The following is a 57,671-nucleotide window of genomic DNA, read 5'->3' on the forward strand; positions in this document are numbered from 1 at the left end:
TGACTTCTCCCTGTCTGACACATGTGATCCGAACTAGTCGGATGTAGTGGCCGATGTCATGTCTGACGGTAGCTCTGACAAGTTGTCAGCACAACTGCCAGACCGGTATTTCAGGCGAGGGGTAGGATCGCTTCGACCCCAGGGAAGGAGCTGACGCGTGAAGTCACCGACGGTCGCCCGTTGGGAGTTGCTGCTTCGGATCAACCAGTGGAAGACCGCGCAGCAGATCGACGTCAAGACCGCCGCCAAGGCGCTGGGTATCACCACCAATCACTGGCACCAGCTCATGAGCGACCGGCGCGCCCTGACCGACGACAACTTCCACGCGCTCCTGAAACTGTTCGGCATCGCCGCTGCGGACAATGAGGAACGGCAACTACTCGAAGCCCTCCGTGCCGATGCCCGCGAGCGCGGCTGGTGGATGGATTACTCCGCCCTCTTCGACACCGAGACCCTCAGATTGTTCGGCCTCGAACATGGCGCGAAGGCCATTCAGAGTTATGAAGGGTTGATAGTCCCGGGTCTGCTACAGACCGTGGACTACGCCCGCGCGATCATGGACTCCGATATCGCCCGAATTCGCCCGGTCGACGCGGACCTGTACATCGACGCCCGGATGAAACGACAAGAACGATTAGCCGGCGAAGACCCACTGGAGCTGACCGCGCTGATTCATGAGGCGGCACTTCACCAGCTCACCGGTAGTCCTGAGGTGGTGGCCGGCCAGTTGCGTCACCTCAACGAGATGGCACGACGCGACACGATCGAGGTCAGAATCGTCCCCTTCACCGCTCCCAGGCGCCCGATCCTGTCGGGATCGCCGTTCCACATCATCCACTTCGCCAGCCCCATGCTGCCGTCCCTGGCATGGCACGAATCGGTCGCCACCCGGGGAATCATCGACGACGCATCCCGAGTCCGCGAACTGCGGATCCTGTTCGACCGCCAACTCGACCTGGCGCTGAGCCCAGAGGACTCCGCGGCCCTGATCCAGCAAGTGGCAGATAGGATAGCCTGATCAGTATGAGCACAGATAGGCCCGTCACCAGCAACAACGGTGATTTCTTCAAGTCGTCGTACTCCAACGACGGCCCCTCGTGCGTCGAGGTCAAGTTCCTTGGTGACTGCGTGCTCATCCGAGACAGCAAACAGAACAGCGACTACGCCGACGCGCCCGACACCCAGCCGACAATCGCGATCCCGACCGCCTGCTGGACCGCTTTTCTCGATCTCGCACTCAGCAGCCGGCCCGGCACAGTTGGCACCGCCGAGGTCAGTGTGAACGCGGATGGTTCCGCCGAGCTGGCCGCCGCCGACACCGCCTCGAGGATTGTCACGCTGCGCTACACCGCTGATGAATGGGAAGCCTTCGGCAAAGGTGTGGCCGATGGCGAATTCCGCCGCCCGTGAGCTGGTTCGCAAGGATGTAGTGGCTCACGAGGCGCATCTCGTTCCCAGTCACCCGGTGATAGTTGCGGTGGCAATGGAATAACCCTTGGAGTCGCGCCACAGTTGGTCCGGATGGGTCATGAACCACTGTTCGATCTCGCTGGTGATGTCGGCGAGGATCTGAACGCGGTGTGGCGAGTCGGGTGCGATACCGCAGAAGGTGAACAGCGCCTCAGCAAAGGCGATCAGCGGTCCGGGTCGGTCGAAAACCAGCGCGTTGTCATGGGTTTCGATCGTCGTGTTGCCGAAGATGTCCTGCATCATGTCGGGCAAGGTGTCGCTGGTTACGGTGCGGTTGATCATTCCGTCCGGCGGGGTGATGCTGTAACTGCTTGCATGCGCGGCGACGAGTTGGTGTGTGCGATGGCAGGTTCGGTCGTGGTTGACGGTGACAGCGACCGTCCCGCCGGGTCGGGTGATCCGCCGGAATTCCGAGAGTGCGACGAGTGGGTCCGCGACGTGGTAGAGCATGTGCCGGGCGGTGCAAATGTCGACCTCGTCGTCCCGTAGCGGTAGATTTCTGGCCTCGCCGTGGAGCGCGGTGACACCGGTGATCGCCGCCGCGGCGGCGACCATGGTGGGTGAGGTATCTACGCCGACGAGACGACCGGTGTGGCCCGTTTCGCGCAGGTGTGCGAGGAAACGTGCGTCGCCGCAGCCGATATCGGCGAGGTCCTCGCTGCCGGTTAGGCCGAGGGCTGCGAGGACTTCGGCGACGGGGTCGTCGGGGTATTCGGAGTGGTGCTGGTGGGTGGCGATGCGGACCTGTAGCGGCGTGAGGTCTGCGTATTCGGTGTCCAGCGAGGGGGTGGTCATCGGTGTCCTGTTGGTTCGGTTACCGGTGGGTGCGGTGGAATGCCCAGGCGTCGGCGACGATGTCGGCGATGTCGGGTTTCTCCGGTTTCCATCCGAGTTCGCTGTGCGCCAAGTCCGATGATGCGTAAAGGACGGCGGGGTCTCCGGGCCGCCGTGGGGCGTTCTCGACGTCGAATTGTGCTCCGGTGACTTCGCGTACGGCCTGTACGACTTGGAGGTTGGAGAAGCCGATACCGTTGCCGAGATTGTAGATATTGTGTTCGCCCGGCTCAATCGCGTCGAGTGCCAGCAGATGGGCGCGGGCGAGATCGGTGATGTGGATGTAGTCGCGGACGCAGGTGCCGTCGGCGGTGGGGTAGTCGTCGCCGAACAAGGAGAGCTTGTCGCGGTGGCCGAGTGCGGCGTCCAGGGCGAGGGGGATGAGGTGGGTTTCGGGGTCGTGTCGCTCGCCGATCATGATGCCGTCGTCGCAGGCGTGGGCGCCGGCGACGTTGAAGTAGCGCAGCGAGGTCGCGCCGAGGGTGCCCGTGCGGGTGTAGGACGCGATGGCGCGGTCGACGGCGAGTTTGGTGTCGCCGTAGGTGTTGACCGGGTTGGTGGGTGAGGTTTCGGTGAGGGGCAGTTCGGTCGGTTCGCCGTAGACGGCGGCGGTGGAGGAGAACACCAGTTTGCCGACCTCGGCGGCGCGCATGGCGTCGAGGAGGGCTAGCGAGGCACGGGTGTTGTTGTCCCAGTGCCATTCCGGATGTGCCATGGATTCGCCGGCGGCGATGAGGCCGGCGAAGTGCAGGACCGCGTCGAAACCGGCCTCAGCGGTGAGGACATCGGCGATGTCGTGGACGCGTAGCCGCGCGAAGACCACGCCGGAGGGGACCTGGCGATCGTCGTTGCGGGAGAGGTCGTCGACGATGACGACCTGGTGGCCGGCGTCGCGTGCCATGCGAGCGACGGTGGCGCCGACATAGCCCGCACCTCCGGTGACCAGCAGTTTCATACAACCTGCACTTTCATCGCCAATAGATGGTCGTGAATGTCCTGCTTGTGGCGGCGGAAGTAGTCTTCCGGGCTGGGCTGTATGTGGGTGCCGTCCCAGCCGGTGTATTCCGCCCACGCACGGTGCTTCACCGTAGCCAATGCCCGCGGGTCGCCTGTGACGAGCCATGCGTCAGCCATTGCCCGCGCCAACTGATGGGCCGCCTGGTGGTGACGGGCGACGATCCGCCCGCTGCTTGTCGTCGCGTACCGGCTGTAGTTGACCGCATCAGCTCGCCGTTGCCCGAATTCGGTATCGAAACGCGTCAGTGCCTCGGCGAGATAGGTCCAGAATCGGCCCGCGTCCATAGGAGGCTGCGACGGGTCACGGCGCCAGCGCAGTTCCGCGCGCATCCGGTCCGCGATCGGCCGCGGCATACGGTCGAAGTCGTGGTGCGCGTAGGCGCCGTCCAGCATCGCGGTGGCGCGCAGGATCTTCATGCACAGCCGGTTGGTCACGAGATGGTGCTGCGCAGTGTTTTCGCCGTTGAGCCACGGGCCGTGTAGCCCGCACCAGAAATATGCTTGCGTGTAGTAGAGCAGGATCTCGTAGGCGTCGCGGGCATCCAGCTCGACAGGGGTATGGCCTGGGAGACCGGTGTCGGTGAGTGCTATACCGAGGTTCTTGAAGTCGTAGCCGAGCGAGGTTTGGACGCGGCGGTAGCCGGACAGCGGAAGAACCATGAGATCGACAGTCGAAAAGTATTGTTCGGCCATCTCGACCAGCTCCGCTACCGGCATCGATGGCCGCTGTCCGGAGTGGACGTACAGGAAATCGATATCGGAGACCAGCACATGCTGCTGGTCGTGCCGCACGAATGTCGGCTCGCCGCGGGCGAGGGAACCACCGACGATCAGCCAGTCGTCCGGCGGTACGCGGTGGCCGATCGACAGGAGGCGGTCCGCGATGTCGGTCGCCGCATCGTCGAGTTCGGCGTAATCGGGAAGGCGCCGCACAATGCTGTGCCGTATAGCAGTGGCCAGCATGATCAGTCCTCCGGCTCGATAACGGGCAAGGACCGTACTGCCGAGGCTGTGACCGGCTTCTCGTCGTCTTTGTGGACGATGACGAGTGGGCAGTACTTGCCGCAGATCGTGCACGGTGCGCCGTCTTTGAGTCCTTCGCGGATGAACGCCTGGTCTGCCAGGTCCGGGTACAGCGCGAGCTCGGCCTGTTCGGCCCAGGAATTGCGGCGCCGGGACTGCCCCATCGCGCGCTGCCTGGTGGTCTCGGACTCCTTTCCGCGAGCCAACTCCAATGCAGTGATCGCGACCCGTGCGAACCGGATGGCTTCGGCGGTATCAGGTGCGGTCGGCATCGCGTAATGCTCGTTATGGGTGATGGAGGCGAACATGTCCCCGCCCCACTGGCCGGCGGCGAGGATACCGAGGGTATTGACGACTTGGTCGAGCGTGACGGCATTGTCGATCACCATGGGCCCGGCCAGCCAGAGCGGCGCACCGCCCAGGGCCTCCTTGTAGGCGGGGATGAGCTCGGGGATCAGATGGAGTGGGATGTGCCCACCGCTTTCACACAGCACCTGCACGCCGCCGCGCAGTATCTCGGCGCGTAGCTGGGCCAGCAGCCGCAGCTCCATCCACTTCAGTTCATCGTTGGCGGCGTCCGCAGTACAGGCAGACCGGAAGATGTCGCCGAGGTCGAGTACGACCTCGCGGCGTCGGCAGATCTCGATGATGCCGTCGAGGTGCTCGATCAAGGGGTTGTCGCAGTGCTGTATCCGCATGTAGCGGTCGATCAGTCCGCCGCCGCGCGAGGTGGTGGGCACGATTCGGGTCGATTTCTTCATCGCCTCGGATATCGCCGGGGTGATACCCATATGGACAAGCACGTAGTCGACCCCGGTTGCCAATCCTGCCTCGAATCGTTCGAGGAATTCCGCACGGCTCATGCGCCGGCGGGGGTCGGTGAACAGGTCATAGGTCAGGCAAGCCCCGAGTGGAACGCCCATGATCTCTTTGAGGTCGGTGCGTAGAGCGACACCCTCCGGGTTGGTCGTGAGGTCCATGACGGCATCGGGGCGTGCGGCGAGGATGACGCTCATCGTGTCGACGATGGCGTGCCGATCGGTGTCACGCGGCCCCAGCCCGATCAGGCCGCTGATCTTGGGCCTGGTGCCGGTGCCGACAAGGAGGGGTTTGAAGTTCTCCATATGCTTGCTGGCTTCGGACCGGAGAAAGACCATCGTGCCGTTGGCTACCGAGCGGGCGGCTTCGGCCGGGTTGATTCCTTCCTCTCGGCACGTTTCAGCGAACTGGGAATCTGTTTCCGGTGTGAGCATTACGGGCTCACCTCTCACTCGAATGGACCTCCTCGCCTCGGGTGAGGTCGGTGCCGGAAATGGTCAGCAGGTCACGACGCTCGGCCGTCGGCGACGAGGAGTCGCGTACTCGTGACCAGCGTCGTTGGTGAGACCGAAAGTAGACACCGCGGTCCTGTCCTAGTTCTGCTGTAGTTCTGCGTAGCGGTGTTACGCGGCAGCGTCGCCTGACCTGGCGTTGGCCCGCTTCATGGATTGCAGTCGGTCGCCAGGCCCTGGCGTGCGATTCCTGAACAAGGATGAGCGGCCGGTGTCAATGCAGGGGCCAACGAGGCGAATCGGATACGGGAGAGCCTATTCCAGGGAAAGCGCGTAGACAGCTCGATCTCGGCCTGGGCCTTTGAAGTCGTTGGTGACGGAGACCCCATCGATCTCCCTGTCGCCCTCGAGGTTCTCGAACCCTAGTGCGATCCAACTGGAGTGTGCTGCGCGGTTTTCGGGTTCAGACGTCAAGTACAGTCGCGTGCAACCCCATCCCGCAGCTCGCGATCGCACTGCGCCGAGAAGCGTTCGTGCGATGTTGCGGCGGCGGTAGTGCGGATGAACCATTACGTCCTGTACGTACACGTCGGCGGGTTCGTCCTGGCTTCGGAAGGCGATGACTGCGCCGGCGAGTGTGTTCTCCTCGTCGACTGCCACGGGGCAGGTGGTGGAAAACAGCGTCGCATACAGCCAGTAGTCCGACAGGGTGCGCGCGCTGATGTAGGGCTCCCCGAGCTGCATGAGCTGTCGGACTTCGCCGATGTGTTCTGGCTGCAGCGGCGTGATGATCACGAATGCTCCTTGGCGCGGATCTTACGGGCAAGGGTGGCCAGCTGGCCGGCAGTATCGGCCGGTGCTACGGCGTCGGCAATGCTGCGACCGATTATGGCTATGTCCCATTCGTCACTACTCAGTGCGTCGTCGCCGGGGCTGAAGCCGCCGGAGACCGCGACGGGCAGTTGGCTGTATCTGCGGACCGCGGCGGCGGTGGCCAGGGGGTGATTGCTGCCGACACCGAGGTCGATATTGGTGGTGACTACGAAACCGTCGATGCCGGTGCGTTCCATATCGCGCAGCCAGGCGGGCGTGGCGTGCTCGGGTGTGGCATCGAGGGTGAGTGCAACACCGAGGCGCCGGGCTGCTGCGACCGCGGTAGAAACACTGGCCATCGATGCAGGACCGATCAAGAGGATGACATCAGCGCCGGCTTCAGCGGCGAGTTCGACCTGGTCCCGGCCCCAGTCTGCGGACATCATCTCAGCTACGACGGCGGTGTCCGGCGCGCACTGCTTGATCGCTTCGATTGCCGCGATGCCCTCCCGTTTGATCAGCGGGTCACCGACCTCGATAAAATCTACGTCGGCCTCGACGGCCACGTAGGCTATCTCGGTTGCCCGGTCGAGCGAATGAACATCGAGGGCCACCTGGAGCGAGCGCCTGCCGCGGCGCCGTCGATACCACTCCTGGATGCTGGGTGTTCCGGACTCATGTCGCCGTCGGACCGCTTCGGCTTCGCGCGCCACGAGCCAATGAGAGGACTCCTGACCACAGCGGACCAGGGCTTGCTCACGTTCGGGTGGCAATGTGATCCAGCCGGACCGAACTTCTTTGAGAAGCCCGATCAGACCGGTGTTTTCCCGGACTTGTAGATCCCGAGTGGTTGTGCCGCTGAGCATATGTATTCGGGTGATGAGCTTCGCTACGTGCACGGGGGGTCTGAGCCAGCTCTTATCAGTGGAGATGATGGCGAGGACTTGGTCCGTGAACGCTGGATCAGGCACCGGGTTCTGTCGCGCCGCGGTGATCGACTGGAGTGCTTGCTCGCGCACATGCCAGTTGTTGTCGGTGAGCATTAACCGAAGGACACGCTGGCAAGCGGCGGTGTCGAGGGCGCTGATCGCCCTGGCGAGGCCTGCTCGCACTTTGTAGTCGTAATCACCTGCGAGTTGCTCGATGAGGGAGTTCACCTGTGGAGGGCTGAGCGTGCCGCGTCCTGGCAATGATTCGGCGAGGGCCGCGCGTACACGCCAGTCGAGATTACGAACGAGTTGCTGCAGTAGATCGAATGGGTCGTGGCCCGCATTCGTGAACAGGTCGAAGTAGCGGGCGAGGAAGGCCGCTTCAGCAGGGCTGTCGAGGTCGATGCAGCTGACGATTCGAGTGCTGATCTCTACATTAAGGGCATCCTCGACATGTTTGGCGATGGAAGGCCAGAGCTGCGAGCCGTGAGTGCGTAGTTGTTCGACCACCCAGGGCGCGTGCTGATCGCCGAGGATTTCCGGGAGGTTCGGTGTGGCCAGCACCGCTTTGGTCAGTGCCTGCGACTGTGTACAGCGGTGGGCGGAGGAACGAATAGCATCTTCTGCCAGTACGCCGTTGGTTGCCATGGTTTCGAGCAACATCGGGAGCGCTACGTCCATCGTGATCGATGGCGCCAAGGCGATCACCTCGATGAGGTGGTGCGCGCGGGAATCGAGTGCACACACCACAAAATCGAACACATTGCGCGCCGCGGCGGACTGCGATGCGCGAACGGCCAGTTCGTTGAATGCGATGACGGTCGCGGCAGACCTCCCGGTCTCTGCTAACCGGTCCGAAATCCAGGTAGCAAGGAAGTAAGCACGGAAGATGTCGTGGGCGAAACGCGCACCTCCGTCGGAGGCCCGCTCCACGAAAAGAGGAGTCGGCTGCGGGGGCTCGGCGCGGTAATTGGTCTTCTGTGAAGGGGTGGTCAGAGACGGCGGAATCGCGTTCGGATCCAGTGCACGGGCTACCTGTATGAGGCTCTCGATGGTTGGCTCGATGGGTTGGGCGTTGCGGCCGAGAATAGTCCGCACGCAATGGTCGACAAGGCGAAACCCATTCGCCGGACCATTGCGAATTCCCTCCTGGAGGGGTTCTCCGGCGCTGTGAAGCAACTGCGAATACAGCGGGATAGATGCCAGGGATTGCAGCGGCCCCGGTAGGCGCGAGAACGGTATTTGGCTGTTGCGGCGCGTGCCGTCCCACCATTCGCGTGTCTCGGTCATCGTCCAGGGTGCAAGTGTGTACGAAGCCGTTGGTGACGCACTGATCTGTCTGAATGTAGAGGCCGCCAGGATCGGAAAAGGGGAGAGGTCGAGCTCGGGCGGTGTCCGGACGACGAGGACAAACCGAAGGTGATGGGAGTCTGTTTGGCGCAATATGCCATCGACTTGCCGACCGACGAAGGAAAGATGCTCCTCCGACGAAATGCCATCGATAACAACAACGCACGGAGATGCGAGCGCGCCTACGACACGCTCCAGAGTGAGTAACGCATCATCACCGCTCGATAACGAGGAATACCGCAGAACTTCGGTAGCCAGATCCGTAGTGGGCAGAACCCACGTCTGGCAAAGGTGAAGTTGGAAATCCACCGTTTCCCGGCATTCGCGGACCAAGTGTTGAGAGAGGCAGGTCTTTCCGCTACCCACACCGCCCGCGATGACGAATACCCTTGCCGTTGAGGCGAGGAACTGGCGAAACCTCCCGACTGCTGCATCATCGACCCGATACGGTACCTCCATGAGGACCGGCGTCGCTGTATCGAGGAGAGCCGCCGTTCGCCGCCTGGACCGGAGTCCGAAGTCAGGCCCGCTGGTCGCTGACTGATTCGGAATCGGTCCTGTTCCAAGGGGAGTGTCTTCCGCTTCGTGCTGAAGGATGAACTCGAACCTGGCTACTACGTCCGGGCCAGATCGGGCGAGTTCAGTATCGAGAATCTGCTGAGTCTCATACCGTAGCTTGGCTTCGATTCCGCGCCGTTCCCAGTTGGAGACCGCTGCATCGTTCACACCCAGGTGAGCAGCGAACTCGCGAACGCTCATCCTTGTGGCCTCACGCAAGGCGCGGGCTTCGTATCCCGTCCAGCGGGCCACCACTGACGCCATAGGCCCCGTTCATCCCCCTTATCGGTCGCCATCGAGACTGTCCGTCGAAACTCGGTCGAACACGAGAGTAGGACAAGTCTAGGGCAGCGGCTCATGTTCGCGAATCCTGTGCTCTGCCAGCCTGAATCTGCCTCAGCCGAACGTCGAACACCACAGCATTCCAGCCCTCCCGACGACGGCGGCGCCACGTGTACCGCAGGGGGACACGTGCATTCGATTTCTATGTATCCCTTGGAGTGTTTGTGAAGAGGTCTCTTGCCCGTCCAGCACAGACCCCATCCGGAGAATCGGGGACTGCGCAGGGCTCGCCGATGGCGCCGGACGGCCGGGCGGTGCCGCTATGGGGTGCGGCGTTCGCTGCCGATCCGGACCGCTTCTACCAGCAGACGCGGAAGCAGTTCGGACCGTTGGTCCCGGTCACGCTGGCCGATGATGTGCCGGTCACGTTGGTGACGGGCTACGGCAAGGCATTGGAGGTCCTGCGCGATGAGTTCTACTCCGCCGACCCGCGGGTCTGGCAGAAAGGTGTGCCAGGTGAATGTCCGGTGCGTCCGGGCTTGGAGTGGCGGCCGACCGCGGCACGCAGCTCTGGCGCCGATCATGACCGGTACCGGCGCGTGGTCGTCGATGTTCTGAGCGGGGTGAACCTGCACATGGTGCAGGCCCAGGTGGAACGCGTCGCGGTCGGCCTGATCAACCTGTTTTGTGACCGCGGGCAGGCTGATCTGCGCTCCGAATACGGTGTGCCGCTGGTGTACACGGCGCTGGGCCAGATCGCCGGGGTGCCCGAGGACGCGAATGCGCAGCTGTATCAGGCAGTGACCGAGCACCTGACCGCAGATGATGCCCAGGTCGCAGTGCAGGGATACGACCTGGCCACGGCGGTGCTGGCCGAGGTGGTGCGTCAGAAGAAGGCCGCACCGGCCGAGGACATAGCGACATGGCTTATGCAGCATCCGGCCGGCTTGACCGACGACGAGGTCGTACACCAGTTGGCGGAGTTCTACCTCTCCGGGGCTGAGCCGACCGTGTCGTTGCTGGTGAATACGTTGCGGCTGTTCCTCACCGACGACCGCTTTACCGGTGATGTCCTCGGCGGGGCGCTCGGGGCCCGCGAAGCGGTCGAGGAGACGTTGTTCCTCGACCCGCCGGTGGCGAACGGATGCGTGCGGTATCCGACCGCGCCACGGCTGGACGGAGTGTGGCTGCCTGCGCATCAACCGGTGGTCATCGGCATTCGAGCGGCCAACGCGGATCCGGCCATTCAGGCCGCCGAACGCCACGGTAACCGCGCGCATCTGGCGTGGGGCGCGGGCGCACATCAATGCCCGTCCAGTGTTCTCGCGCTGCTCATCGCCACTACCGGACTCGAACAGCTGCTTGATGCGCTGCCGGTGATGAAGCTGGCGATTCCCGCCGAGCAGCTCAGTTGGTTTCCGACCCCGTTCCTGCGTGCGCTTTCCGCGCTTCCCGCGACGTTCCTCCCCGCGCCGCCGCTGCACCTTTCGTAAGGACCATCCCGTGCAATCCCATTCGCTGCACACCAGTGCACCGCAAATCACCGCCTCTCAGTCGTATCCCTCGATCGAGAGTTTCGGGCCCCGCTACCGCATGTACGACCAGGCGTTCGCCCAAGACCCTCACGCGGTCTACCAGCGGATGCGTGCCGGTGCCAGACCGATGGTGCCGGTGCTGCTGGCCGAGGACGTGCCGGCAACTCTGGTCATCGGCTACGACACGGCGAAACGGGTCCTCAACGACGATGACCGGTTCCCGGCCGACCCGCGGACGTGGCAGAAGACGCTGCCGACCCGGCATCGGTTGCGGCCGATGATGGAATGGCGCCCCAACACGCTCCGCGCGGCCGGCGACGAGCACGGCCGATACCGGAAAGCGCTGAATCGCGGATTGACGGTGGTCGACCTGCACTACGTGCGCGCGGCCGCCGAACGCACAGCGATCTCGCTGATCAACAGCTTCTGCCGGGACGCGAGCGCGGACCTGGTCAGTCAGTACTTCTCGCCTCTCTTCACGTCCGTCCTGACCAGCGACATCATGGGCTGCCCGCCCGAGTTGCTCGGCGATGTCCTGACCGCGACCGCGGCGATGTTCGACACCGACGCCACCGTCGATGTCGAGGCGATGCTGGGCAGTGCGCTCGGCGCGCTCATGGCCTCGAAAAACGGGTGCCCGGCGCACACCGATGTCACGGCCAATCTCGTGCACACCGCCACCGACCTGGCGCACGAGGAGAAACTGCACCAGCTGGTGACGCTGCTGACCGCAGGTATCGAGGTGCCGCGTAACCACGCCGCCAACACGACCCTGCTGATGCTCACCAACGACCGCTACCGCCACAACGAGGCAGGTTTCGCCCCACCGGTCGAGGACGCGATGGTCGAAAACCTGACCTTCGACCCGCCGATGGCGAACTACGCCCCCCGCTATCCCCGGGCCCGCACCCTGCTCGACGGTATATGGCTGCCCGCGCACCAGCCCGTGCTGATCAGCATGGCCGCCTGCAACAACGATCCCACAATTCGCCGGACCAACGACAGCGACTGGGATTACGGCGGCGGAAACGGCTGGCACTTGGGCCACGGAGCCGGTCGGCACCGCTGCCCGGAGATGACCCGCCGATCCTCGGACCTGATAGTCGGCGCGGCCATCGGCCAGCTCTTCGACGCGTTGCCCGATATGCAGCTGGCCATCCCGCGCGAGCAACTCACCTGGCGCCCGGGGCCCTTCCACCGTTCACTCACCGCGCTGCCGGTCGCGTTCCCACCAGCAGAGCCTTTGCTCATCCCGTAGCCGCACGTCCGCCTGTACCTCGGCACCAGTTCGAATGATCCGCTCGATTGAGCACTACCGAAATGAGTTGTGCACCATGACAACAACACTCGACCAGATCAGCCCCATCGGATACCAGGGCGACGACCCCACCGTGGCCGCTCTGCGCGACTCGATCTACGGCCCGTACCTGGCGACCTACCGTAAAGCGCGCGAGCTGATCATGCGGCTCGGCGACGTCCCCCAGGATCACCTGCCCTACGCGCTGGAAGCCGGAATCGCCCCGGACCTGCTGCGCAGCGTGCTGTCCGAGGTCGGTGTCCCTGCACGCGAGATCACTGCCGATACCCACCTGCGGGGTGCGCTGGGCGACTGGGCCGCGGTCGCCGCCCCGCACTTGCTGACGGTGTGGACCGGGCATTTCGACCTCGCGATCGGCGCGATCGCGACCCACGGCACCGGCGCCCCCTACCAGCAGCAGTGCCTCGCCGACCTCGACACCGGCGCAGCCGTCGGTGTCCTGGCCCTGACCGAGCTCGGCGGCACCAACGGTGCCGACCAGCAGATGCAGGCGGTCTGGGATCGCGACGCGGACGGATTCTGGCTGTCCAGCCCCACGATCGGGTCGGTGAAAGGCCCGCCGAATATCGCCGACAACACTGTCCCGAAGATCGTGGTGTTCAGTGCGCGCCTGATTTTCGAGGGCCGCGACGAGGGCGTGTTCCTGTTCCTGTCCCGCCTGCGCACGGTCGAAGAAGGGTTGGCCGACGGTGTCGAGGTGGGCGAGATGTCCAGCAAACTCGGCGCCGCGATGGACCATGGCTGGGCCCTGGCCGACCGGCTGTTCGTCCCTCGCGAGGGGTTCCTCGGCGGGGAGTGGGCCACGATCACCGACGACGGCGAGTTCCGCTGCGATGAAGCCGATGCGCGGTGGCGCTGCCATCGCTCCATCAGCCCACTCGTCGGTGGCCGTCTCGATCTGGCCACCGCCAATATCGCCGCCGCCCGCGCGGGAGTCGCCGGACTGGTCAACTACAGCAAGCAGCGGCCTCACGGTCACAGTGACGTCCTGCAACGCGACCTCGTCACCTCCGCCGCACACGCCTACGCGGGCAGCGTGCTGGGCCGGCTGGTCCGCGACCTGTCCACGGACCCCGGCCAGCAGGAGCGATTGCCGCTGTGGATGACGGTGGTCAAACCGGTCCTGACCACGATCGCGGAGAAAGCGCTGCGCACGTGTAGCGCGCGTGGGGGTGCCCAGGGGCAGCTACGCTGCAACTACTACCCCGACTGGAACGCCAACGCTCGCGGCTCCACAACCGCCGAAGGCGACAACCAAGTCCTGGAGAAATCCGCCGGACGCACCCACCAAGCCCTGTCGACGCTGATCCTGCCCGGAACCCCGACCGTGCGACCGTGGTGGCTCGACATGATCATCACCCGCGAGACGATCCTGGCCACCGACCTCTACACCGCCACAGGAATCGATCAGGCCGGCGAAAACTACGAACCCGACGGCACCGCGCTGGGCATTGACTCGATCAGGGCCGACCTCGCCCGCACCACCGGTGCCAGGCTCATGGCAACTGCTGCCCTGATCGTCGCGGAGGAGGCTACCGACCCGACCGCCGCGACCGTGGCCCGAGCATGTGCGGCGGTGGTCGCGCTCACCTACCTCGACCGGCACAGCGGTTGGTACAACGCCCACCGCCAGCAGGCCCCGGACCTGGCAGAGGAGATCCACGACGAACTGCGACACAACCGCGTCATTGTCACCGCCAACCAGATCCTCCTTGCCGCCGCCTTCGATATCCCCGAACTTCCGGACGCCCCGATGTTCGCCCCCGACTACCTACAGGCATGGAGTGACCGCGCCGGCTGGGACAAGGCAAAGCTCGCGAACCGATGAACACGGTGCCGTACCGTGTGCGTGCCGGAATCGCCGATCGTGATCGGTGGCGGTCCTGGCATGCAGATTGCGCGGAGGGGGAGCCGTCATTCGCCTGCTACGAGGAGGCGGATTTCGTCCGTCGGCTGCACGGCGGCCACGGTGCGGCATGCGTGCGATTCGCTGCCGCGGTTGCATGGCTCGATGGCCAGGCCGACGACGACTACGCATAGCCCCGGTTGCGGAGATGATCCTGCGCATTTTGGCCAACCCGGGCGATCGGACCGGCGGACACCACGATTCCCAGCCCCTGGTCGTCGTTCCGCAGTCGTTGGAGAACACCTCGAAGCTGGTTGCCTCGCCATTGTCGGTTACGACTGTCACCGACGGTGCAATCGTGAGACACCCTGGGCGACAACTGTTGTCGATTTGCCTCGGTGCTGATGCACTGTGTGTTTTCCTGGTTGTATGGGAGGAAGTGGCCGGGTAGACGGTGCCGATTCCCCAGGTATGAGGCCGCCGCGGCCTGGGGAGGAGACGGCGGCTGTCATGGTCACCGTCAAGACCTATCCCAATCCGAGCGACAGCTACGGCGAGACGGTATGTGTCGCCGGCGTTCGACTCGATCGAGGCCGTCCGGAGTGGATCCGCCTGTACCCGGTGAAGTTCCGCAACGCGGACTTCGACAGTCAGTTCAGGAAGTACGAGATCATTCGAGTGAATGGTACGTATCACCAGGTGAAAGACAACCGGCCGGAGTCTTTCCGGCCGCGTCAGGACGAGTTGGTGCGCGTTGAGCTGCTGGACACGAGCAGGAATTGGCAGCGGCGGCGTATGAACCTCGGCAGCCTTGTCGGCGGGACCACGATGTGTGAACTCCTCGACCGGAATCCGGTGGGCGGTATGGGTATCCCATCACCGTCGCTGGGGCTGATCAAACCTGTCGATATCGAGACTGCGGTCGTCGATGGCGACTCGTGGACCCCGGCCGAGCAGGCGAAGATCGACAGAGCCTCGGCGCCGGACTTGTTCGGCAGCTCGCTCGAGCCTCTTCAGCCCGCGCCGTTCGCGGTCCGGTACAAATACCGCTGCGAAAGCCCGAAGTGCCCCGGACACAAGCAAAAGGTTCTCGACTGGGAGGCCGGGCAGAGCGGCAGAAAATGGTTGCGCGACTACGGGGATACCGGCGCCAGGGAAGCCATGCTGAAGAAATGGCGCGACGAGATGCTGTCGGCGGACAACGATGTGCACTTCTACGTCGGTAACCAGAATCGTCGTCGCCGCGCCTTCTCCGTCCTCGGTGTCTGGCGTCCGAAGATCGAGAACACCTTGTTCTGACTAGATGTGGACTACGGCCGCGTTCGGTCGAGCCTCGAGAAGTCGGTGCACGACGATGTTCCGGTGACACTCGGCGTGGTTGTGCTCGAAGCAGAGCAGCGCCACCGCGCCGTCGTCGAGAAGTTCACAGACGTGGGCCAGCGCGTCATGCGCCGCAGCGCTGTCGAGGACCTTCCTATACCGGGTGCGGGAGGCCGGATCACCTGCGCGGAAGCCGGCACGATTGTCTTTCGGATTGCCGAGCGCTCGGTGATGGACATAGCCGATGCCCGCTGCGGCGAGGGCCTCCGACAGCTTGGTCTTCGACAATCCGGGTTTACGGCTGAGCGGGGTGAGGCGCACGTCGACGAGGACACGGACGTCCTCGTCGAGCAGTTGAGCAACGAGATCATCGACGGTTTTCCCCTCGTAACCGATGCTCACCAGGGTTCCCTCGGGGGTGTCGTGCACAGCGTTGCTGTCAGCGGCTTCCATGGCTCCCTATCGTGCAACACCGGCGTCGGCGGGATTGCAATAACCCCCGGTGACGCGATGCAACCGTGACGACAGTCCAGAAGGACGGGCAACGCGCGGCGGTGCATGTCCTGGACGTCCTGAGCTTTCGCCGAGCCGCTCACGATGCTTCGTCGCCCGATATGGCGAGCAAGTGCTCGCCATATCGGGCAACGGAGCGATTTTCTCGATCAGGTGTGCTTGGTCAGGCCCTGCAGGGCAGTATGTACATCGGCCACCTCGTCGAGGAGGGAATTGAGCCGGTCGAGCAAATTCGCCCGTCGTTGGTGAGCGCTGACCGTCTCCGCTTCCGGTAGTTCGGTAACCTCGCGTGGCTGGACACGTGTAGGCGTCGCTGAGGTGTCGTGGCCGAAGATCTCACTGCACAGCCGGCGGACATGGTCCTCGTCGCTGCGGGCGAACCGCCACACGTCTGAGTCCGGCGTGAGCGTTCCACCGAGTTCGTCGGCCGCATCATGGAAGCGTGGGTTGTAGGGTGCTTCGACTTCCACCTCGGCTCCGACCGAGATGATTACACTTTGCATGGCGGAGGTCCTCTCTCCGTGTCTGCCCCGGCCCGGTGTTAGCCCACCGGCCGGGGCGCATTAGATCTGCCGGGCCCGACGCTATATGTCGTCGGCCGAGGCGCTCAATACATTCTGGTGAAAACTGCTGTACATCAGCGCTTTTCGTTCTTTCCGCCGGAAAGTGGCGGATCCGGCTCGGTCAGGGCAGGCTCCTGCGATTCGATGTCGCTCTATTCGGCTGCGAGCTCTCTTCTGCATGTATCAGGGGGTGTGGTTCGTTCGTCAAGACGGACAAGGCGGCAGCGACTTCATGAAGGTTGGCCTTGACATAGGTGGCGGTAGTGCCTGCCTTTTTGCTGGAGTGTCCGGCGTATTCCTTGGCGATCGCGTAGCTGAACGTGCGTTCGACCCAGGTGAGGGTGGTGTGGCGGAGCCAGTGGGTGCTGACTCCCTGGGTGAGGACCCAGGGCAGGTGTTCGCCGATGCGGTTCCAGAGGTGGTCGTAGCGGCGGTGCGTGATCGGTTTGCCGTTGCGGTAACGCAGTAGTTGCTCCGATTGCGGGCTGTGGCGGTTCTGGGCGTGGGCGGTGAGATGGGCCATCAGGGTGGGGGAGACCGGTTGCCAGCGGTCGGTTCCGTCCTTCTCGCGGAGGTAGATCAGGCATTGGGTGGTGTCGAGGTCGTGGGGGCGCAGTCCCAGCGCGCCGCTGCGGCGGCAGGCGGTTTCGATATGCAGCCGCAGCAGCAACGAGTCGAGTTCTTGGTCGTTGCCGGTCGTGGCGGCGATACGGCAGATATCGGCGAGTTGGTGGGTAGGGATTGCGTAGCGGTGTGATTTGCGGCGGGTGGGGCGAGTGAGGGTGCGTGCGGGGTTGTCGGCGGGACGGATCCAGCCTTTCTCCTCGGCGTGGCGGTAGACGCAGCGGACGGTGGAGATGAAGTGTTCGACCGCGCTGGCGCCGCCGCGGGAGGCCCGGTTGACCCGTACGGTCGTGCGGACAGATTCGGCCAGCTGGTCGAAGTCGGGTTTGGTCACTTGGTCGAGTCGGCGATCACCCCAGCACTGTTCGAGTCTGTCGAGGTGTGTGCCGTAGGTGCGGCGGGTGCCGGGGCGCAGGGTTGCGCGCACCGCAGGGACGATCTCGGCGAAGGTAGGTGCCGCAACGGTAGGCGTGAGCAGATCCGCGGGGGAGAGACCCATCTGGGTGAGCAACAGCCTGGCCGCAGCGAGGGTGTCGGCCGGGGGAGTTGTGGACTGGTGGGTTGATGTCATCGGGTCACCTGCCCAGGAGTTCGATGCGGGCACCGAGCAGGTTCTCCAACGTCGCGGGAGGATGCACGAGAAGGCGTCCGCTGCTGCGGCGGCCGATCAGCAGTACCCGGTCGCCGACGAACAAGTGGACACGGCGTCGCTGGCGGAACGGAACCCGGAAGAAGCCGCCAGGGGTGACGTGGACCGGCCCGTCCAGGAGCTGCCCGACGAGCAGTGCATCGTCGGTGACGTCTATATGCAGGCGTGTGCCCGGGGCCCAGCCGAGAGCAGCGAAGAGGTGATGGTCGAGGATCCGGCCTGCTTCGCCCACCGTGCAGATGCCGTAGACGACATCGCCGTCGGCTACACGATGCGCTGGGGCGACGGGTGCGGAACCGTGGACCAGTTGGTCCAGCGGTGCCTGTGGGGGGATGAGTGCCGGGATCATCGAACCTCCTGGCGGTGGCTGCCGAATCGCGGCGCCGAGGAGCTGATGGCGGGTATGGTTGGCGAATCTGCCAGAAATTTCCGCAGGTCAGTAGGCATATTGCCTGGTCCCTTCGTGTGTTCGAGTGCGCTCGAACACACGGCACGCAAACCCAGCAAATTTGCTGGGTATTTGTGCGCGAGGGGGGACTTGAACCCCCACGTCCGTGGACACCAGAACCTAAATCTGGCGCGTCTGCCAATTTCGCCACTCGCGCTGATGGTACGACCGTCCAAACTCTACCGGGCCGCCGCTGGAACGCGAAGACGTGGGCGGGTGTTTTGTACCCACCGGTAACCCCACCTGCGATTATAACGATTTTGTAACCCTCAATATGAGGGGTGCTCATGTTTCGCGCGGGTAAGTACGCCATTTCACCTGCGCCTTCGAACATGAGGAAGGTTCATGTTTCTGGTGATTCTGGTACGGAGGTACATGAATACTGGCGGGTAATCGACACGCGGGCGGGCAAACGTGAGGATTTCCTCATGATTTTGTGTCATTCTCGCCGGTGTCAGGCCGACGGGTGTGGAATGCCCGCGCGCGCACTGGGAGCCGGGGAAGCCTCCGAAGACATGTCGCCACGAGAGAAAGCCGAAGCGTCTTGACGATGAACGAGAGCACTGCGTCCGGGGCCGGAAACCGGGTGAATGTGCCCGCGGCCGCGGGCGGGACTGTCTCCGAGACGAATCGCACACCGCTGCTGGACCGGTTGCGTGAAGGAACCCCCTACGCCCTGGCCTTCGGTGGGCAGGGCGCCAGCTGGCTCGGCGAGCTGGCCGAGATCGGCCGGGACGCGGCCCTCGAGCCCGAGCTCACCGCACTGGTCAACGAAGCGGCCACGCTGCTGGAACCGGTGGCAGAGCAACTGCTGATGGTGCGTCCAGTGGGCTTCGATCCGGTGGCCTGGATGCTGGAAGACGAACTCGCCGACGACGACACCGAGACCTCGGACGCGCCGCCGGAGCGGGTACTGCGCTCGGCGGCGGTCTCCATGCCCGGCGTCCTGCTCACCCAGCTGGCCGCACTGCGGGCGCTGCGGCTGCAGGGGCTGGACCCGGCCGAGTTCGCGCCGGTCGCGGTGGTCGGGCACTCCCAGGGCCTGCTGGCGGCGACCGCGGTGAAGACCTGCGGGCAGCGCGACGCGGAGATGCTGGCGCTCGCCCAGCTCATCGGTGCGGCGGCCGTTCTGGTCGCGCGGCGGCGCGGACTGATGCCGGTGGGGGAGCGTTCCTCCATGGTCGCGGTCTCCAATGTCGATCCCGACCAGCTGCGGGCCGTGCTCGCCGAGGTGGCCGAGGGCGTCGACCCGCAGGCGGCGGCGGTGCTGTCGATCCGCAACGGCCGGCGGCGAGTGGTGCTCTCCGGTACCCCCGCCCAGCTGCGGCGTGTGCAGCAGCGCTGCGATCGGTTGCACGACGAACAGGAGCGGGAGCGGGCCGCCAAACAGCGCGGCGGTGCGGTATTCGCGCCGGTCTTCGAAGACCTCGACGTCGATGTGGCGTTCCATCACCCCGCGCTCGCCGAAACGGTCGAGCTCGTTTCGGGCTGGGCGGGACAGTGTGGCCTCGACACCGACCTCGCCGGGGAACTGGCTCAGCAGATTCTCGTCGACCCGGTCGACTGGGTGGCCACCATCGACGAAGTGGTGGCCTCCGGTGCGCAGTGGATCCTGGACCTCGGCCCCGGCGACCTGCTGTCCCGGGTGAGCAGTGGCTCCCTGAAGGGCAGCGGCGTCGGCATCATCGCCGCCGCCACCCGCGCGGGGCAGCGCGGCCTGCTGACACCGGGTGCGACGCCCGAGGTGGCGCAGCCGTGGTCGGCCTTCGCGCCGCGGCCGGTGCGGCTGCCCAACGGCCGGATCGTGGTGGAGACCTCCTTCACCCGGCTCACCGGACGCTCGCCCATCCTGCTGGCGGGAATGACCCCCACCACGGTGGACGCGAAGATCGTGGCCGCGGCCGCCAATGCCGGACACTGGGCGGAACTGGCCGGTGGCGGCCAGGTCACCGAACAGATCTTCGCCGATCGGGTGGAGGAACTGAAGAAACTGCTGCATCCGGGACGGCAGGTGCAGTTCAATTCGCTGTTCCTGGACCCGTACCTGTGGAAACTGCAGCTCGGTGGTAAACGGCTGGTTCAGCGGGCCCGCGCGGCGGGCGCTCCGTTCGACGGTGTGGTGGTGACCGCCGGTATCCCGGAGCTCGAGGAAGCCGTCGCGCTGATCGAGGAACTGACCGAGGTGGGCATCGGCCACGTCGCGTTCAAACCGGGCACCGTGGCGCAGATCCGCGCCGTGCTGCGGATCGCCGACGCGGTGCCGGACTACCCGGTGATCGTGCACATCGAGGGCGGTAAAGCCGGTGGGCACCACTCCTGGGAGGACCTGGACGACCTCCTGCTCGAGACCTACGCCGAGCTGCGCGCCCACGGCAATGTCGTGGTCTGCGTCGGCGGTGGGATCGGGACTCCGGAACGGGCCACCGAATACCTGACCGGTGCCTGGTCGGCCGTACACGGTTACCCGGCCATGCCGCTGGACGGTGTGCTGGTGGGGACCGCGGCGATGGCGACCCTGGAGGCCACCACGGCGCCGGAGGTGAAACAGCTGCTGGTCGACACCCCGGGCACCCCGGACTGGGTGGGCGCCGGTACCGCGAGCGGCGGTATGGCCTCGGGACGTAGCCAGCTGGGCGCCGATATCCACGAAATCGACAACGCGGCCTCCCGGACCGGTCGGCTGCTGGACGAGGTCGCCGGTGACGCCGAGGCGGTGGCGCGACGGCGCACCGAGATCATCGACGCGCTGAACGTGACCGCCAAACCGTACTTCGGCGATGTGGCGGCCATGACCTACCTCGCCTGGCTGGAACGCTATGTGGACCTGGCCGTCGGCCGGGACAGCCGCCAGGAGTTCGACTGCGGTAGCGACCTCGGCGACGCGATCGCCGAGTCCACCCGCTCGGTCTGGCTGGACATCAGCTGGCGGGACCGGTTCGCCGAAATGCTGCGCCGGGCCGAGGCCCGGCTGGCGCCCGCCGACCGTGGCGAGATCGATTCCCTGTTCCGCGACGAGGATCTCGAGAACCCCGCCGCGGTGCTGGCCACGCTGCGCGAACAGTACCCCGCGGCCGCCGAGACATTGCTGCACCCCGCGGACGTCCCGTTCTTCGTGACCCTGTGCAAGACCCCCGGCAAACCGGTGAACTTCGTACCGGTGGTCGATCAGGACGTGCGGCGCTGGTGGCGCTCCGATTCGCTGTGGCAGGCGCACGATCCGCGGTATTCGGCCGATCAGGTGTGCGTGATCCCGGGCACCGTCTCGGTCGCCGGGATCACCCGGGTGGACGAGCCGGTGGGCGAACTGCTGGACCGGTTCGAACAGGATGCCGCCTACAGCATGGTGCGCGCCGGTGCGGTGCCGGTCGCGGTGGACGCGCGCCGGGTCGCCGCGGTGACCAGCGGGCCCATCGATGTGGTGCTGGCCGCCCCCGATGTGAACTGGTCGGGCCGGGCGACCGTCAACCCGGTGCACCGGTTGGGCGATCTGGGCGAATGGATCGTGGACGAGAAGGGCGCGGTGCATCCGCCGTCCGGCGCCACCCTCGCCGAGGCCGAGGGCCCCGAGCCCGAGCATTCCTATGTCGAGCTCACCGTGCCGCTGTACGCGGGGCATACCGTGCGTATCCGGATCACCGTTCCCGTCTCGGTATACAACGGGGGCGCGCCCCTGGTGACCGAGGCCGATGCCGATACCGCCATGTCGGCGCTGCTGGGGGTGGCCGCCGGTCAGGCGCTGCCCGAGGTGAAGAACAGTGTCGCGCATCTCAACCTGGCCTGGACCCCGGACCTCGTGGCCGATCACGCCGGTGTCACCGGTTCCGGGCTGCCCGCGCACCTGAGCACACTCGGCCGCACGGTGCCCGATGTGCTGGTGGGTGCCTGCTGGCCGGCCGTGTTCGCGGTGCTGGGCGCTGCCCGCACCGAGGCCGGTACCAGCGTGATCGAAGGCATGCTGGACCTGGTGCATCTCGATCACCGCGTCGAACTGCTGCGCGAACTTCCCGATGCCACCAGCATTCTCGTCGTACGCGCCGAATCCGGCACTGTCGTCGACACCGATCTCGGCCGGGTGGTCGAGGTCGAGGTCACCGTCGGCGAGATGCGGGATCAGGGCCTGGACGTGGTGCCGCTGGCCCGGCTCACGGAGCGTTTCGCGATCCGCGGCCGCACCGGTTCCGGCGAACTGACCGATCCGCCGCGCGCCGCGGGCACCGTGAGCGCGGATGCCACCGAAACCCCGCGGCGCCGCCGCCGCGATATCACGATGGTCGCGCCGCGCAGCATGGCCGCGTTCGCCGCGGTCTCCGGCGACCACAACCCCATCCACACCAGCGATTCCGCCGCGAAGCTGGCCGGGCTGGGCAGCCCGATCGTGCACGGTATGTGGCTGTCGGCCGCCGCGCAGCACGCGGTATCGGCGGTGGACCCGCAGGCGACCGTTCCGGCGCGCACACTGACCGCGTGGACCACGCGGTTCCTCGGCATGGTGCGCCCGGGTGCGGAAATAGATGTGCGGGTGGAGCGGATCGCGGTCGACGCCGGCGACGAGATCGTCGAGGTCTCCTGCCGTACCGGCGGGGATCTGGTGATGACCGCCACCGGCCGCACCGCCGCCCCGAAGACGGTGTACGCCTTCCCGGGCCAGGGCATCCAGCGCAAGGGTATGGGCCTGGACGCCCGGACCCGGTCCAAGGCGGCCAAGGAGATCTGGGACCGCGCCGATAAGCACACCCGGGAAGCGCTCGGCTTCTCCATCCTCGCGGTGGTCCGGGACAACCCGACCTACCTCAAGGCGCGCGGTGTCGAGCACCGGCACCCGGACGGCGTGCTGCACCTGACCCAGTTCACGCAGGTCGCCATGGCCACCCTGGGGGTGGCCCAGGTCGCCGAACTGCGTGAAGCCGGTGCGTTCGTGGAGGGCGCGCTGCTGGCCGGGCATTCGGTCGGTGAGTACAACGCGCTGGCCGCGGTCGCCGGAGTGCTGCCGCTCGAGGCCGTTCTCGAGGTGGTGTTCCAGCGCGGTTCGGCGATGCACGAGCTGGTGCCGCGCGATGCCCAGGGACGCAGCGACTACCGGATGGCGGCCATCCGGCCGTCTCAGATCGGGCTTCCCGACGCCGAGGTGGTCGGATTCGTCTCCGCGGTGGGCGAGCGGGTCGGCGAGTTCCTCGAGGTGGTGAACCTCAACCTGCGCGGGGCGCAGTACGCCATCGCGGGTACGGTCGCCGGCCTGGAGGCGCTGGAAGAGGAAATCGAGCGGCGCCGGGCGGAATTCGGCGGTAAGCGCGCCTTCATCCTGGTGCCCGGTATCGACGTGCCGTTCCATTCGACCGTGCTGCGCAAGGGTGTGCCGGAGTTCCGGGGCAAGCTCGAGCAGTTGCTGCCGGAGGAACTGCGCCCGGAGGTGCTGGTCGGCCGCTACATCCCCAACCTCGTGCCCAAACCGTTCTCGCTGGAGCGTGAATTCGTCGCCGAGATCGCCGATCTGGTGCCTTCGGAGCCGCTGGCGGAGGTCCTCGCCGATTTCGATTCCTGGGCGCAGCGGCCGAGCGAGCTGTGCCGGGTGGTGCTGATCGAACTGCTGGCCTGGCAGTTCGCCAGCCCGGTGCGGTGGATCGAAACCCAGGACCTGCTGTTCGGCGACCTCGGTGTGGAGCGGTTCGTGGAGGTCGGCCTGGCCGCCACCCCGACGGTGGCCAACCTGGCGAGCCAGACGCTGAAACTGCCCGATTTCGCCACCAGCACCGTGGAAGTGCTCAATATCGAGCGCGAGGCGGCGATCGTCTACTCGACCGATACCGACCCGGCGCCCGTGGAGGAGCCGGTCGAGGAGATCGCCGAGGCTCCGGCCGCTGCGGCCACCCCGGCCCCGGCCGCCGCTCCCGCTCCGGCGGCCACCGGCGGCCCGCGGCCGGACGATATCGCTTTCACCGCCGCGGACGCGACCAGGGTGCTGATCGCGCTGTGGACCAAGCTCCGGATCGATCAGATCGGGCCGGTCGACACCATCGAGGGCCTGTGCGACGGTGTGTCCTCACGGCGTAACCAGCTGCTGGTCGACCTCGGATCGGAGCTGTCGCTGGGTGCCATCGACGGTGCGGCGGACGCCGATATGGGTGCGCTCTCGGCCACCGTGGAACGGCTCGCTCGTACGTACAAACCGTTCGGCTCGGTGCTCAGCGATGCGATCAACGATCATCTGCGCAAGGTGTTCGGGCCCTCCGGTAAGCGACCGGCCGCGATCGCCGAACGTGTGAAGAGGGTCTGGGAGCTGGGCGACGGCTGGGCCAGCCATGTCACCGCCGAGGTTTCGCTCGGCACCCGGGAGGGCGCCAGCGTCCGCGGTGGCGACCTGGGTGGGCTCGTTTCCGGTGTCCTCGGTGACGGAGCGGCTGTGGATGCCGCGATCGACGCCGCCGTGCAGTCGGTGGCGGCCCGGCGCGGGATCAGCGTGTCGCTGCCCGCCGCCGGTGGCTCCGGTGGTGGCACGGTGGACGCCGCCGCGCTGGGTGAGTTCACCGAGCAGATCACCGGTAAGGACGGTGTGCTGGCCTCGGCCGCCCGCCTGGTGCTGGAACAGCTCGGCCTGAACGAACGGACCTCGGTCCCGGAGGCCACCGACGAGGGCCTGGTCGACCTGGTGTCGGCCGAACTGGGCTCGGACTGGCCGCGGCTGGTCGCGCCGGCTTTCGACGCGCGCAAGGCGGTACTGCTCGACGACCGGTGGGCGAGCGCACGGGAGGATCTGGCCCGGTTCTGGCTGGGCTCGGACGCCGAGACCGCGCAACTGCCGGTCGACGGATTCCAGGGGGCCGGTGAAGCCGTTGCCGCGCAGGCCGACTGGTGGCGGCAGCGGGCCGTGCGCGAGGCGCGGTCGGTGCTCGCCGGTCATTACGAGCGGATCGCCGCCGCGGCACGTGACAGCGCGGAAGCGGGACAGTGGTCGGCGGATGTCGCCGTGATCACCGGCGCCAGCAAGGGCTCCATCGCGGCGGCGGTCGCCGGACGACTGCTGGCCGGCGGCGCCACCGTCGTGGTGACCACCTCCCGGCTGGACGACGACCGCCTCGGCTTCTACCGCGACCTCTACCGCGCTCATGCCCGCCACGGCGCCGCGCTGTGGGTGGTGCCGGCGAATATGGCCTCCTACACCGATATCGACGCGCTGATCGAATGGGTCGGCACCGAGCAGGTGGACAATGCCGGTGGTGCCAAGGTCAAGACCAAGGACGCCCTGACCCCCACCCTGCTGCTGCCGTTCGCGGCGCCGCGGGTGTCGGGTTATCTCTCCGACGCGGGCGCGCGCGCCGAAATGGAGATGCGGGTTCTGCTGTGGTCGGTCGAGCGGTTGATCGGCGGACTGTCGCGGCTCGGTGCGGACCACGATGTCGACGCGAAATTGCATGTGGTGCTGCCGGGTTCGCCCAACCGCGGTCTGTTCGGCGGGGACGGTGCCTACGGCGAGGCCAAGGCCGCGCTGGATGCCGTCGTCGCCAAATGGCATGCCGAGAAGTCGTGGTCGGCCCGGGTCACCCTGGTGCACGCGCTGATCGGCTGGGTGCGCGGTACCGGCCTGATGGGCCACAACGATCCCCTGGTGGAAGCCGTCGAGAAGGCGGGTGTGCGGACCTGGTCGACCGGTGAGATCGCGGACGAACTGCTGGAGTGGGCGACCGCACAGGCCCGTACCGAGACCACCACCGGTCCGCGGCAGATCGACCTGACCGGTGGCCTGGCCGAAGCCCAGCTGGATCTGCCCGAACTGGCGAAGCAGGCGCAGGAGGCCGCGGCCGCCGCGACGGCCGATGATGCCGCGACCGCGGACACCGCGGCGCGGATCGCCGCGCTGCCGGCACCTCCGACGCTGAGCTCCGCGCTGCCCGTACCCGAATGGGGCGAGGTGACCACCGATCTCACCGATATGGTCGTGATCGTCGGCGCCGGTGAGCTCGGCCCGTACGGTTCGGCGCGTACCCGGTTCGAAATGGAGGTCTCCGACGAACTGTCCGCCGCGGGCGTCCTGGAGCTGGCCTGGACCACCGGCATGGTGACCTGGGAGAACGATCCGAAGCCCGGCTGGTACGACACCGAATCCGGTGACTACGTACCCGAATCGGAGCTGGCGGACCGCTACCACGACGCCGTCGTCGCACGTTGCGGTATCCGCCGCTACGAGGACGACGCCGCCATGGTCGACAACAGCAGTCCGTTGATGACCTCGGTGTTCCTCGATCAGGATCTGTCGTTCACGGTTGGTAGCGAGGCGGAGGCGCGTGCCTTCCACGCCGCGGCTCCGGAGCATACGGTGATCACGCCGATCGCCGATTCCGGCGACTGGACGGTGACCCGTAAGGCCGGTACCGAGATCCGGGTGCCGCGCCGGGCCAAACTGTCGCGGACGGTCGGCGGTCAGATCCCCACCGGCTGGGATCCCACCGTATGGGGTATCTCCGCCGATATGGCGTCCTCGGTGGACCGGGTCGCGCTGTGGAACATCGCCTGCACGGTCGACGCCTTCGTGGGCTCCGGGTTCAGCCCGGCCGAACTGATGAGCTGGGTGCACCCGAGCCTGGTGGCCAACACCCAGGGCACGGGTATGGGCGGGATGTCGTCCATGCGTTCGCTCTACGTCGACAACCTGCTGGGTGAACCGCGGCCGAACGACATCCTCCAGGAGGCGCTGCCCAACGTGGCGCTCGCGCATGTCGTGCAGTCCTACGTGGGTAGCTACGGCGCGATGGTGCATCCGGTGGCGGCCTGCGCCACCGCCGCGGTCTCGGTGGAGGAGGGCGTCGACAAGATCCGGCTCGGCAAGGCCGAGGTGGTCGTGGCCGGCGGCTTCGACGATCTGGGTATCGAGGGCATCGTCGGCTTCGGCGATATGTCCGCCACCGCGGACTCGGCGGCCATGAGCGCCAAGGGGATCAGCGACCGCTACTTCTCCCGCGCCAACGACCGCCGCCGCGGCGGGTTCGTGGAATCGCAGGGTGGTGGCACCGTGCTGCTGGCCCGCGGTGACGTCGCGCTCGAGCTCGGACTGCCGGTGCTCGGTGTGGTGGCCTACGCTCAGTCCTTCGCCGACGGCGTGCACACCTCGATCCCCGCACCCGGACTCGGTGCGCTGGGTGCGGGCCGGGGCGGCCGGGAATCCCGGCTCGCCGCGGAACTGCGCAAACTCGGCGTCGGACCGGACGATATCGCGGTGGTCTCCAAGCACGACACCTCCACCGCGGCCAACGATCCGAACGAGTCCGAACTGCACGAGCGGCTGGCCGCGGCCATCGGCCGCTCCGAGGGCGCCCCGCTGTTCGTTGTCTCGCAGAAGAGCCTCACCGGGCACGCGAAGGGCGGTGCCGCGGCGTTCCAGCTGATCGGCCTGTGCCAGGTATTGGAGAACGGTGTGGTGCCGCCGAACCGGAGCCTGGACTGCGTGGACGAGAAGATGCGGGAATACCCGCATCTGGTGTGGGTGCGGGAGGCGCTGCGCTTCGGTGACCGGTTCCCGCTCAAGGCGGGTCTGGTGACCTCGCTCGGCTTCGGCCATGTCTCGGGGCTGCTGGCGGTGGTGCATCCGCAGGCCTTCGTGCAGGCGATCGAACCGGGCCGGCGTGAGGAATACCAGCGCCGGGCGCAGGAACGCCGGCTCGCGGGGCGGCAGCGGATCGCCGAGGCGATGTGCGGTGGCGCGGCGCTCTACGAGCGTCCGGCCGACCGCCGGCTCGGCGGTGACGGCACCCCGGCCGCGCGTTCGCGCGGTCTGGAAGCGGAAGTGTTGCTGTCGGAGGGCGCCCGGCTGGGTGCCGACGGGGTCTACCAGGTCGGTGGAGCCGGTTGCGAGACCGGGCAGTTCGCCGGTGGTGCTTCCGCTGCCGACGGCGCCGGTACACCGTAGGCTGCGCCACTGTGACCATCCTCGGAATCGGCTTGGACCTGGTGACCATCTCCGAGTTCGCCGAACAGCTGGACCGTGCCGGAACGACGATGCTCCGGGAGAGTTTCACCGCCGGTGAACGACGCTACTGCCAGAGCAAGGCCACCGATCCGGCGCGTAGTTACGCGGCGCGGTGGGCGGCGAAGGAGGCCGTGCTCAAGGCCTGGGCCTCCTCCCGCTTCGCGCGCCGCCCGCAGATCGGGGACAACCCGTATCCGCTGATCGAAGTGGTCAACGACGCGTGGGGCCGGCCGAGCATCAAATTGCACGGCTTGGCCGCGGAATTCCTGCCGCGCGTCCGGGTGCACCTGTCGCTCACCCACGACGGGGACACCGCCGCCGCCATGGTGGTGCTGGAGGACCCCGGTGAACTCGCCGATCTGATCGAAGGCCGGTCACCGGAGAACTGACGGACAACAGGACGGCCCGCAGCGATCCGCTGCGGGCCGTCCGCTCGTTTCGGCACCGAGCCGGTGTCCGGGGTGCTGGGACGCACGGGCCGGGAGCGCCTGTCAGCGTTGGCTGGCGGTACGGGATTCCTTCTCCGCGACCAGGAGATAGGCGACCATGAGTCGTTTGAGTTCGGCGACCGCGTCGGCGTGGCTCTGCTCGTCCTGTACCGAGAAATTCAGCATCGAATACACCACGTGCACCAGCACCTCGGCCATCATGGTGCGCCGCCCGCGTGGGGTGCGCGGGGTGAGCGGGCGCAGCATCTGCGAGACGACTTCGGCGAACTCTTTTTCGTGGATGGCCCCGGTGGCCCGGGTGGACGGTGTGGACTGCATCGCCAGCCACACCTCGCGCCGGGACGGATCGGTCATCCACAGGCTCGCCAGATGGTCGACGAACTGGTTCATATGGCGCAGCCAGTCCAGCGACGGGATCTCACCGTGGAAATCGGCGAGTTCGCGGGACACCGCGACCAGATCCTGCCGGTTGAGTTCGCAGACGATGACGTATTTGTTGGCGAAGAACTGGTAGAGAGTGCCGATCGGCACCTCGGCGCGGGCGGCGACCTCTTCACAGGTGAACGATTCGAAACCCACTTCGACCAGGAGTTCCCGTGACGCCTGCAGCAGTGCGTCGAACTTTCGTTTACTGCGTTCCTGGGTCGGACGCCGCCGGGGCATGAGTTCCTGGGGGTCGTCCTGGAGTTCCAGCGCAGGGTCCGGACGCCGTTTCGCCTTGGCCTCCGTGCGTACGTTCACCTGTCCCAGGCTAGCGGTAGGGCGAAGTCCGTGGTGCGGAGTGTGCAACACGGAATGTGACTCTGTCATGTCTCACCACGAAAATCCCGCCGATCCGGGGCGCGGGACACCGATCGCGCGTGGTCCGGCGGGATCATCCGGTCAGTTCCGGGTGCGCCGGCGGAAGAGGATCAGCGCCGTGAGATACGCCACCACGGCGATACCGCCCCACCAGGCGAGTGCGAGAACCGCGCTGTTACCCATCGGGGTTCCCACCAGTAGAGCGCGCAGGGTTTCGATCACCGGGGTCACCGGCTGGTGCTCGGCGAATCCACGCAGCCAGTTCGGCATGGTCTCCGGGGGTACGAACGCGCTGCTTATATAGGGAAGGAACATCGCGAAGATGGTGAATCCGTTGGCGGCTTCCGGGCTACTGGCGATGAGCCCGAAACAGGCGGAGACCCAGGACAGCGCCAGCACGAGCAGGGCGAGAAGCGCGGCCGCGGCGAGCCAGCGCAGCGGGTCGGCGGTGGGGCGGAAGCCGATGACCAGCGCGACACCGACGACCACGGCGGTGGCGGCCGTATTGCGCAGCAGACTCTCGGCTACATGGCCGGTCAGGAACGCGGAGCGGCTGATGGCCATGGTGCGGAAGCGGTCCACTATGCCCTCGGTGATATCGACCGAGATGCCGACGGCGGTGGTCGCGGCGCCGAAACTGGCACACAGGAGAATGATTCCGGGTACGACGTAGTCGACGAAGGCGCTGTTGCCGACGTCCATGGCACCGCCGAAGACGTAGACGAACATGAGCAGGATCATGATCGGCAGGGCCAGGGTGCTGATGAGCGCGTCGGGGCTGCGCAGGGTGTGGCGGATATTGCGGCCCATCATGGTGGCCGCGTCCTGGGCGCTGTGGGTGAGAGTGGTCACGGGTCGGCTTTCTGTGTCGCGGGTCGGTCGTGGCTCAGCGTCCGGCCGGAACCGGTTCGGTGGGGCGGCTGGTGAGGGCGAAGAACACATCGTCGAGGTCGGGGGTGTGCACACTCAGCTGCGCGACGGTGATGTTCCGGTCGGTGAACGCGTCGAGCAGGTATTTGAGGTGGGCGACGCTGCCGTCGGAAGGGATCCGCAGGGTGAGCTCGTCGAGGTCCGTTTCGGGGTGACCGCTCGCGCGGGAGGCCGCCGCCAGCGCCATCCGGTCGGCGAAGCGGAACAGGATATGGCCGCCGGGGGTGAGTCGTTTGAGCTCGGCGGGCGTTCCGTCGGCGACGATGTGCCCGCCGTGCAGTACCGCGATGCGGTCGGCCAGCTGATCGGCTTCCTCCAGGTACTGGGTGGTGAGAAAGACCGTGACACCGTCGCCGACCAGTTCCCGGATCACCTGCCACAGCTCCCGGCGGCTGCGCGGGTCGAGTCCGGTGGTGGGTTCGTCGAGGAAGACCACCTCCGGGCGGCCCATCAGGCTCATGGCCAGGTCGAGGCGGCGGCGCATCCCGCCGGAATAGGTGCCGGTGGGCCGGTTCGCGGCCTCGGTGAGATCGAAACGCTCCAGTAGTTCGGCCGTGCGCCGACGGGTCTCGGAGCGGCGCAGGTGGAGCAGGCGCCCGATCATGTGCAGGTTCTCGGTGCCGGTCAGCACCTTGTCCAGGGCCGCGTACTGGCCGGTGACCCCGATCGCCTTGCGGACCCGGTCGGGTTCGCGGAGCACGTCGTGACCGGCGACTCGGATCGTTCCGCTGTCGGGAGTGGCCAGGGTGGCGAGGACGCGCACCATCGTGGTCTTGCCCGCGCCGTTGGGGCCGAGCAGGGAGAACACCGAACCCGCAGCGATATCGAGGTCGATGCCGGCGAGTACCCGGTGGTCGCCGAAGGCTTTGGTGAGCCCGGTGAGGGAGATGACGGGAGGGGCGGTCATGGGGTCTCCGTTCCAGAAACTGCATGGCACATAAACTGTATATGCCATATATTCTGTTTATAGAGTACATAGTTAGAGAGTCGGCGCAAGTGCCGGAAGAAGGAAAGGTGGTATAGGAAGGAGAGGCCGCCGGGTCGGCCCGGGTGGTGACACCGGTCGCCCAGGGCAGCCGTGCTCCGGGCCGCGAGGCCAGAACCGGAAGGAGTCGACAGACAGATGCCGAGTGCACCCCGTGGAGGGCCGGACGTGGAACCATCAGCGCCGAAGGCGCCGGCCACCGCCCATACAGCGGGGGAACCGGGAACGAGCCGGCCCTCCGGCGACGCCGCACCGCTGCCGAAATCCGTCGCGCTGATGTGGGGTCTCGCGCCGGCCGGCACCCGTGGGCCCCGTCGCGGGCTCAGCTTGGAACAGATCGTCGACGCCGCGATCGACTTGGTCGACGAAGAAGGATTCGCCGGCCTGTCGATGAACAAGGTCGCCGAACGGCTGGGTTTCACCGCGATGTCGCTCTACCGGTACGTGGACAGTAAAGCGACCCTGGTGGAGATCGCGCTGGACCGCGTGATCGGCACGCCGCCGGAATTCCCGCCCGACCTGTCCTGGCGGGAGAAACTGGAGCGATGGGCCCGGGAGGAGTACCGGCTGATCAGCCGGCACGCGGGCTGGCTCAGCGTAACGATGGGAGCGCCGCCGCTGGGGCCCAACAACCTGGCCTGGCTGGAGGCGGGCCTGGCGGCACTGGGGCATACGAGGGTGCCCGAGCCGATCAAATTGCAGTTGGTGATGAATCTGTCACTGTTCGTGATCGGCCGGGCCCGCCTGGCCGCGGAGATCGATCCCACCGACGAGGAGTCCGAAGGCGACTGGGGAATCCTCGAACGTGTCCTGGACCCCGAGCGTTTTCCCGCCCTCGCCACCGCCGCCCACGCCGGAGCCTTCGAACAGGACGAGGAGTTGTGGGCCGACCTGTTCTTCGATACCGGGCTGACGGTACTGCTCGACGGCTACGAGCGGTTGATCGCGTCCTATCGGTGACCACCCGGGCCCGGCCCGGGTGGTCCCGCTCAGACAGAGAGATCGCGGCGGAGTTTGGCGACGTGCCCGGTGGCGCGCACGTTGTACTGGGCCACCTCGATTCTCCCGTCGGAATCGACCAGGAAAGTGGAACGGATGACCCCGGTCACCTTCTTGCCGTACATGGTTTTCTCACCGAACGCGCCCCATTCGGTGAGCACCGTGCGGTCGGGATCGGAGAGCAGGGGAAAGTTCAACTGTTCGGCATCGCGGAACTTGGCGAGTTTGGCCGGCTTGTCCGGGGAGATACCGATGACCTCGAGCCCGGCGGAATTCAGCTCGCCGAGATTGTCCCGGAAGTCGCAGGCCTGTTTGGTGCAGCCCGGAGTGCTGGCCGCGGGGTAGAAGTACACCACGACCTTCCGGCCGCGGTAGTCCGCCAGCGAGACCTCGTTGCCGTCCGCGTCGGGAAGGGTGAAATCGGGTGCCCGGTCGCCCGGGGCGAGTCGATGGTTGTCGGTCATCCCCGCACCGTATCCGAACGTCGCGGCCCTCGAACCCGTACCGGCGCGGCGGCCGGTTCCGTGCCGTGCGCTGCGCCGCGCCCCGGTGCCCTGGGCGATCGGAGAGCGGCGGCGGCGTCCGCGGATACACTCGAGCCCGAACCCCGGCGCGATCCGGTGACAGCCGCGGCCGGGGTGATCACCGGCCGCCGGAGGACGCGGCAGACCAGGTACAGGAGGCGTGAAGGTGGCAAAGGATACCGAGCGGATCGAGCAGGAGATCGAGGCCGCGCGGGAGCGGTTGGCCAGCACCTTGGACGAGATCGCGGTGCGGGCCGATCCGCAGCGGATCGCCGAGGGCACGAAGCAGCTGGCGCTGGCCAAGGTGAACGAGCCGAAGGTGAAGTACACCCTGATCGGCGTGGGCGCACTGCTGGCGGGTGCGCTGCTGTTCAAGATCCTGCGCTGAACCGGGAAACGAGAACGCCCGGTGACAGAGGATCTGTCACCGGGCGTTCGTGCGCAGTGGGTCCGAATCAGACGGTGGGGCAAGCGAACCCGTCGCCGTCCGGATCCAGGTGGGGGCCGAAACCGGGCTCACCGCGGAAGATCGGCGCCCGACCCGCGGCGCGCGCTTCGTCACAGTTCTTGAAGGCGCCGCCGGCGGAGCCGGTCTGCGCCAGCTGCGACGATCCGGTGGCACCCAGCACGGCGTCGGCGGCCGAGGAACCGGTGCCGGCCAGAGAGGGCAGCGGGACCTGGATCGGAGCGGCGCTCGCGGCGGGAGCGGCCAGAAGAGTCAGCCCCGCGGCGGCGGCGCTGACATAGAGCTGGCGTACGTTCATGAAATCCTCTATGTCTGCTGGGGAGTGGATCTTGCGTTCGACAGGAGAACGCGCGGCTACCACTGTTGTGAGGGCCGGGGCGATTGTCAACTCGTATGGCCTGGATAAGACAGGAGAAATCGTCCGCGGGTTTGGGTAATCCCCGGATGCTGTGGTGTACCGCGCCGCAGTGGCGGCCCTGACTTGTGCCGAGGGCAGGATTCGCCGCGGAGAACACGTTGTGATAGGGATTCATGCTATGTCCGAGGCTCGTACTCAACTGCTGTTACTCGACCCACCCCGGGCCGGCCGGAGAAAGCGATAGGTCGGAGAAAGCGGTTGTTACGAATCAAGGACAGTGGCCGTAGCGAAGCGCCATCGGCGGCCACAGCCCGCTCCACTGATTATCGGCTCGACCTCGATGGACTCCGTGGAGTCGCGATCGCCCTGGTCGTCGCCTTCCACGTGTGGTACGGCAAGGTATCCGGTGGCGTCGACATCTTCCTGGTGCTCTCGGGGTTCTTCTACACCGGGATGCTGCTGCGGCAGGCGGAACGAACCGGCCGGGTCGCCCTGTGGCGGACAGCGGTTCGCACCGTACGCCGGCTACTGCCCGCGCTGATGGTGGTACTCGCCGTGGTGGCGGTGGTCACGGTGGCGGCGAGACCGTATTCGACCTGGGGCAATATGTCGGGTCAGGCGCTCGCCTCGGCCCTCTACTACCAGAACTGGTACCTGGCGGGCGCCGCGGAGAGCTATCTGGCCGCCGACCCCTCGGTGAGCCCGCTGCAGCATATGTGGTCGATGGCCGTACAGGGGCAGTTCTATGTGGCCATCGCGGTGCTGCTGGCGCTGATCACCTGGGTGTGCACGCGGCTCGGCCGCACCGGCGCCGTCCGGCCGGTGATCGCGGTACTGGCCGTTCTCCTGGGCGCCTGCTCCTTCGTCTACGCCACTGTGTCGATGACCGAATCCCAGGAATGGACCTATTACGACAGCGGCGCCCGCGCCTGGGAGCTGCTGGCCGGCGCGCTGCTCGCCGCGGTGCTGCCCTGGCTGCGGTTCACCGCCGGGCGGGCCGCCCGGGTGCTGCTCACCCTGATCGCGCTCGCCGGGTTCGAGGCGGTGCTGGTCTGCGGTCTGCTGTTCAACGGTGCCCGCCAGTTCCCGGGACCGGCCGCGCTGTTCCCGGTCGGTGCGGCAGTGGCCCTGATCATCGCCGGTATCCGCACCGAAACCGGCTGGCGGACCATCGTGACCCGGCTGCTCGGCACCCGCCCGATGGTCGAACTGGGCGCGATCGCCTATTCGCTGTACCTCTGGCATTGGCCGCTGCTCATCTACTACCTGGTGCAGACCGGGAAACCGCACGCCGGTCTGGGGGGCGGACTGCTGGTCATCGGGGTCTCGCTGGTACTGGCGGTGCTCACCAACAAGTTCGTGGAAGAACCGTTGCGCCTGCGTTCGGGCGGTACGGTGACGCTGCCGGTCTGGCGCCGGCGGATCCCGGGCGTGGCGGTGAGCCTCGTCGGCGTGCTCGTCTTCGCGGCGTGCGCCTCCTGGCAGATGGTGATCGCGCGGACCCCTTCCGAGCCGGTGGAAGCCCTGCCGGTGAACGAGTACCCGGGTGCGGAGGCGTTGTTCGCCGGCGCGGAGGTGCCGGTGGCGAAACTGCGGCCCTCGATCCTGGAGGCCTCCAGAGACCTGCCGGCGCCCACCCGCGACGGTTGTATCTCCGACTGGTTCAACAAAGAGGTGGTGACCTGCACCTACGGTGATCCGAACGGGTCGCGCACCATCGCGATGGTCGGTAACTCCCACGCGGAGCACTGGATGCCGGCCATGGACGCGCTCGCCCAGGTCCGCGATATCAAAGTCGTCGTCTACCTCAAGATGGGGTGCTCGCTCAATATCCGTGACGACGCGCAGTACCGCGGACTCGATATCTCCGATTGCCGCGACTGGTCCCGCGAGGTGATCGAACTGCTCGCCGCCGACCCGCCGGACTGGGTGTTCACCACCGCCACCGCGCCGATCTGGCCCAGCGGCGGCGATACGGTACCCGCGGAGTACCTGGATGTCTGGGCCGCGCTGGCCGAACGGGGCCTGAACGTGCTCGCCATCCGTGACACGCCCTGGCTGCGCAGCACCACCGGTATCCGTTACAGCGCCGTCGACTGTCTCGCCGCGGGCGGTGACAGCGCCACCTGCGGTATGCCCCGCGCGACGGCGCTGGCCCCGGTGAACCCCGCGCTGGCGCATGTGGCCGCGTTCCCCAATATGCGGCTGCTGGATCTCACCGATTCGGTGTGCGGTCCGGAGATCTGCCGGGTCGTGGAGGGCAATGTGCTCGTCTACCACGACGAACACCACCTCAGCGCGAGCTACGCGCGCACCCTGGCGCCCGAACTGGAGCGGCAGATCGGCTCGGCGACCGGTTGGTGGTGAACGTAGGGCCGGTGCACCGGTGCCGTCTGGGCGCGGTCCACGGGATCACTTCGATCGCGTGGACCGCGCCGGCCACGCGCCGCGGCCGGCGCCGGTTCACCACGGGGTGACCGGAGGCTTCACCCAGAGCAATTTCTCCTCCGTATGCGGCCGCCGGGCCGCCGGATGCGCGGGATGACGCGCGGCCCAGACGGCCTTGTCGTTCAGCAGTCGCGCCACCGACCGCCACGTCTCCTCGGTACTCGGCGGATTGACCCCGGCCGCGCGGGCGAGCTTGCGCCGCACCGGTCCGGCCAGCTCCAGCAGTTCGGACGCCGAGATATCGCGGTCCCACAGATACCCGGCCAGCTGCCGCGCTTTGGCGGCTCGACCGGCCTCCGCGGCTGGAGAATGCGCGTAATCGGCCATACACAAGTGTAAAAGTCCGGTGGAAGACCGTCCGCGGGAAGATCATCCGGCGGGGCGGGCACGCGCGGAGAGTCCGCTCGGGAGACGAAACGCGCGATGCCGCCCGGATCGGACGGCATCGCGCACCCACTTCGTTGTGGTTCCCGCCCCCTCTCGGCGGGTCTCCCGGCCGCGCCCCGTTGCGCGGTGGGATGTTCGTCGGCGCCGCGGTGTGCGGCGTCCGGGGGTCCGGGACGGCTCTGTCCCGGGATCGGCTGGTGCTCCGCCGACGCCTGCGGCGCCGCGGATCAACTCAGTAGGCGCCCCAGACGTTGTCCATGGAGCCGTACTTCTGGAAGGCGTAGTTGCAGGCGGCGGCGATATTGGAAACCGGGTTCCAGACATCGAACGCGGTGCCGGGCACGTGGTAGGCGGCGAAGGTGGGGTCGATCACCTGGAGCAGGCCCTTGGAGGGGATGCCCATGGCGGCATTGGAGTCCCACAGGTTGATGGCCTGGGGGTTGCCGGAGGATTCGCGCAGGATGTTGCGGTGGATCGCTTCGTAGCTGCCCGGGATACCGTGCTGCGCCATGATGTCCATGGCTTCGCGGATCCAGCCGTCGAGGTTGTTCGGGTAGGCCGGGGCGGGCGCGGGGACGGCTTCCGGGGCGGGCGCGGGTGCCCATGCGGTGTTCACATCGGGGACCACCTCGGGGGCGGGGGCCGGTGCCGGGATGGCTTCGGCCTGCACCGCGGAGGTGTCGGCAGCGGTCGTTTCGGTGGTCGCGGTGGCGACGGGGGCCTGCTCGGCGACCATGGCGATTCGGCTGGGCGCGCTGTCGTCGGCCATGGATACGGCGGAGGAAGCGGTCACGGCGACGATACCGGCCGTAGCGAAGGCGAAGCCCATGGCTTCACGCTTGGTGCGACGGTACAGGCTGGGGAAACGATGGCTAGGCATGATCGGATTCGGTTCCTTGCTCGGTCTCGGGATCCGGCCCGGTTCGGGCAGCACGGATCTACGGCGGCGGGCCGGGTGGCTCGCGACCGGAAAACATGACTGTGCTGTTGTCGGGTTTTGTTGTGTGACTCCGAACGCAGGCGTGGTTCGGGTCCGGAGGGCGCATGCCGCGGTACCGGGTGGTTTCCCGGGCCGCCGCGCCGGCGGAGCCCCACCAGGGGTGGAGACGAGTGGACTCGGATTCGGTTGTCGCGCTACCGTGGCGCCGTATGCGCCTGCGGACTTCTGGGATTGTTTCCAACCCGGCGTCCGCACTCTTGCGGATCAATCGAACCTCAGGTCGTTTCCGACCGGATCTCAGAATGGTCACGGTAGGTGAACGCCAGGTTAACGGATCCTGAGAAAGTATTGAGTGCGATCTTGAAACAGGAAATGAACCGGTTGCATACCCGCGACGACCTGGGGAAACATCTTTAAACCTTCTGTGATGTACCACACAGGATTTTTTGCCGACCACTGTGCATTTGTCTGTTCGTAATGGTTACGTGATGCGAAAATCCGTGTTTTCGCCTCGGTGACGAAATCTTCGGGCCCTACCGCAGCCGCCCGGCCCGGTGACTCCCCGGTGGAGTCCCAGGCGGCCGGATGGTGTGATGAATCGTGCAGGCCAGGTCCCGCCGTCGCCGGGGCGGGACCGATATCGGAAAGAGAGCCCGCCGATGCGCTCGACGACGAGTTATCCGCAGTTGTTCACCCCGCTCCAGGTGGGGAGCGTCACGCTGCGCAACAGGGTGGTCATGGGATCGATGCACACCGGTCTCGAAGACCGGGCCTGGGACGCCGACCGGCTGGCCGCCTATTTCGCCGAACGCGCCCGCGGCGGTGTCGGGCTCGTGATCACCGGCGGATACGCCCCCAACCGCACCGGCTGGCTGCTCCCGTTCGGCGCGAAACTGACCAACCGGACCGAGGCCTACCGGCATCGCCGGATCACCCGCGCGGTCCACGAGGCCGGCGCGAAGATCGCGTTGCAGATCCTGCACGCGGGCCGTTATGCGTACGTGCCGGGTAGCGTCTCGGCCTCCGCCATCAAGGCCCCGATCAATCCGTTCCGCCCCCGAGCGCTGTCCGATCGGGGTATCCGCCGGACCATCGACGACTATGTGCGCTGTGCCGAACTCGCGCGATTCGCCGGGTACGACGGTGTCGAGATCATGGGTGGCGAGGGTTATCTCCTCAATCAATTCCTGGCGCCGCGCACCAACGAACGTACCGACCGCTGGGGTGGGTCCGCCGAGAACCGGCGGCGGCTCGCCCTGGAGATCGTGCGGCGTACCCGCGCCGCGGTCGGTCCGGATTTCCTGATCGTATTCCGCTTGTCCATGGCCGAACTGGTCGAGAACGGACAGACCTTCGCGGAGATCCTCGAACTTGCCCGGGAGCTGGAGACCGCCGGAGTGAGCATCCTGAACACCGATATCGGCTGGCACGAATCCCGGGTGCCGACCATCGTCACCTCGGTGCCGCGGGCGGCATTCGTCGAGTTCACCGCCAAGATCACCGCAGCGGTCGGCATCCCGGTGTGCGCCTCGAACCGGATCAATATGCCGGAGATCGCCGAGGAGATCCTGACCCGCGGTGACGCCCAGCTCATCTCCCTGGCCCGCCCGTTGCTGGCCGATCCCGACTGGGCGAACAAGGCCGCGGCGGGCCGGGTCGATGAGATCAATACCTGTATCGCCTGTAATCAGGCCTGCCTCGATCACGCTTTCCGGCACAAGACGGTCTCCTGTCTGCTGAACCCCCGGGCGGGACACGAAACGACACTGACCCTGCTGCCCACCCGGCGCGCGAAACGTATCGCGGTGGTGGGTGCCGGCCCCGCGGGCCTGGCGGCGGCGGTGAACCTGGCCGAGCGTGGGCATCGAGTGGACCTGTTCGAAGCCCTCGACCGGATAGGCGGGCAATTCGATATCGCGCGCCGGATTCCCGGCAAGGAGGAATTCGACGAATCCATCCGGTACTTCACCCGGCGGCTCGACATCACCGGGGTGCGGGTGCATCTCGGCACACGGGCCACCGCGGCGGACCTCATCGCGGCGCGCTACGACGAGGTGGTCCTGGCGACCGGTGTGCGGCCGCGGATTCCCGATATCCCCGGAATCGATCATCCGATGGTGCTCTCCTACGCGGAACTGGTGCGGGACGAGAAACCGGTCGGCAAGCGTGTGGCGGTGATCGGTGCCGGTGGTATCGGCTTCGATGTGAGTGAATACCTCACTGTCGAAGGGCATCCCACCTACAAGCCGGACGAGTGGAAGCAGGAATGGGGTGTCGATACCGACGACGAACACCTGCGGGGGCAGTTGCGTGCGCCCCGACCGGCGCCGGCGGCACGAGAAGTGGTGCTGCTGCAGCGTAAGACGACGCCGTTCGGGAAAGATCTCGGGAAGACGAGCGGCTGGGTGCACCGGGCCGCGCTGAAGGCCAAGGGGGTGGAGCAGATCGGGGGAGTGAACTACGAGCGGATCGACGACGACGGTCTGCACATCAGCTTCGGGCCGAAGCGCGAACGGCCCCGGACGCTGCGCATCGATAATGTGATCGTTTGTGCCGGGCAGGAATCGGTACGCGATCTGGAAGCCGAACTCGACGCCGCCGGTATCCCGGCGCATCTGATCGGCGGCGCCGAGCTGGCCGCCGAACTCGACGCCAAACGGGCCATCGACCAGGGCACGAGGCTGGCCGCCCGGTTGTGAGGGGCACGGGTCCGGTCGATCGACCGGGCCGTAAACGACTTCCTCCGGCGGGACGGGCGCGGTAGGGTTTCGTCTCTGTGTTCGCGCGAGGTGGGGGGTGACCGTGCCGGCCGTTGCGGCCGATATCAGGGGGACGGCCGCGGTGTACCGGCGGCTGGTGGTGGCCGGATTCCGGCGGCAATGGCATTACAAGCTCGCCATGCTCGCCGGCCTGTGCACCAACAGTGTCTTCGGTTTCGTGCGGGCCGCGGTGCTGATCGCGGCACTCGAAGCCACCGGGGAGTTCGCCGGATACGACGCCGGAAGTATCGGCGCCTACGTCTGGATCTCGCAGGGGATGCTCGGCGCCCTGCAATTCCTGGGCGCGGAACTCGAACTCTCCGAACGGATCCGCACCGGGGACATCGCCATCGATTTCCTGCGGCCGGTCGATATCCAGCTGGGAAATCTCGCGTCCGACCTCGGCCGGGCCGCGTGCACGCTGATCCCCCGGGGTATCCCGAGCCTGCTGGTCGGCTGGCTCACCTTCGGGCTGGTATTGCCCACCACCCCGGAGTCCTATCTGCTCGGCGCGATCAGTCTGCTGCTCGCCGTCGCGATCTCGTTCCTGGCGCTCTTCGCGCTGACCACCGTCGGCTTCTGGGTGGTGGAAACGCGAGGTATCCGGGTCCTGTATCAGACCTGTGGCCCGTTTCTCGCCGGGCTGTTCGTCCCGATCCACACCTTCCCCGACTGGTTGCGGAGCCTCGCTGTCCGGACCCCCTTCCCTTCGATGCTGCAGACACCGGTGGATGTGCTCTCCGGGCGTGTGGTCGGCTGGGACGCTACGCGGCTGGTCGGTGCGCAGCTCTTCTGGCTGGTGGTGGTGGGTGTCCTGGGCCGGGTACTCCTGGCGGCCGGCCGGCGGAAGCTGGAGGTGCAGGGTGGTTGATACCGCGGTCCGGGAGCCGGAACGCCGTCCCGGCATCGCCGGTTCCCGTCTGGACCCCTATATCGCTGTGCTGCGGTCCCGGGTCCGGGCGCAGCGAAGCTATCGCCTCTCCTTCGTCAGTGATCTGATCGGCTCGACCCTGGTCGGAGTCGTGGAGTTCGCCGAGGTGTGGGTGGTGTTCCACAAGGCCGGGGTGCTGGGTGGCCTGGACATGGACGCCGCGTTGTTGCTGTTCGGTTTGAGCAACCTCGCCTTCGCGCTGGCCCAGCTGGCGTTCGGTCATCTGGACAAGCTGCCGAGCCTCATTCGGCTGGGTGTTCTCGACGTCTGTCATCTGCGCCCGCAGCCGGTGCTGCTGCAGCTGGTCACCAGCGATTTCTCCCTGCGGCGCCTGGCTCGGGCCACGGTGGCGCTGGTGGTGCTGACGGTCGGGCTGGTGCGTAACGATATCGACTGGTCGGTGAGCACGGTGGCCCTGCTCCTGGTGACGGTGTCGAGTGGAACGCTGCTGTTCGCGGCGCTGTTCGTGGCGGCGGCCGGTTGCCAGTTCTTCCTCATCGACGGCGCCGAACTGACCAACAGCTTCACCTACGGTGGTTCCTACGCCGCCACCCAACCGGTCTCGGTTTTCCCGACCCCGATGAAACTGCTCTTCTGCGTGGCGATACCGGTGGCCTTCACCGCCTATCTGCCGACGCTGGCGCTGCTGGACCTGCCCGGCCCGGCGGGTCTGCCGCCCTGGTCGGCCTGGTACTCACCGCTGGCGGCCTTGTGGACGTGGGTGCTGGCGTCGGTCCTGTGGCGTTTCGGGACCCGGCACTACCAGAGCGGCGGGGGATGACCACAGGAGGTGCGGCGTGACAGGCGCCGAGACGATCATCGAGGTGGACGAGCTGACCCGGCGGTTCGTCCGATACCGGAAGGGTCGCAAGCGGCTGCGGCCGCAGCGGGAGGCGGTCACCGCGGTCGACGCCATGACCTTCCGCATCGAGCGGGGCGCGGCGGTCGGCTATATCGGCGCCAACGGTGCCGGTAAGTCCACCACGATCAAAATGCTGACCGGCATCCTGGTCCCCACGTCGGGCACCGTGCGCACCTGTGGGCTGGAGCCCATCCGGCAGCGCCGGGAACTGGCAGGCCGGATCGGCGTGGTGTTCGGGCAACGCTCCCAGCTGTGGTGGGATCTGCCGCTGCGGGAATCGTTCACGATTCTGGCCGCCATCCACCGCCTGGATCCGGCGGCGGGGCGGGCACGTACCGCGGAGCTGGTCGAGCAGTTGGAGATGGCCGGCACCCTGGACACCCCGGTCCGGCAACTTTCCCTGGGGCAGCGGATGCGCGCGGAGGTCGCGGCGGCGCTGCTGCATTCACCGGAACTGATCATCCTCGACGAGCCGACCATCGGTCTGGATGTGCTGTCCAAACAGCGGCTACGGGAGTTCCTGCGCGCCGAGCGGGAGCGGCGCGGCACCACACTGCTGCTCACCACGCACGATATGGGGGATATCGAACGCCTCTGCGACCGAGTTCTGGTCGTGGACCACGGGCGTCTCGCCTACGATGGTTCGCTCATGGGCCTGGGGGCGACGGTGGGGGCGCAACGGGTGCTGGTCGTCGATCTCGCCGGACCGGCCCCGGAACTGAACGGGCTGTCGGACGCGGAGTTGGTGTCCTACGAGGCCGAGGGGATGCGGCAGCGGCTCGCCTTCGACTCCGAGGCCACCACAGCCGCCCAGCTCCTGGCCGAGGTTTCGGCCCGGGCGGCGGTGCGCGACCTCTCGATCGAGGAACCCGATATCGAGGACATCGTGCGCCGCCTGTACGAAACCACCCGGTGAAACGGCGCGGTGCCGGACCCCGTGGGATCCGGCACCGGCACCGTTCGCGCGGTGGTTCACATATCGGCGTTGCCGGCTTTCCACTCGGGCCACGGAATATTCCAGTCGCCCAGGCCGTCCACTCCGGAGAGGGTGCCGCCGACCGTGTTCTTCACGATCGCGATATCGCCGCGTTTGGCGTTGTGGTACACCCACTGGGCGTCGGCCGGGCTGAGGTTGAGACAGCCGTGGCTGGTGTTGGTATTGCCCTGCGCCCCGAGCGACCAGGGGGCGGAATGGAAGAAGATCCCGCTGTAGGACATCCGGGTGGCCCAGTCGACATCGGTGCGGTATCCGTCGGGGGAGTTCACCGCGACGCCGTAGGTGGACGAATCCATGACGATGTGTTCGTGGCGGTCCGCCAGGATGTAGATCCCGTTGTCGGTGGGAGTGTCGTTCTTCCCCATGGAGGTGGGCATCGTGCGGATGACCTGGCCGTTCTTCTCCACCGTCACCATCTTCGTATTGTCGTCGGCGGTGAAGACCATGGCGTCGCCGATCACGAAGTGCGAGTGGATGTCGTCCTGGCCGTAGAGCCCGTTGCCGAGATCCTTGCCGTACACGTTCACATCTATGGTCACCTTGGTGCCCGGCGCCCAGAAATGCTCCGGCCGCCAGCGGACCTCCCGGTTGTTCACCCAGTAGAACGCGCCCTCCACGGGGGGCTCGGTCTTGATCGTGATGGCGTCCTGGGCGGCCTTGCGGTCCGGGATGTTCTCGTCGAACTGGACCGCCACCGGCTGGCCGATCCCGACCACCTCCCCTTCGCCGGGGACCAGGTACGGCTTGGTGACGTTACCGGGCGCCGTGGTGGTGAAGCTCATACCGGCGGTGGATGCCCCGCCCAGGCCGATGGACTGCGCCTGCAGCCGGTAGGTCTTGCTGTAGCCGAGCGGTTCGGTGGTCGTCCAGCTACGGCCGTCCGGCGACAGCTGCCCGGCGACCGGTTCGTTGTCCGGGTTGAGCAGGGCCACTTCGGTGAACTGGCCGTCGGAGACCTCGAACTTCATCGGCTCGGCCGGCGAAACGCCGATATCGCCGTCCTTGACGGGGGCCACGAGTTTGGGCTTGATGAGCTCGGTGATCGGATTCCGGTCGATGGCGACTGTCCCCTCACTCGCCTCCGAGGACGAGCACGCGGATAACACCATCGCGAGTAATGTGATGATTACCACAGCTCCGACCGACCAACGGACCGGCCTGCGCCGATCACCTCTATGCATATCAACCCCGTTTCAAGTCCCGGCGCACCCGCTACGCGCCGACGGCTTCGGATCCGACCGATTACCAGCTCACCTCGACCCACCGCGGCGGCGGGATCGGTCGAGACCACGTTCAGCTATTCTGCCAGCCGCGCCGGAGTGATCCCAACCGTCGTAGTCCACTTCCGGCCCCGGTGGCTCACCTACTCATAGGCTTCGGCTCGTCCACCGTTACGGCGTCGGGAGGCTCACGCCCGCCCGACTGGCTATCGATTTCGCTTTCTCGGCCCAGGCCTGTTAATGTCTGTCCCGCACCGCAACAACGGGGCGCGCGCCATTAGCTCAATTGGCAGAGCAGCTGACTCTTAATCAGCGGGTTCGGGGTTCGAGTCCCTGATGGCGCACCGAAGGTCGTACATCTGTTACGACTATAGGGTTTTCGTTCGTCGCTCGTTCTCCGCGACAACAGATGTGATCAAGCCGCTATCTCGTCGTTCCTGGACCGTGGCACCGTAGTTCGCCGGTCCCGGTAGACGGCCGCTTCTCCGGATGGTTTTCCACTAGTCTGCGCGATATGAGCGAGGTGGACGCGCGGGTGGGGCGCGGGCAAGTGGCCGCATGGGGTCTGTGGGACTGGGGTTCGGCCGCGTTCCATGCCGTGATCGGGACCTTCGTCTTCGCGGTCTACCTCACCGATACCGTCGGCGATGATCTGCCCGGCGATATCTCCGCGAGTGCCTGGCTGGGCTGGGCGCTCGGCTTCGCCGGTTTGATCATCGCGCTGACCGCCCCGGTCACCGGGCAGCGCTTCGACGCCACCGCGAACCGCAAACGTTCGCTCGGGGTGCTGACCGCGCTGACGGTCGCCGCGATGGCCGCCATGTTCTTCGTACGAGACGATTATCACTATCTGTGGCTCGGCCTGGTGCTGCTGGCGTTCGGTACCGCCTTCGTGGAACTGGCCACCGTCCCCTACAACGCCATGCTGCGGCAGGTGTCCACCCCGCGGACGCTGGGCCGGGTTTCCGGGTTCGGCTGGGCGATGGGCTACTTCGGCGGGATCTTTCTGCTGCTGCTCTGCTATATCGGGTTCATTTCCGGTGACGGTCCGGAGCGGGGTCTGCTCGGGGTGAGCACCGAGGGCGGGCTGAACGTCCGGCTGGCGGTGCTGCTGGCCGCGGTCTGGTTCGCCGTATTCGCGTTGCCGGTGCTGTTCGCGGTGCCGGAGGTGCGCCGTACCGATGCCGTCCCCGGCGCGGCGAGTGTCGGTTTCCTCGCCTCCTACCGGGTGCTGGGGCGAGATCTGCGGGAGCTGTGGCTTCTCGACCGGCGGGTGATCTGGTTCCTGCTGGCCAGTGCGATCTTCCGGGACGGCCTGGCCGGCGTCTTCGCCTTCGGCGCGGTGCTGGCGGTGCAGGTCTACGGGCTCGGCGATTCCGATGTGCTGCTGTTCGGGATCGCGGCGAATATCGTGGCGGCGCTGGGTGCCATCGTGGCGGGCCGGTTCGACGATTCGGTCGGCCCCAAGCGGGTGATAGCCGTTTCGCTCGCTTGCGGGGTGGTGTGCGGAACGGTGTTGCTCTTCGTCTCCGGTGCCGCGATGTTCTGGGTGTTCGGGTTGGCGCTCACGCTGTTCGTCGGACCCGCCCAGGCCTCCGCGCGGTCGTTCCTCGCCCGTCTCACGCCGCCGGGGCGGGAGGGGCAGCTGTTCGGTCTCTACACCACCACCGGGCGGGCGGCGTCGTTCCTGGCTCCCACCCTGTTCGGGTTCTTCGTCTGGGCCTTCGGGACCGATCGGGCGGGTATCGGCGGTCTGCTGGTGGTTCTCGGCGCCGGGCTGATCGCCTTGCTGCTGGTACCGGCCCCGGATGAAACGGGGACCGAGGAGCCGGTCGCGGCGCCCGTGGCGTGAGTCAGGGTTTCCAGACGCCCATTCCCAGCGCGATGAGACGTATCTGCTGGATGGTGCGTTCGATGATCGACTGCTGGTCGCGCGGGGCCGCCGCCACGTAGTCGGCGATACCGTCGGTCACCGTCGCCACCAGTAGGTCGGCCGCTACCTCCAGATCGCCCGGGGACCAGGAATCCAGGGCCTGGATCCGGGACAGGTCCGCGACGAGTTCGCGCACGATCAGCTGTAGTTCCAGCGCGATGGCCGAACGCAACGCCGCGCTTCCGCCGCGCTGCTCGCGGATGAGGAATCCGTACAACTCCTGTTTACGGGCTACCTCGCCGAAGACGAACCGAACCGTTTCCGGCAGGCGGGCGTCGGGTGTCCGGCGCAGCTGGCGCAGGGCCAGACGCAATGCCTGGACACCCTCGTCGACGAGGGTGGCGCCGAGGTCCTCGAGCGAAGCGAAATGGCGATAGAAAGCGGTCGGCACGATACCGGCCGAGCGGGCGATCTCCCGCAGGCTCAGCGCGCCGAAACCGCGTTCGGCGGCCAGCGCCAGCGTGCCGTCGAGCAGCGCCTGCCGGGTGCGCTCCTTACGTTCGACTCGACTCGCCGCCTGGTCTGTCATTTCAGTGAGCATACAGCTGTTCACCATCCGCTCTTCTCCATCCTGTCGTCTGCGTCACACTAATTACTGGTTGACAGTCCCAGCGGGGCATCCGGCACACTAGTTTAGTGTACAGGCGTACACCGAAACGACCTCCCGTTTCGTGACGTGACCGACAGACAGGGACGGAGAACTGGCGATGGCGGCCCTTCTCGATCTGATGCAGACCCTGACCACCCCGCATCCGGTGGACCGGTACCTGGAATTGGTGCGCCCGATGCTCACCGTCCGTGATATGCGGGCACGCATCGTCGATGTGGACCGATCGGTCCCGGGAACCCTCACGCTGAGCCTGCGGCCGACCCGCCAGTGGGAAGGATTGCGCGCCGGTCAGTTCGTGCAGGTGGGAGTGGTGATCGACGGTGTCCGTCACCTGCGCTGCTATTCCCCGGTGAACTCCCAGCACGATCCGAGACGCCGGCTGGACCTCACCCTCCGAGTGCACCCCGAGGGACTGGTGTCGCGGTACCTGCACGAGCACGCCCGGCCCGGTATGGTCCTCGACCTCGAACCGGCCTCGGGAGTTTTCCACCTCCCGGACCCTCGGCCGGAACGAGTGCTGTTGATCAGCGGCGGTAGCGGAATCACTCCGGTGCTGTCCATGCTGCGCACCCTCGCCGACGAGGGATACCGGGGCCCGGTGGTCTTCCTGCACTACGCGCGATCCCCGGAACTGGTGCCGTACCGCGACGAACTCGCCGAAATCGCCGCCGCCCACCCGAATATCGGTCTGGAGCTGTGCTATCCGGAACGTGACGGACGCGCCTTCGGCTACGACGAGCTCGTCCGGGTGGCGCCGTGGTTCGCCGACGCGCACACCTTCCTGTGCGGCCCGCCGCCGTTGATGGCAGCCGTCCGGGAACTCTTCACGGCCGAGGGACTCGGTGAACGACTGCACACCGAAGAGTTCGTCGCCTCGGCCGCACCCGTGGACACCGCGGACGTGCACGGGTCCACCACGTTCTCCGCCAGCGGGGTCACCGCGGACAACACCGGATCCTCTCTGCTGGAACAAGCCGAAGAAGCCGGCCTGAGGCCCGAGTTCGGCTGCCGGATGGGGATCTGTTTCTCCTGCACCTCGGTCCGGCGCAGTGGGTGCACTCGCAATCTGCGCACCGGTGAGCTGGAATCCGACCCCGACCAGCCGATCCAACTCTGCGTACAAGCCGCTGTCGGCGACGTGGACATCGCCATCTGACGTATCGACATCCGAATCAGGAGCAGCAGATGACCATTCTCACCGAAACCGCCGACGGACCTGTGGTCCTGTCGCCCGACCAGGTCGAAGAGATCGGCCGCACTCTGGACGCACTACGCGATCGCGTCGTCGCCGATCTGGGCGCCCGCGACCGCGAGTACATCTACAACATCATCAAGGCCCAGCGCGGGTTCGAAATCGCCGGGCGCGGGCTGATGTACCTGGGCTTCCTGCCACCGTTCTGGCTGGCCGGGGTGGCGGCGCTGAGTGTGTCGAAGATCCTCGACAACATGGAGATCGGCCACAACGTGATGCACGGCCAGTACGACTGGATGCGGGAGCCGAACCTCAACTCGCGCGTCTTCGAATGGGATACCGTCTGCCCGGCGGACCAGTGGAAGCATTCGCACAACTATTTGCACCACACCTACACCAACATCCACGGACGCGACCGGGATATCGGTTACGGCATCCTGCGGATGGACGAGGGACAGAATTGGCACCCGTACTACCTGGGCAACCCCCTCTACGCCTTTCTGCTCATGGTCTTCTTCGAGTGGGGCGTGATGTTGCACGACCTCGAAGCGGACAACATCGTCAAGGGCAAGCGCACCTGGGCGGAACTCAAACCGCTCATCCAGGGGCAGCTGCGTAAATCCGGGCGGCAGGTGCTCAAGGACTACATCGCCTTCCCGCTGCTGTCCGGCCCGCTGTTCCTCTCCACCCTGGCAGGGAACGTCACCGCCAATCTGGTGCGCAATCTGTGGGCGTACTCGATCATCTTCTGTGGCCACTTCCCCTCGGGTGTGCAGACGTTCACCGAGGAGGAGACCGCCGACGAGAGCCGCGGCGAATGGTATGTCCGCCAGATGCTCGGCTCGGCCAATATCACCGGCAGCCCACTGTTCCACATCATGTCGGGCAACCTGTCGCACCAGATCGAGCACCACCTTTTCCCGGATCTGCCGGCCAACAGGTACCCGGAGATCGCGCCGGAGGTGCGCGCGCTGTGCGAGAAGTTCGGGCTGCCCTACAACACCGGACCGCTCGGCAAGCAGATCGGCTCGGTGTGGCAGAAGATCTTCCAGCTCGCCCTTCCCCCGCGTGTCCTGGAGTCGAGGCTGGCCCGGTTCCTGCCCGCTGGGCTGCGTAAACGCGCCACGCCCGGTGTTATCGTGATGCGTCAGCAGAGTCCGACCGGAGTGGGCGTGTGATGATCGGCAAATTCGAGGCCAACAAGGATTTGATCCAGGAACTCACCTCCTCGGGCGCGCGCCGGGTCGGCAATATCGCCGGCATCATCACCGGTACGGTCGCGGAGGTGACCCGGGAGATCGGGGAATGGATCACCGACGCCATCGAGATGAACGAGGCCGCCGCGGCGGCCCGCCGCGATGCCGCCGCGGCGGCGGATCGTACGGGCGCCGATGCCGATCGGGAGGCGCCGGAAACCGCGGCGGAGGCGGAAACCGCTGTCGGCACGGCACGCCGGGCGGGGACGGTCGACGCCGATGTGGTGGACGCCGATATCGTCGAGCCCGAGGAGCACGAGAAGCGTCGCTGATCCGCCCCCGGAACCGCTCGGTGGGGTAACTCACACCGAGCGGTTTTCCATCGGCTACCCTCTCGTCTCGTGCCCGCCTACGTTTCCTCGCCGGAGCTCACCTTCGGGTTCCTGTTCGCTCTGGAGGACCCCGAGCGGATCGCGGAGGTGGTGCGCCGGCTCATGGAGAGCAAGACCGTCTCGGTCTTCCGGCTGGCCAGGCTCTCCGACGACGACGGCCCGCCCGAACGCTATGTGGTGAACTGGGCCGCCATTCCGCAGATCGCGATAACCACCACCGCGCCCGATCCGGCCGAACTGCGAGCCGATCAGGTGATGCTGGTCAATGCGTTCCTCGGCGAAAGCGGGGATGTGCGCCTCTATTCCGCGCAGGAGCAGCCACCCACATGACCCCGGTGCCCGCGGTATCCCCGTGACCGGTGGTGATCGTTCGTTACCGAACTGTAGCCTTGTTCCGGGGATGTGACCGGATGATGGGCAAGGAGTGGGCGCTGTGGAACATGTACTACGGCTGCTGATCGTTCTCGGGGGGACGCTGGCCGTGACGATCGCGATCGGCTGGGCCATAGACCGCGGACTGAAGTACTGGTCGTCCCGGCAGCCGAAGACCACGATTCCGAGCCTGTTGCGCCGGATGCAGCTGCCGTTGCAGCTCTTCCTCGGATTCGCCGCGCTGCGTATCACCTATCCCCTGGCCGAGCTGCGGCTACGGCAGGACGCGGTCGTCCTCAGCGTGCTGGCGACCATGGTCACCATGTCGGCGGTCTGGCTCGTGGTGCGGATCGTCGACGCGGTGGCCGACGGTCTGCTCAACAGCTACTCCCGCCGGGCCCGCGATCCGCGCCGGGTACGCCAGTTGAACACCCAGTTCACCCTGATCCGCCGGATCGCCAGCGCGGTGCTGGCGGTCGCCACCGCGGCGATCGCCATGCTCGTCCTGTTTCCCGAACTGCGGGTGCTGGGCACCTCGCTGCTCGCCTCGGCCGGCATCATCGGCATCATCGCCGGTGTGGCGGCGCAGTCCACGCTCAGCAACCTCATGGCCGGCCTGCAGATCGCGTTCGGTGATTCGGTGAAGATCGGGGACACGGTCGTGATGGAAGGGGAGATGGGCACCGTCGAGGAGATCACGCTGTCGTTCCTCACCATCCGCATCTGGGACGACCGCCGGCTGACGATGCCGGTGTCGTACTTCAACAGCAAACCGTACGAGAACTGGTCCCGGGGTGGTCCGCAGATGACCGGCACCGTCTTCCTGTACCTGGACCACAGCGCCCCGGTCGCCGAACTCCGCGCGCACCTCTACGAGTATCTGAGCGATCATCCGGACTGGGACGGACGCAGCTGGAATCTCCTGGTCACCGACAGCACCCCGACGGGTATCGAGGTACGTGCCTCGATGACCGGCCGCGATTCCGATGCCGTGTGGTCCCTACGCTGCGCTGTCCGTGAGGAGCTGATCGGCTGGCTCAACGAGAACCACCCCGGCGCGCTGCCCCGGTTGGCCGCGGTGGAAGGACTGGACGCTCCGGTCCGCTGAACGGGAAGGCGGTGCGGCGCGCCCCGCCTCCGGATCGGTATCGAAGGGATGTCGGTATCGCGCGAGTCCGGCGAAAAGGTGTGTCTCAGGTCACAATCGAGGTAAGGCCGAGCCGGTTCGATTCGGCCCGAAGCACCCCTCGAAGGAGCGTTGATCACGATGCCTGCTCCCGCCGGTTACCCGGTCCGTGTTCGCGGTGATCTGGACCCCGCGCTGTCGCGCTGGCTCTGGATCGTGAAATGGATCCTTGCCGTCCCGCACTACATCATCCTGTTCTTCCTGCACATCGGCTACGCGGTGGTCACAGTGATCGCGTTCTTCGCGATCCTGTTCACCGGCCGGTACCCGCGCGCGCTGTTCGACTACAGCGTGGGCGTTATCCGATGGACGTGGCGGGTCGGCTTCTACGCTTGGTCACCGGCCGGGACGGACAAGTATCCGCCCTTCTCCCTGGCGAGTGACGACACCTACCCCGCTGATCTGGACGTGGATCACCCGCAGACCCTGCATCGCGGCCTGGTGCTGGTCAAGTGGTGGCTGCTGGCGATCCCGCACTACCTGGTCATCGGTGGCCTGACCGGTGCCGCGTGGGTGGTGAGCTACGACGACGACGGCGGCAGCCCCGCCAGCGCCATGGGCGTACCGCTCATCGGTGTGGCCACCCTGGTCGCCCTGGTCGGGCTGCTCTTCGTGGCCCGCTATTCACAGGGCCTGTTCGATTTCGTGATGGGTATCAACCGGTGGATGCTGCGGGTGCAGGTCTACACCTCGCTGTTGCGCGACGAGTACCCGCCGTTCCGGCTGGACCAGGGCGGCCGCGAAGAGGCACCGCCGGCGGCCGATCCCGGGAAACCCACCGCCTGAGCCGTTCCGGCGCACGAAAAAGCCCGGGGACCGCAGGTCCCCGGGCTTTCAGGGTGAGTGACGGGACTCGAACCCGCGACAGCCAGGATCACAACCTGGTGCTCTACCAACTGAACTACACTCACCATCGCCGGTTTTGCACCGGCGGCCTAGATAGTAGCGCGTCTACCCCTTCGTTAGCTAATCGGTTTCCGGTGTGGCGTTGACCTGGGCGGATTCGGCCGCCCGGGCGCTCACCGCGGCGGCCACGGCGGAAATCTCCGCTGTGGAGGGGCCGGGGGCGGGAACGAAGGCGGTGCGCCGGTAGTACTCCAGCTCCCGGATCGATTCGCGGATATCGGCGAGGGCGCGGTGGGCCAGACCCTTCTCCGGCTGTCCGAAGTAGATGCGGGGATACCAGCGACGGCACAGTTCCTTGATCGAACTCACATCGATCATCCGATAGTGCAGGTGCTGGTCGAGGCGCGGCATATCCCGGGCGATGAAACCCCGATCGGTGGCGATGGAGTTACCGGCGAGCGGTACGACGCCCGCGGTGGGCGCGTACTGCTGGATGTAGTCGAGTACCTGCTGCTCGGCCTCGGCGAGAGTGACGGTGGAACGGCGCACCTCTTCGGTGAGGCCGGAGCGGCCGTGCATCTCGGCGACCACCTGCGGCATGGCGGCGAGCGCGTCGTCGTCGGCGTGGATGACGATATCCACACCGTCCCCGAGGACGTTCAGATCACTGTCTGTCACCAGGGCGGCCACTTCGATCAGTTTATCGGTGACCAGGTCGAGCCCGGTCATCTCACAATCCATCCACACCACTAATTTGTCGGACACTCGCATAACCCTAATCAGCCGAGCTCTCCGCCAGGTGGATTCGTTACCCGACCGGTTCGGGAGCGGTTCCGTGGCGGTGCGCTGCTCACCCGCCGAGCTTCTTGTAGAAGGCGCCCGCGATCGGTGCGGTGACCGCCCGGGGGCCGTAGTTCCCCGCCGCGCTCATACCCTTGCCGATCAGGCCGGGAACAACCCGCATCTTGTTGCGGGCCAGCGCGTCGATCGACAGGCGCGCGGTGTACTCGGAGGAGACCCAGAGGAAATCCGGGACCATCCGGTCGACGAGGGAAGCTTCCTCGGGGTCGGGGGTTTCCGTGCGGACGGGTCCGGGTGCGAGCAGAGTCACATGCACTCCCGTTCCCTTCAGCTCGCCGCGGAGGGATTCGGTGAAGGTGTTGGCGAACGCCTTACTGGCCGCGTAGGTGGTGTTGTTCGGGATGGGCATATTGCCGGCGGCCGAACCACTGACCAGAATTCCCCCGGCACGGCGGTCCAGCATGGCGGGCAGTACCGCGAGGGTCAGTTCGTGGACCGCTACGGCGTTGAGTTCCAGCTGGGCGCGTTCGTAGGCGGGGTCGAGGCCGGCGATCGGGCCGAAGGTCGCGATACCGGCGTTGTTGCACAGGATCGAGATATCGCGTCCGGCCAGTTCCTCGGTCAGCGGTTCGCGCTGGGCCCGGTCCGCCAGGTCGACGGCGCGAACCTCCGCGGTGATCCCGTGAGCGCGGGTGAGCCGGTCGGCGAGATCGTCGAGCAGTTCGCCGCGCCGCGCGACGAGAAGGAGCGAGTAGCCGCGGCGAGCGAGTTCCGCGGCCAGTGCGGTCCCGATACCGGAGGAGGCCCCGGTGACGACGGCACGGCTGTCGGCGGTAGGCGAAGGCAAACCCATTCCGCCACCCTAGGGCAGGCCGGTCACCGCGGCGGCCGACCGGCCCGGAAGCGGCGGGTACGCCCCGCGGTTCGCCGGATATCGCGCAGCACGATGTGTTTGGTGTCTCTCGACATGGGTACCCCCACTCCGACTGGCCCGAACAGCTCAGTCGGGTGGGTGGAGCGCCCCCGGCAGGAATCGAACCTGCGACCTAGGGATTAGAAGGCCCTTGCTCTATCCAACTGAGCTACGGAGGCAGTGGTTCCACCATGGCGGACAACGGCCGCGCTGTCCAGCCGAAAAGTTTAGCGATCGATGAGATCGTGTGATTTGCGCTGCCCGGGTAACGGCCCCGCCGGGCCGAACGGCGTTCGCCGAACTACCCTCGAACCTATGTCCTCAGCCCAGGCTCCTGCCATCGAACCCGCCACCGCGGCCGGGCGGCCGGGCGGCACGGCGGTCCTCACCACCGTGCTCACGGTGGTCGCGGCGGCATCGGCGGGGCTGGTGTCGATCCTCGTGGTGGGGCTGTCGGCCGCCGAGGCGCTGAGCCTGCTGGGCATTCCCGATCCCGGCCCCCTCACCACCTACGGGCTACCCGCCGTACGAGCGCTGGCGGATCTGTTCGCGGCCTTGACAGTGGGCTCGCTGCTGTTCGCGGCCTTCCTGGTGCCGCCGCAGCGCAGCGGACTCCTCGACACCGGCGGTTACCGCGCGGTGCGCCGGGCATCGGGCCTGGCGGCGGCCTGGGCCGTCTGCGCCGCACTGCTGGTACCGCTGACCGTCTCCGACAGCACGGGCCGGCCGGTATCGGCGATCCTGGCGCCGCGGGATCTGTGGGGAGTCGTCGACGATATCGAGCTGGCCGGAACCTGGCGGATCACCGCGATCGCCGCGCTGATACTGGCGGTCGCCTGCCGGCTGGCACTGCGGTGGGGCTGGACACCGGTCCTGTTCGCGGGGTCGGTCGCGGTGATGATGCCGCTCGCGCTCACCGGGCACTCCTCCTCGGGCGGCTCCCACGATGTCGCCACCAACAGCTTGATCCTGCATCTGATCGCCGCCGCGGTGTGGGTCGGCGGGCTCGTCGCGGTGCTCGTGCACGCGCTGCGCGACGGTAGGCATACCGCTCTCGCGACCCGGCGTTTCTCGGTGGTGGCGGCCGTCGCGTTCGTTGTCCTCGCGGTGAGCGGAGTGGTGAACTCCTGGGTGCGGGTGCCCTTCGACGAGTTGTTCACCAGCACCTACGGACGCCTGGTGCTGGCGAAGGTCGCCGCTTTGGCGGTGCTGGGCGTCATCGGCTGGTTCCAGCGGCGCGCCGCCCTCCCCGCCCTGACCGCGGATCCGGCGGACCGCCGCGCGCTGATCCGGTTCGCGGGTGTGGAAACACTGATCTTCGCCGCCACCATGGGACTCGCGGTGGGGCTCGGCCGGACTCCACCCCCGCCCCCGGCGAGCGTGCCGACACCGGTGGAGGTGGAACTCGGCTATCTGCTCGACGGGCCACCGACCCTCGCGCGGCTACTGTTCGACTGGCGATTCGACCTGATCTTCGGCACGCTCGCCATCGTGCTGGCCGTGCTGTATCTGCTCGGAGTGCGCCGGCTGCGGGCCCGGGGGGACAGCTGGCCGGTGGGCCGGACCGCGGCCTGGCTGCTGGGATGCGCCGTCCTGCTGTTCACCACCTCCTCCGGGGTCGGCCGGTATGCGCCGGCGATGTTCAGCGTGCACATGGGGGCGCATATGGCGCTGTCGATGCTGACCCCCATCCTGCTGGCCCTCGGCGGGGTGGTGACGCTGGCGTTGCGGGCCCTGCCGCCCGCCGGCCGTGCCGGGGCGCCGGGGCCGCGGGAATGGATCCTGGCGGCCGTGCACAACCCGGTTTCGCGTTTCCTCACCCATCCGATCGTGGCCTCGGTACTGTTCGTGGCCGGGTTCTACGCCCTCTACCTGGGCGGAATCTTCGATACCTTCGCCGACTCCCATACCGCGCATCTGCTGATGAACCTGCACTTCCTCCTCAGCGGGTACCTCTTCTACTGGGTGGTGATCGGGATCGACCCCAAACCCCGCCCGGTGCAACCCCTCACCAAACTGGCCATGGTTTTCGGTTCGCTGCCGTTCCACGCCTTCTTCGGCGTGGTGCTCATGGGGATGAGCACCGTGCTCGCCGGTTGGTTCTATCGCAGCCTCGACCTGGGCTGGCACACCGATCTGCTGGGCGACCAGCGCACCGGTGGCAGCCTGGCCTGGGCCAGTGGCGAGGTACCGCTGGTGGTGGTGATGCTGGCGCTGCTGATCCAGTGGTCACGCAGCGACGCGCGGCTGGCCCGCCGTACCGACCGCGCCGCGGAACGCGACGACGACGCGGAACTCGCCGCGCACAACGCCATGTTCGCCGAATTGGCCAAGCGAGATCGGGCAGTAGGTAGATGACCGAGCAGAAAACCCCGCTGAGCCCCGTGCATCCGTTCCGCCGTCTCTACCGGTCGGATGTGCGTGCGGCGCGTCGGCGCCTGGGCAGGTACATCCGCAAGACGCCGGTGTTCCACACGACGGTGTCCGGCCCGTCGGGTCCGGTTCCGGTCACGTTGAAGCTCGAGTACCTGCAGCACGGCGGCACCTTCAAGGTGCGTGGTAGTTACAACGCGCTGCTGGCGGAGCGGGTGTGCCCCGAACACGTGGTGATCGCCTCGGGCGGGAACGCCGGTATCGCGGCGGCACTGGCGGCCGCCGGTATGGGGAAGACCTGCACGGTCGTCGTGCCGGAGACGGCGCCGCACACCAAAGTGGCGGCCATGTGGTCGCACGGGGCCGAGGTGCGCTGGCACGGCACCACCTACGCCGAAGCGTACGAACACGCCTGCGAGCTCACCACCGAACGGGGCGCGCTGCAGTTGCACGCCTACGATCTACCCGCCGTGGTGGCGGGGGCCGGGGTGATCGAACTGGAGCTCGAGGAGCAGGTACGCGGCCGGCCCCCGGTGCTGGTCGCGGTGGGGGGCGGCGGTTTGATCGGCGGTATCGCGGCCGCCGGTGGCCGGCGCCGCGAGATCGTCGGAGTCGAACCCGAGGGCATCCCCACACTGCATTCGGCGCTGAAGGCGGGCGAGCCCGTGGACGTGGGGGTGTCCAGTATCACCGCCGATGCGCTGGGGGCCACACGGATCGGCGAGATCTCCTTCGACGTCGCCCGCCGCTACGGGGTGCGCTCGGTACTGGTGACCGACGAGGCCATCACCGATGCCCGCAACTATCTGTGGCGGGAGTTCCGGATCGTGGTCGAACTGTCCGGTGCGGTGGCGCTGGCGGCCATTCTCAGCGGTGCCTATGTCCCCCGGGAGGGCGAGCGGCCCGTGGTGGTGCTGTGCGGAGCCAATACCGAACTGCCGGTGCTCTGATCCGCCGGCGGAACACCGCTGTGCTCGACCGGGATACCGGCTGCGCCGGGCTGCCTCGGCTCGTGCCGGTGTGCCCGGAACTCCGCGGGCGATCGCCCGGCAACCCGGGTTCGCCCCGGCCGCGTGTCACCGACCGCGGATGAAGTGCCCGGATCGGCTCTCGGCCACCGTATTTCCCCATCCGGCCGACGTGGTCCGGATTCCGGTATCGGCACCGGTCGGCCCCGGTTCCCGTCCCGGTACGCCGGTCGCTCGGGCCGGAAGTACCGCTGTCTCCCCGCATCACCGCGGGACCGGACCCGGATTTCGCCGTCGGACCGGTCGGCACGTACCGCGTTCGCGGTGCTTAAACTCGTAGTCGTGCAGCAATCTCTCGCGACAGTGTTCGTCGGTCGCGATACAGAGGTCGAGACGCTGCTGTCACTCGGCCGTGCCGCCGCCGCGGGGCAGGGCGGCGCGGTGCTGGTGGAAGGCGAAGCCGGTATCGGCAAGACCGCCCTGCTCGACGCCGCGGTCCGGCGCTTTCCCGAATT

The 57,671-nt window shown here is 66.8% G+C and carries 47 protein-coding genes and 4 tRNA genes (2 of these 51 only partly in view); 26 read left to right on the plus strand and 25 right to left on the minus strand.

Annotation, left to right across the window (positions count from 1 at the left end):
• A protein-coding gene (locus tag ACYR7D_RS12070; protein WP_040789264.1) for a hypothetical protein crosses the window boundary here: on the minus strand, window position 1 shows a 1-nt sliver of it. Its footprint begins 314 nt before the window's first position; only 1 of the gene's 315 nt is visible here; only part of the start codon is in view: it crosses the left edge, with 1 base visible at window position 1; its stop codon lies off the left edge, out of view.
• A 156-nt stretch (window positions 2-157) separates the two neighbouring features.
• Between ACYR7D_RS12070 and ACYR7D_RS12075 the strand changes: the two genes are divergently transcribed.
• Together ACYR7D_RS12075 and ACYR7D_RS12080 are read left to right on the plus strand one after the other, a co-directional pair.
• Window positions 158-1,018 (plus strand): DUF5753 domain-containing protein, encoded by an 861-nt coding sequence (locus ACYR7D_RS12075; RefSeq protein WP_040789266.1) that lies wholly within the window; start codon window positions 158-160, stop codon window positions 1,016-1,018.
• Window positions 1,019-1,023: 5 nt separating this feature from the next.
• Window positions 1,024-1,410, plus strand: a complete 387-nt coding sequence (locus ACYR7D_RS12080) for a DUF397 domain-containing protein (protein ID WP_040789268.1) — start codon at window positions 1,024-1,026, stop codon at window positions 1,408-1,410.
• Window positions 1,411-1,458: 48 nt separating this feature from the next.
• Here the strand turns inward: ACYR7D_RS12080 and ACYR7D_RS12085 are convergent, their stop codons facing one another.
• From ACYR7D_RS12085 to ACYR7D_RS12110, 6 genes are all read right to left on the minus strand, one after another.
• A complete protein-coding gene (locus tag ACYR7D_RS12085; protein ID WP_138448539.1) occupies window positions 1,459-2,265 on the minus strand; it encodes a class I SAM-dependent methyltransferase in 807 nt (268 codons plus the stop codon).
• A gap of 19 nt (window positions 2,266-2,284) precedes the next feature.
• Window positions 2,285-3,259 (minus strand): UDP-glucose 4-epimerase GalE, encoded by a 975-nt coding sequence (gene galE, locus ACYR7D_RS12090; protein WP_195007219.1) that lies wholly within the window; start codon window positions 3,257-3,259, stop codon window positions 2,285-2,287.
• Window positions 3,256-4,284, minus strand: a complete 1,029-nt coding sequence (locus tag ACYR7D_RS12095; protein WP_138448537.1) for a hypothetical protein — start codon at window positions 4,282-4,284, stop codon at window positions 3,256-3,258. The genes galE and ACYR7D_RS12095 overlap by 4 nt, the downstream gene beginning before the upstream one ends.
• A 2-nt stretch (window positions 4,285-4,286) precedes the next feature.
• A complete protein-coding gene (locus ACYR7D_RS12100; protein ID WP_138448536.1) occupies window positions 4,287-5,597 on the minus strand; it encodes a phosphomethylpyrimidine synthase ThiC in 1,311 nt (436 codons plus the stop codon).
• A 333-nt stretch (window positions 5,598-5,930) separates the two neighbouring features.
• Window positions 5,931-6,410 carry a GNAT family N-acetyltransferase gene (locus ACYR7D_RS12105; RefSeq protein ID WP_040789278.1) on the minus strand — a complete coding sequence of 160 codons (480 nt, stop codon included), beginning with the start codon at window positions 6,408-6,410 and terminating at the stop codon, window positions 5,931-5,933.
• Entirely contained in the window at window positions 6,407-9,466 is a 3,060-nt protein-coding gene (locus ACYR7D_RS12110; RefSeq protein ID WP_157224087.1) for an orotidine 5'-phosphate decarboxylase / HUMPS family protein, read from the minus strand. Before ACYR7D_RS12110 ends, ACYR7D_RS12105 begins: the two co-directional genes overlap by 4 nt.
• 374 nt (window positions 9,467-9,840) lie before the next feature.
• On the opposite strand from ACYR7D_RS12110, the gene ACYR7D_RS12115 reads away from it, so the two are divergent.
• From ACYR7D_RS12115 to ACYR7D_RS12130, 4 genes are all read left to right on the plus strand, one after another.
• Window positions 9,841-11,040, plus strand: coding sequence for a cytochrome P450 family protein (locus ACYR7D_RS12115; protein WP_040789283.1), 1,200 nt, complete (start codon window positions 9,841-9,843; stop codon window positions 11,038-11,040).
• A gap of 10 nt (window positions 11,041-11,050) precedes the next feature.
• Window positions 11,051-12,340 carry a cytochrome P450 family protein gene (locus ACYR7D_RS12120; RefSeq protein WP_280499764.1) on the plus strand — a complete coding sequence of 430 codons (1,290 nt, stop codon included), beginning with the start codon at window positions 11,051-11,053 and terminating at the stop codon, window positions 12,338-12,340.
• 76 nt (window positions 12,341-12,416) lie between these two features.
• On the plus strand, window positions 12,417-14,228 hold the full coding sequence (locus tag ACYR7D_RS12125) for an acyl-CoA dehydrogenase family protein (protein WP_040789285.1): 1,812 nt from the start codon (window positions 12,417-12,419) through the stop codon (window positions 14,226-14,228).
• Window positions 14,229-14,756: 528 nt separating this feature from the next.
• Complete coding sequence (locus ACYR7D_RS12130) at window positions 14,757-15,545, plus strand: hypothetical protein (RefSeq protein WP_040789290.1); 789 nt, start codon at window positions 14,757-14,759, stop codon at window positions 15,543-15,545.
• Here the strand turns inward: ACYR7D_RS12130 and ACYR7D_RS12135 are convergent, their stop codons facing one another.
• The 5 genes from ACYR7D_RS12135 to ACYR7D_RS12155 all read right to left on the minus strand — a co-directional run bounded on the left by ACYR7D_RS12135 (window position 15,546) and on the right by ACYR7D_RS12155 (window position 18,520).
• A complete protein-coding gene (locus ACYR7D_RS12135) occupies window positions 15,546-16,019 on the minus strand; it encodes a DUF488 domain-containing protein (RefSeq protein WP_040789292.1) in 474 nt (157 codons plus the stop codon).
• Window positions 16,020-16,228: 209 nt separating this feature from the next.
• The gene (locus ACYR7D_RS12140) at window positions 16,229-16,582 is read right to left on the minus strand and encodes a hypothetical protein (protein ID WP_040789294.1); all 354 of its coding nucleotides are present in this window, start codon (window positions 16,580-16,582) and stop codon (window positions 16,229-16,231) included.
• Between the two features lie 181 nt (window positions 16,583-16,763).
• On the minus strand, window positions 16,764-17,837 hold the full coding sequence (locus ACYR7D_RS12145) for a tyrosine-type recombinase/integrase (protein ID WP_051132903.1): 1,074 nt from the start codon (window positions 17,835-17,837) through the stop codon (window positions 16,764-16,766).
• Window positions 17,838-17,841: 4 nt separating this feature from the next.
• Window positions 17,842-18,264 carry a hypothetical protein gene (locus ACYR7D_RS12150; protein ID WP_051132904.1) on the minus strand — a complete coding sequence of 141 codons (423 nt, stop codon included), beginning with the start codon at window positions 18,262-18,264 and terminating at the stop codon, window positions 17,842-17,844.
• Between the two features lie 174 nt (window positions 18,265-18,438).
• Window positions 18,439-18,520, minus strand: a tRNA-Leu gene (locus tag ACYR7D_RS12155).
• Between the two features lie 387 nt (window positions 18,521-18,907).
• Between ACYR7D_RS12155 and ACYR7D_RS12160 the strand changes: the two genes are divergently transcribed.
• Window positions 18,908-28,258 carry a fatty acid synthase subunit beta domain-containing protein gene (locus ACYR7D_RS12160; protein WP_459549622.1) on the plus strand — a complete coding sequence of 3,117 codons (9,351 nt, stop codon included), beginning with the start codon at window positions 18,908-18,910 and terminating at the stop codon, window positions 28,256-28,258.
• An 11-nt stretch (window positions 28,259-28,269) separates the two neighbouring features.
• Window positions 28,270-28,707: a holo-ACP synthase AcpS gene (acpS, locus tag ACYR7D_RS12165; RefSeq protein ID WP_030525523.1), complete on the plus strand. Its 438-nt coding sequence runs from the start codon at window positions 28,270-28,272 to the stop codon at window positions 28,705-28,707.
• Window positions 28,708-28,809: 102 nt separating this feature from the next.
• Here the strand turns inward: acpS and ACYR7D_RS12170 are convergent, their stop codons facing one another.
• The 3 genes from ACYR7D_RS12170 to ACYR7D_RS12180 form a co-directional block, all read right to left on the minus strand.
• Window positions 28,810-29,430, minus strand: coding sequence for a TetR family transcriptional regulator (locus ACYR7D_RS12170; RefSeq protein WP_459550126.1), 621 nt, complete (start codon window positions 29,428-29,430; stop codon window positions 28,810-28,812).
• Window positions 29,431-29,649: 219 nt separating this feature from the next.
• Window positions 29,650-30,381: an ABC transporter permease gene (locus ACYR7D_RS12175; protein ID WP_459550127.1), complete on the minus strand. Its 732-nt coding sequence runs from the start codon at window positions 30,379-30,381 to the stop codon at window positions 29,650-29,652.
• 73 nt (window positions 30,382-30,454) lie between these two features.
• On the minus strand, window positions 30,455-31,405 hold the full coding sequence (locus ACYR7D_RS12180) for an ATP-binding cassette domain-containing protein (RefSeq protein ID WP_459549623.1): 951 nt from the start codon (window positions 31,403-31,405) through the stop codon (window positions 30,455-30,457).
• A 216-nt stretch (window positions 31,406-31,621) separates the two neighbouring features.
• Here ACYR7D_RS12180 and ACYR7D_RS12185 point away from each other — a divergent pair, with 216 nt between their 5' ends.
• Window positions 31,622-32,443, plus strand: a complete 822-nt coding sequence (locus ACYR7D_RS12185; RefSeq protein ID WP_459549624.1) for a TetR/AcrR family transcriptional regulator — start codon at window positions 31,622-31,624, stop codon at window positions 32,441-32,443.
• A 29-nt stretch (window positions 32,444-32,472) separates the two neighbouring features.
• Here ACYR7D_RS12185 and bcp read toward each other — a convergent pair whose 3' ends face one another.
• Window positions 32,473-32,946: a thioredoxin-dependent thiol peroxidase gene (gene bcp / locus ACYR7D_RS12190; RefSeq protein WP_459549625.1), complete on the minus strand. Its 474-nt coding sequence runs from the start codon at window positions 32,944-32,946 to the stop codon at window positions 32,473-32,475.
• Window positions 32,947-33,172: 226 nt separating this feature from the next.
• Between bcp and ACYR7D_RS12195 the strand changes: the two genes are divergently transcribed.
• Window positions 33,173-33,394 (plus strand): DUF3618 domain-containing protein, encoded by a 222-nt coding sequence (locus ACYR7D_RS12195; protein WP_063130515.1) that lies wholly within the window; start codon window positions 33,173-33,175, stop codon window positions 33,392-33,394.
• Between the two features lie 67 nt (window positions 33,395-33,461).
• Here ACYR7D_RS12195 and ACYR7D_RS12200 read toward each other — a convergent pair whose 3' ends face one another.
• The gene (locus ACYR7D_RS12200; RefSeq protein WP_459549626.1) at window positions 33,462-33,770 is read right to left on the minus strand and encodes an excalibur calcium-binding domain-containing protein; all 309 of its coding nucleotides are present in this window, start codon (window positions 33,768-33,770) and stop codon (window positions 33,462-33,464) included.
• A gap of 318 nt (window positions 33,771-34,088) precedes the next feature.
• Between ACYR7D_RS12200 and ACYR7D_RS12205 the strand changes: the two genes are divergently transcribed.
• On the plus strand, window positions 34,089-36,197 hold the full coding sequence (locus ACYR7D_RS12205; protein ID WP_459549627.1) for an acyltransferase family protein: 2,109 nt from the start codon (window positions 34,089-34,091) through the stop codon (window positions 36,195-36,197).
• A gap of 96 nt (window positions 36,198-36,293) precedes the next feature.
• Here the strand turns inward: ACYR7D_RS12205 and ACYR7D_RS12210 are convergent, their stop codons facing one another.
• Window positions 36,294-36,605: a hypothetical protein gene (locus ACYR7D_RS12210; protein ID WP_459549628.1), complete on the minus strand. Its 312-nt coding sequence runs from the start codon at window positions 36,603-36,605 to the stop codon at window positions 36,294-36,296.
• A gap of 292 nt (window positions 36,606-36,897) precedes the next feature.
• On the minus strand, window positions 36,898-37,545 hold the full coding sequence (locus ACYR7D_RS12215; protein WP_459549629.1) for a transglycosylase SLT domain-containing protein: 648 nt from the start codon (window positions 37,543-37,545) through the stop codon (window positions 36,898-36,900).
• Between the two features lie 719 nt (window positions 37,546-38,264).
• On the opposite strand from ACYR7D_RS12215, the gene ACYR7D_RS12220 reads away from it, so the two are divergent.
• The 4 genes from ACYR7D_RS12220 (at window position 38,265) to ACYR7D_RS12235 (ending at window position 43,073) form a co-directional block, all read left to right on the plus strand.
• Window positions 38,265-40,304, plus strand: a complete 2,040-nt coding sequence (locus ACYR7D_RS12220) for an oxidoreductase (RefSeq protein WP_459549630.1) — start codon at window positions 38,265-38,267, stop codon at window positions 40,302-40,304.
• Window positions 40,305-40,407: 103 nt separating this feature from the next.
• Window positions 40,408-41,235 (plus strand): ABC transporter permease, encoded by an 828-nt coding sequence (locus tag ACYR7D_RS12225; protein WP_459549631.1) that lies wholly within the window; start codon window positions 40,408-40,410, stop codon window positions 41,233-41,235.
• Complete coding sequence (locus ACYR7D_RS12230; RefSeq protein WP_459549632.1) at window positions 41,228-42,076, plus strand: ABC transporter permease; 849 nt, start codon at window positions 41,228-41,230, stop codon at window positions 42,074-42,076. The genes ACYR7D_RS12225 and ACYR7D_RS12230 overlap by 8 nt, the downstream gene beginning before the upstream one ends.
• Before the next feature lie 16 nt (window positions 42,077-42,092).
• Window positions 42,093-43,073 carry an ABC transporter ATP-binding protein gene (locus ACYR7D_RS12235; protein WP_459549633.1) on the plus strand — a complete coding sequence of 327 codons (981 nt, stop codon included), beginning with the start codon at window positions 42,093-42,095 and terminating at the stop codon, window positions 43,071-43,073.
• A gap of 56 nt (window positions 43,074-43,129) precedes the next feature.
• Here the strand turns inward: ACYR7D_RS12235 and ACYR7D_RS12240 are convergent, their stop codons facing one another.
• A complete protein-coding gene (locus tag ACYR7D_RS12240) occupies window positions 43,130-44,263 on the minus strand; it encodes a L,D-transpeptidase (protein WP_459549634.1) in 1,134 nt (377 codons plus the stop codon).
• Between the two features lie 382 nt (window positions 44,264-44,645).
• Between ACYR7D_RS12240 and ACYR7D_RS12245 the strand changes: the two genes are divergently transcribed.
• Together ACYR7D_RS12245 and ACYR7D_RS12250 are read left to right on the plus strand one after the other, a co-directional pair.
• Window positions 44,646-44,718: transfer RNA gene (locus ACYR7D_RS12245), tRNA-Lys, on the plus strand.
• A gap of 170 nt (window positions 44,719-44,888) precedes the next feature.
• Window positions 44,889-46,226 carry an MFS transporter gene (locus ACYR7D_RS12250; RefSeq protein WP_459549635.1) on the plus strand — a complete coding sequence of 446 codons (1,338 nt, stop codon included), beginning with the start codon at window positions 44,889-44,891 and terminating at the stop codon, window positions 46,224-46,226.
• Between the two features lies 1 nt (window position 46,227).
• Here ACYR7D_RS12250 and ACYR7D_RS12255 read toward each other — a convergent pair whose 3' ends face one another.
• Window positions 46,228-46,836, minus strand: a complete 609-nt coding sequence (locus ACYR7D_RS12255; protein WP_459549636.1) for a TetR family transcriptional regulator — start codon at window positions 46,834-46,836, stop codon at window positions 46,228-46,230.
• A gap of 178 nt (window positions 46,837-47,014) precedes the next feature.
• Here ACYR7D_RS12255 and ACYR7D_RS12260 point away from each other — a divergent pair, with 178 nt between their 5' ends.
• The 6 genes from ACYR7D_RS12260 to ACYR7D_RS12285 all read left to right on the plus strand — a co-directional run bounded on the left by ACYR7D_RS12260 (window position 47,015) and on the right by ACYR7D_RS12285 (window position 52,041).
• Window positions 47,015-48,073 (plus strand): ferredoxin reductase, encoded by a 1,059-nt coding sequence (locus ACYR7D_RS12260; protein WP_459549637.1) that lies wholly within the window; start codon window positions 47,015-47,017, stop codon window positions 48,071-48,073.
• A 29-nt stretch (window positions 48,074-48,102) separates the two neighbouring features.
• The gene (locus ACYR7D_RS12265) at window positions 48,103-49,287 is read left to right on the plus strand and encodes a fatty acid desaturase family protein (protein ID WP_459549638.1); all 1,185 of its coding nucleotides are present in this window, start codon (window positions 48,103-48,105) and stop codon (window positions 49,285-49,287) included.
• The gene (locus ACYR7D_RS12270; protein ID WP_459550128.1) at window positions 49,287-49,637 is read left to right on the plus strand and encodes a hypothetical protein; all 351 of its coding nucleotides are present in this window, start codon (window positions 49,287-49,289) and stop codon (window positions 49,635-49,637) included. The genes ACYR7D_RS12265 and ACYR7D_RS12270 overlap by 1 nt, the downstream gene beginning before the upstream one ends.
• 69 nt (window positions 49,638-49,706) lie before the next feature.
• Entirely contained in the window at window positions 49,707-50,027 is a 321-nt protein-coding gene (locus ACYR7D_RS12275) for a hypothetical protein (RefSeq protein ID WP_459549639.1), read from the plus strand.
• Between the two features lie 103 nt (window positions 50,028-50,130).
• A complete protein-coding gene (locus ACYR7D_RS12280) occupies window positions 50,131-51,177 on the plus strand; it encodes a mechanosensitive ion channel family protein (protein ID WP_459549640.1) in 1,047 nt (348 codons plus the stop codon).
• Between the two features lie 159 nt (window positions 51,178-51,336).
• Window positions 51,337-52,041, plus strand: coding sequence for a DUF4389 domain-containing protein (locus tag ACYR7D_RS12285; protein ID WP_459549641.1), 705 nt, complete (start codon window positions 51,337-51,339; stop codon window positions 52,039-52,041).
• A 52-nt stretch (window positions 52,042-52,093) separates the two neighbouring features.
• On the opposite strand, the gene ACYR7D_RS12290 is transcribed toward ACYR7D_RS12285, so the two are convergent.
• The 4 genes from ACYR7D_RS12290 to ACYR7D_RS12305 all read right to left on the minus strand — a co-directional run bounded on the left by ACYR7D_RS12290 (window position 52,094) and on the right by ACYR7D_RS12305 (window position 53,994).
• A tRNA-His gene (locus ACYR7D_RS12290) sits at window positions 52,094-52,166 on the minus strand.
• A 55-nt stretch (window positions 52,167-52,221) separates the two neighbouring features.
• Complete coding sequence (orn, locus tag ACYR7D_RS12295) at window positions 52,222-52,866, minus strand: oligoribonuclease (RefSeq protein ID WP_459549642.1); 645 nt, start codon at window positions 52,864-52,866, stop codon at window positions 52,222-52,224.
• An 85-nt stretch (window positions 52,867-52,951) separates the two neighbouring features.
• Window positions 52,952-53,755, minus strand: a complete 804-nt coding sequence (gene cmrA / locus ACYR7D_RS12300; RefSeq protein WP_459549643.1) for a mycolate reductase — start codon at window positions 53,753-53,755, stop codon at window positions 52,952-52,954.
• A 165-nt stretch (window positions 53,756-53,920) separates the two neighbouring features.
• Window positions 53,921-53,994: transfer RNA gene (locus ACYR7D_RS12305), tRNA-Arg, on the minus strand.
• Between the two features lie 136 nt (window positions 53,995-54,130).
• On the opposite strand from ACYR7D_RS12305, the gene ACYR7D_RS12310 reads away from it, so the two are divergent.
• The 3 genes from ACYR7D_RS12310 to ACYR7D_RS12320 form a co-directional block, all read left to right on the plus strand.
• The gene (locus tag ACYR7D_RS12310) at window positions 54,131-56,173 is read left to right on the plus strand and encodes a cytochrome c oxidase assembly protein (RefSeq protein ID WP_459549644.1); all 2,043 of its coding nucleotides are present in this window, start codon (window positions 54,131-54,133) and stop codon (window positions 56,171-56,173) included.
• A complete protein-coding gene (locus ACYR7D_RS12315; protein ID WP_459549645.1) occupies window positions 56,170-57,138 on the plus strand; it encodes a threonine/serine dehydratase in 969 nt (322 codons plus the stop codon). The genes ACYR7D_RS12310 and ACYR7D_RS12315 overlap by 4 nt, the downstream gene beginning before the upstream one ends.
• A 360-nt stretch (window positions 57,139-57,498) precedes the next feature.
• Window positions 57,499-57,671, plus strand: partial view of an ATP-binding protein gene (locus tag ACYR7D_RS12320; protein ID WP_459549646.1) — the beginning only. The gene runs 2,629 nt beyond the window's last position; 173 of the gene's 2,802 nt are visible here — the first part of the coding sequence; its start codon is at window positions 57,499-57,501; its stop codon lies off the right edge, out of view.

It is taken from the genome of Nocardia sp. X0981, assembly GCF_977089955.1.

Excerpts from the sequence above, each read along its gene's own strand:
- ACYR7D_RS12265 (WP_459549638.1), top strand. The coding sequence starts at position 48,103 with ATGACCATTCTCACCGAAACCGCCGACGGACCTGTGGTCCTGTCGCCC.
- ACYR7D_RS12200 (WP_459549626.1), bottom strand. The coding sequence starts at position 33,770 with ATGAACGTACGCCAGCTCTATGTCAGCGCCGCCGCCGCGGGGCTGACT.
- galE (WP_195007219.1), bottom strand. The coding sequence starts at position 3,259 with ATGAAACTGCTGGTCACCGGAGGTGCGGGCTATGTCGGCGCCACCGTC.
- ACYR7D_RS12170 (WP_459550126.1), bottom strand. The coding sequence starts at position 29,430 with ATGCCCCGGCGGCGTCCGACCCAGGAACGCAGTAAACGAAAGTTCGAC.
- ACYR7D_RS12215 (WP_459549629.1), bottom strand. The coding sequence starts at position 37,545 with ATGCCTAGCCATCGTTTCCCCAGCCTGTACCGTCGCACCAAGCGTGAA.
- ACYR7D_RS12210 (WP_459549628.1), bottom strand. The coding sequence starts at position 36,605 with ATGGCCGATTACGCGCATTCTCCAGCCGCGGAGGCCGGTCGAGCCGCC.
- ACYR7D_RS12310 (WP_459549644.1), top strand. The coding sequence starts at position 54,131 with ATGTCCTCAGCCCAGGCTCCTGCCATCGAACCCGCCACCGCGGCCGGG.
- ACYR7D_RS12080 (WP_040789268.1), top strand. The coding sequence starts at position 1,024 with ATGAGCACAGATAGGCCCGTCACCAGCAACAACGGTGATTTCTTCAAG.
- ACYR7D_RS12220 (WP_459549630.1), top strand. The coding sequence starts at position 38,265 with ATGCGCTCGACGACGAGTTATCCGCAGTTGTTCACCCCGCTCCAGGTG.
- ACYR7D_RS12255 (WP_459549636.1), bottom strand. The coding sequence starts at position 46,836 with ATGACAGACCAGGCGGCGAGTCGAGTCGAACGTAAGGAGCGCACCCGG.
- ACYR7D_RS12085 (WP_138448539.1), bottom strand. The coding sequence starts at position 2,265 with ATGACCACCCCCTCGCTGGACACCGAATACGCAGACCTCACGCCGCTA.
- ACYR7D_RS12185 (WP_459549624.1), top strand. The coding sequence starts at position 31,622 with ATGCCGAGTGCACCCCGTGGAGGGCCGGACGTGGAACCATCAGCGCCG.
- bcp (WP_459549625.1), bottom strand. The coding sequence starts at position 32,946 with ATGACCGACAACCATCGACTCGCCCCGGGCGACCGGGCACCCGATTTC.
- ACYR7D_RS12285 (WP_459549641.1), top strand. The coding sequence starts at position 51,337 with ATGCCTGCTCCCGCCGGTTACCCGGTCCGTGTTCGCGGTGATCTGGAC.
- ACYR7D_RS12180 (WP_459549623.1), bottom strand. The coding sequence starts at position 31,405 with ATGACCGCCCCTCCCGTCATCTCCCTCACCGGGCTCACCAAAGCCTTC.
- ACYR7D_RS12095 (WP_138448537.1), bottom strand. The coding sequence starts at position 4,284 with ATGCTGGCCACTGCTATACGGCACAGCATTGTGCGGCGCCTTCCCGAT.
- ACYR7D_RS12270 (WP_459550128.1), top strand. The coding sequence starts at position 49,287 with ATGATCGGCAAATTCGAGGCCAACAAGGATTTGATCCAGGAACTCACC.
- cmrA (WP_459549643.1), bottom strand. The coding sequence starts at position 53,755 with ATGGGTTTGCCTTCGCCTACCGCCGACAGCCGTGCCGTCGTCACCGGG.
- ACYR7D_RS12315 (WP_459549645.1), top strand. The coding sequence starts at position 56,170 with ATGACCGAGCAGAAAACCCCGCTGAGCCCCGTGCATCCGTTCCGCCGT.
- ACYR7D_RS12150 (WP_051132904.1), bottom strand. The coding sequence starts at position 18,264 with ATGATCCCGGCACTCATCCCCCCACAGGCACCGCTGGACCAACTGGTC.
- ACYR7D_RS12110 (WP_157224087.1), bottom strand. The coding sequence starts at position 9,466 with ATGAGCGTTCGCGAGTTCGCTGCTCACCTGGGTGTGAACGATGCAGCG.
- ACYR7D_RS12135 (WP_040789292.1), bottom strand. The coding sequence starts at position 16,019 with ATGGAAGCCGCTGACAGCAACGCTGTGCACGACACCCCCGAGGGAACC.
- ACYR7D_RS12100 (WP_138448536.1), bottom strand. The coding sequence starts at position 5,597 with ATGCTCACACCGGAAACAGATTCCCAGTTCGCTGAAACGTGCCGAGAG.
- ACYR7D_RS12115 (WP_040789283.1), top strand. The coding sequence starts at position 9,841 with ATGGCGCCGGACGGCCGGGCGGTGCCGCTATGGGGTGCGGCGTTCGCT.
- ACYR7D_RS12250 (WP_459549635.1), top strand. The coding sequence starts at position 44,889 with ATGAGCGAGGTGGACGCGCGGGTGGGGCGCGGGCAAGTGGCCGCATGG.
- ACYR7D_RS12125 (WP_040789285.1), top strand. The coding sequence starts at position 12,417 with ATGACAACAACACTCGACCAGATCAGCCCCATCGGATACCAGGGCGAC.
- ACYR7D_RS12260 (WP_459549637.1), top strand. The coding sequence starts at position 47,015 with ATGGCGGCCCTTCTCGATCTGATGCAGACCCTGACCACCCCGCATCCG.
- ACYR7D_RS12130 (WP_040789290.1), top strand. The coding sequence starts at position 14,757 with ATGGTCACCGTCAAGACCTATCCCAATCCGAGCGACAGCTACGGCGAG.
- ACYR7D_RS12145 (WP_051132903.1), bottom strand. The coding sequence starts at position 17,837 with ATGACATCAACCCACCAGTCCACAACTCCCCCGGCCGACACCCTCGCT.
- ACYR7D_RS12175 (WP_459550127.1), bottom strand. The coding sequence starts at position 30,381 with ATGATGGGCCGCAATATCCGCCACACCCTGCGCAGCCCCGACGCGCTC.
- ACYR7D_RS12140 (WP_040789294.1), bottom strand. The coding sequence starts at position 16,582 with ATGCAAAGTGTAATCATCTCGGTCGGAGCCGAGGTGGAAGTCGAAGCA.
- ACYR7D_RS12240 (WP_459549634.1), bottom strand. The coding sequence starts at position 44,263 with ATGGTGTTATCCGCGTGCTCGTCCTCGGAGGCGAGTGAGGGGACAGTC.